Below are 50,139 nucleotides of genomic sequence, written 5' to 3'. Positions count from 1 at the left end.
ATCCCACCCCCCGCACGACAACGCACCCGCGCCCCGCGCCAGCCCGACCAACGCCTCCAGATCACACCCGTCGGCCACCTGCGCGGCCATCGCCGCGACCGCCCCCACCGCCTCCGCACCCCGCTCGGCGACCGGCACCAGCCCCAGATGCCGCGACGGCACATCCACCTGCGGCGCCCGCCGCAGCACCCCCAGCACCGGTACCCCGACGGAGTCCAGCGCCTCCCGCAACAACGCCTCGTGCCGGTCGGACGCGACCTTGTTGAGGATCACGCCCCCGATCCGCACCTCCGGGTCCCAGCCCACGAACCCGTGCACCAGCGCCGCCACCGACCGGGACTGCGAGGACGCGTCCACGACCAGGACGACCGGTGCCCGCAGCAGCTTCGCGACCTGCGCGGTGGACGCCAGCTCGCCCTCCCCGGCGGCACCGTCGAACAGCCCCATCACACCCTCGACGACCGCGATGTCGCACCCGCGGGCCCCGTGCACGAACAGCGGCCCGACGAGGTCGGGACCGCACAGGTAGGCGTCCAGGTTGCGCCCCGCCCGCCCGGTGGCGAGCGCGTGGTACCCGGGGTCGATGTAGTCGGGCCCGACCTTGTGCGGCGACACCGTGAGCCCACGCGCCGTGAGCGCGGCCATCAGCCCGGTGGCGACGGTGGTCTTGCCGCTGCCGGACGAGGGCGCGGCGACGACCAGCCGGGGAACGGCGGGGCCGGAGGGGCTGGAGAAGCCGGACGAGCCGGACGAGCCGGACGGGCCGGAGGAGACGGACGGGCCGGAGGAGACGGACGGGCCGGAGGAGGCTGACGGACTCACCACTCGATGCCCCTCTGCCCCTTCTGCCCCGCGTCCATCGGATGCTTGACCTTGGACATGTCGGTCACGAGGTCCGCGAACCCCACCAGCTTCTCCGGCGCGTTCCGCCCGGTGATCACGACGTGCTGGGTCCCGGGCCGCTCCCGCAGCACGGACACCACCTCGTCGGTGTCGACCCACCCCCAGTGCATCGGGTAGGCGAACTCGTCCAGCACGTACAGCTTGTACGTCTCGGCGGCCAGGTCCCGCTTGACCTGCTCCCAGCCCTCCCGGGCCTTCTCCTCGTTGTCCAGCTGCGCGTCGCGCTGGACCCAGGACCAGCCCTCGCCCATCTTGTGCCAGTCGACGGACCCGCCCTCACCACTGGCGCCCAGCACCCGCAGCGCGTTCTCCTCGCCGACCTTCCACTTGGCCGACTTGACGAACTGGAACACCCCGATCGGCCACCCCTGGTTCCAGGCGCGCAGCGCCAGCCCGAAGGCGGCGGTGGACTTGCCCTTCCCGATGCCCGTGTGCACGACGACCAGCGGACGATTGCGCCGCTGCCGGGTCGTCAGCCCGTCGTCCGGCACGACGCTCGGCTTGCCCTGCGGCATTACGCGGCCCTCCTGGCGCCCTTGCTGCCCTGCCCACTGCCCTGGACGTCCCTCACCAGACCGGCGATCGAGTCCGCCCGCAGCTCGTCCAACGTCACCGCCGTACCGCCCAGCTCACCGGCGAGCTGCCCGGCCAGCCCGAGCCGCACCGGCCCCGACTCGCAGTCCACGACCACCGATGCGACCCCCTCGGCCGCGAACAACCGCGCCGCACGCCCCGCCAGCGCGACCGGCTCGGGCCCACCGGTGGCCCGCCCGTCCGTCACCACGACCACCAGCGCGCGCCGCGCCGGATCCCGCAGCCGCTCCACGCGCAGCACCTCGTGCGCCTTCAGCAACCCGGCCGCGAGCGGCGTACGCCCCCCGGTCGGCAGCGACTCCAGGCGGACCGCCGCCGCGTCCACCGACGAGGTCGGCGGCAGCGCCACGTCGGCGGCCGACCCCCGGAAGGTCACCAGCCCCACCTTGTCCCGCCGTTGGTACGCGTCCAGCAGCAGCGACAGCACGGCACCCTTGACGGCACTCATCCGCTGCCGCGCGGCCATCGACCCGGAGGCGTCGACGACGAAGAGCACGAGGTTGCCCTCACGCCCCTCCCTGCTCGCCTGCCGCAGATCGTCCCGGCGCACCACGAGCCCCGGCCCGCTGCGGCCCCGCGCCCGCTGGTGCGGTGCCGCCGCCTGCACGGTGGCCGCCAGGTGCAGCTTGGTCAGCGACCCCTGGGGACGCCGGGCCCCGATGGTCCGCCCGTGCTCGGTCCGCGCCCGGGACCGCCGCCCGGCGGCACCCTCGCCGAGCCCCGGCACGCTCAGCACCTTGGTCCGGAACGGCTCGGCGGCACGCGCCGGGGACTGCTCACCGCCGCCACCGCCGGAGGGCTGCGGCTCCCCGCCCTCCCCGGCCTCGGGCCGCGCGGCGGCGTCACCGTCCCCGCGAGGCGCGTCGTCGGGCTCGGGCTGTCCACCGGGACCGCCACCGGGCCCCGGACCGGGATCGTCGTCCCCGTCCCCGTCCCCGTCCTCGCCCTCGCCTTCGTCCTCGCCGTCCTGCCCGCCGAACTCCTCCAGCGTCTCGTCCAGCTTGTCCTCGTCCAGCCCGGGGGCGTCGAAGGGGTTCCGCCGCCGCCGGTGCGGCAGCGCCAGCAGCGCCGCCTGCCGCACGTCCTCCGCCAGCACCTCCGTCCGCCCGGCCCACGCCGCCAGCGCGGTCGCCGTCCGGGCCATCACGATGTCGGCCCGCATGCCGTCCACCTCGAAGGCCGCACAGGTCGCCGCGATCTGCCGCAGCGCCCCGTCGCCCAGCTGCACCGACGGCAGCAGCTCCCGCGCCGCCACGATCCGCGCCCGTACGGCGGCCTCCTCGTCGGCCCAGCGCCCGGCGAAACCGTTCGGATCGTCGTCGTACGCCAGCCGGCGCCGTACGACCTCCACGCGCTGGTCGGGCTCACGCGAGGCGGCGACCTCGACGGTCAGGCCGAACCGGTCCAGCAACTGCGGCCGCAGCTCACCCTCTTCGGGGTTCATCGTCCCGACGAGCAGGAACTTCGAGGCATGCCGTACCGACACGCCCTCGCGCTCCACGTAGGAGGCGCCCATCGCGGCGGCGTCGAGGAGCAGGTCGACCAGGTGGTCGTGGAGCAGGTTGACCTCGTCGACGTACAGGATCCCGCGGTGCGCGTCGGCCAGCAGCCCCGGCTCGAAGGCCTTCACGCCCTCAGCCAGCGCCCGCTCGATGTCGAGGGCGCCCACCAGCCGGTCCTCGGAGGCACCGACGGGCAGCTCGACCATCCGCGCCGGCCGGGAGCCCGAGGCCCCTGTCCCGTGCGGCCCGTCCGGGCAGCCGGGGTCGGGCGAGGCCGGGTCGCAGGAGAAACGGCACCCGGAGACGACGTCCACCTCCGGCATCAGCGCCGACAGCGCCCGCACGGCCGTGGACTTGGCCGTGCCCTTCTCGCCGCGCACGAGGACGCCGCCGACGGCCGGGCTCACCGCGTTGAGGAGCAGCGCGAGCCGCAGGTCGTCCTGTCCGACGACAGCCGTGAACGGAAACGGGGTACTCACTTGTCGTCACCTTCCAGGTCGCCCTCGAGCTCCAGATACGTGGCACGCAGCCGCTCCAGCGTCTCCGCGTCCGGCTCCGCCCACAGCCCCCGGTCCGCGGCCTCGAGGAGCCGCTCGGTGATGCCGCGCAGCGCCCAGGGGTTGGACTTCTTCATGAAGTCCCGGTTCTCCGCGTCGAAGACGTACTCCGCCGACAACTTCTCGTACATCCAGTCGTCCACGACCCCGGCCGTGGCGTCGTAGCCGAAGAGGTAGTCGACGGTGGCCGCCATCTCGAAGGCACCCTTGTAGCCGTGCCGCCGCATGGCCGCCATCCACCGCGGGTTGACCACCCGCGCCCGGAAGACCCTGTGTGTCTCCTCGCCCAGCGTGCGCGTCTTCACCTGATCCGGAGTGGCGGAGTCGCCCACGTACGCCTCCGGGCTCTCGCCCGTCAGATGCCGCACCATGGCCACCATGCCGCCGTGGTACTGGAAGTAGTCGTCGGCGTCGACGAGATCGTGTTCCCTGGTGTCGACGTTCTTCGCCGCCACCGCGATCCGCCGGAACGCCGTCTCCATGTCCCCGCGCGCCGGCCGCCCGTCCAGCCCGCGCCCGTAGGCGTAGCCGCCCCACACCGCGTACACCTCGGCGAGGTCCGCGTCGCTGCGCCAGTTGCGGGCGTCGATCAGCGGCAGCAGACCGGCGCCGTACGCGCCCGGCTTGGAGCCGAAGATGCGGGAGGTCGCCCGGCGCCGGTCGCCGTGCTCGGCGGTGTCCTCGTCGGCGTGCGCGCGGACGAAGTTCTGCGCGGCGGGCTCGGCCAGTTCCGCCACCGCCCGTACCGCGTCGTCGATCAGCCCCACGACGTGCGGGAACGCGTCCCGGAAGAAGCCCGAGATGCGCACCGTCACATCGACCCGCGGCCGGCCCAGCTCGGCGAGCGGCACCACCTCGAAGCCCGTCACCCGGCGCGACGCGTCGTCCCAGACCGGACGGCACCCCAGCAGCGCCAGGATCTCGGCGATGTCGTCGCCCTGGGTGCGCATCGCGGACGTGCCCCACACCGTGAGGCCGACCGACTTCGGGTACTCACCGGTGTCGGTCAGGTAGCGCTGGACCAGCGAGTCCGCGAGCGACTGGCCCACCTCCCAGCTCAGCCGGGACGGAATCGCCTTCGGGTCGACGGAGTAGAAGTTCCGGCCGGTCGGCAGGACGTTGGCCAGCCCGCGGGTCGGGGAGCCGGACGGCCCCGCCGGGACGTAACCGCCGTCCAGGGCCCGCAGGATGTGCCCGATCTCGTCCGTGGTCCGCGCGAGCCGCGGCACGACCTCGGTGCAGGCGAACTCCAGCACGGCCGCCGCGCCGGGCAGTTCGGTGCGCAGCACCTCCCCGACCAGGGGAGCGCTCTCGGCGACCGCCCAGCCGCGTTCCTCCATGCCCTCCGCGAGCCGCCGGCACAGCTGCTCCAGGAGGTCGATCGCGTCGGCCGCCGAGCGGGCCGGGCCGTCCACCAGGTCCGTCAGCTCCACCGGCACCTTCACCGGGGCGCCGGGCCCGGCCAGCAGCTCCTTCTCCACCAGCCCGAAGTGCTCGGCCAGACAGGCCCGCAGGCCCGGCAGGGCGTTGGCCTGCCCGCCCCACACCTGCGAGGCGCGCAGCACCGCCAGGACCAGGTTGACGCGCGGTTCGCCGACCGGGCCGCCGCCCAGGACGTGCAGGCCGTCGCGGATCTGGACGTCCTTGATCTCGCACAGGTAGCCGTCGATGTGCATGACGAACTCGTCGAAGTCGTCGTCGTCCGGCTGGTCGTCCACGTGCAGGTCGTGGTGGAGCTCGGCCGCCTTGACGAGCGTCCAGATCTGCGCCCGGACCGCGGGTGCCTTCGTCGGGTCCAGGTCGGAGACGAGGGCGTACTCGTCGAGCAGCTGCTCCAGTTTGGCCAGGTCGCCGTAGGTGTCGGCGCGTGCCATCGGCGGTACGAGGTGGTCGACGACCGTGGCGTGTCCGCGCCGCTTGGCCTGGGTGCCCTCGCCGGGGTCGTTGACGATGAAGGGGTAGATCAGCGGCAGGTCGCCCAGGACGGCGTCCGGCGCACAGCCCGCGCTCAGGCCGAGGCCCTTGCCCGGCAGCCACTCCATCGTGCCGTGCTTGCCCATGTGCACGATCGCGTCGGCGCCGAAACTGTTCTCCAGCCAGCGGTACGCGGCCATGTAGTGGTGCGACGGCGGCATGTCCGGGTCGTGGTAGATCGCGATCGGGTTCTCCCCGAAGCCGCGCGGCGGCTGGATCATGACGACGACGTTCCCGAACTGGAGGGAGGCCAGGACGACGTCGTCCCCGTCGACGTACAGGGAGCCCGGCGGTTCGCCCCACGCCCCGGTCATCGCGTCCCGCAGCTCCGGGTCCAGCTTCTCGAACCAGGCCCGGTAGTCGGCCAGCGGCACCCGCGCGGGCGCCGCCGCCAACTGGTCCTCGGTCAGCCACTCCACGTCGTGGCCGCCGGCCTCGATCAGCCGGTGGATCAGCTCGTCGCCCTCGGCGGGGTACCCGGTGACCCCGTACCCCGCCTCCCTGAGCGCGTCCAGGACCCGGACCGCCGACGCCGGGGTGTCCAGGCCCACCGCGTTGCCGACGCGGGAGTGCTTGGTCGGGTACGCCGTGAAGACCAGCGCGAGCCTCTTGTCGGCGTTCGGCTTGTGCCCGAGGGCCGCGTGCCGTACGGCGATCCCGGCGACCCGTGCGGCCCGCTCGGGGTCGGCGACGTAGACCGGGACCTCGTCGGGGCCCTGTTCCTTGAAGGAGAACGGCACGGTGACCAGACGCCCGTCGAACTCCGGGATGGCGACCTGCATCGCCGCGTCCATGGGGGAGAGGGCGGCGTCCGAGGCCTCCCAGGCGGCGCGGGAGGAGGTGAGGCAGAGCCCTTGCAGCACGGGCACGTTCAGGTCGGCCAGCGCGCCGACGTCCCAGGCCTCGTCCTCGCCGCCCGCCGACGCCTCGGAGGCGTGCGTGCCGCCGGCCGCGAGGACCGTGGCGACCAGGGCGTCGGCCCGCCCCAGCAGCTCGTACAGCGCGGGGTCGGCGCCGCGCAGCGAACCGCAGTACACGGGCAGCGCGTTGGCGCCGCGCGCCTCGATCGCGTCGCACAGCGTGTCGACGAAGGCGGTGTTGCCGCTCAGCTGGTGGGCGCGGTAGAAGAGCACGCCGACCGTGGGACGGCCGTCCACGACGTCCCGGGAGCCGTGGACGCCGAACTCCGGCATCTTCCGCGGCTCCTCGAAGCCCTCGCCGGTCAGCAGCACCGTGTCCGACAGGAAGCGGGCGAGCTGGGTGAGGTTGTCCGGGCCGCCCTCGACCAGGTACCGCAGCGCCTCGGCCACCACCCCGGCCGGGACCGACGACTCCGCCATCAGCTCCGCGTCCGGCACGCTCTCGCCGCCCAGCAGGACGGTCGGGATCCCGGCGGCCTTCAGCGCGGCAAGACCGTCCTCCCAGGCGCGTTTGCCGCCGAGCAGGCGGACGACGGCGAGGTCCGCGCCCTCGACCAGGCCCGGCAGCTCCTCGTGGACGCCGACCCGGGTCGGGTTGCCGATCCGGTAGGCGGCGTCCGACGCGCGGGCCGCCAGCAGGTCCGTGTCGGCGGTCGACAACAACAGCACTGTGCTCATGCGGGCGCTCCCGGTGGAATGAAGGGCAGTCCTTGCGGCGCGCCGGACTCGATGAGCCGCCACAGCGCGTCGGTGTCCGCGTGGTGTTCGATCAGGTCGCCGAGCCGGTCGAGCTGCTCCTCGCGCAGCGCGGCGAACGAGGTGCCGGCGGCCGGCACGAAGCGGCGGCCCGCGGCGGCCGCCACCTCGCGCAGGAACGCCCGCCGGAAGCCGTCCGACTCCAGCGAACCGTGCCAGTGCGTGCCCCAGGTCCGGCCGACCCGGCAGCCGTCCAAGAAGGGAGTACCGCCCGTCACTTCGGCGACCCCGTGGTGGATCTCGTACCCCTCGACGCGCTCGCCGAGGGCCTCGCCCACCGGACGCGTGAGGGTCTTCTCGCGGGCGAACCGCACCCGCACGGGCAGCAGTCCGAGCCCGTCCACGTGCCCGGCGCGCGACTCGACCTCGTCCTCGATGTGCTCGCCGAGGAGCTGGAAGCCGCCGCAGATCCCGAGCACCGGCCGGTCCTCGGCGGCCCTGCGGGCGATCGCGTCCGCGAGTCCCCGCTCCCGCAGCCACGCCAGCGCCCGTACCGTCCCGCGCGTCCCCGGCACGATCACCAGGTCGGCGTCGGCCAGTTCCTCGGGCCGGTCCACGAACCGCACCACGACGCCGGGTTCGGCGGCCAGCGCGTCCACGTCCGTGAAGTTGGACATCAGCGGCACGGCACAGACCGCGACCCGCAGCACGTCCTCGCCGACCGGCGGCGCGACGGCCGACTCCCGCACCGTCCCCCGCAGGGAGACGCGCAGCCCGTCCTCCTCGTCGATGCCGAGCCCGTGCCGGAAGGGCAGCACCCCGTACGTGCGCCGGCCGGTGAGGCCGTGCAGCATGTCCAGCCCCGGCTCGAGGAGCGAGACGTCGCCGCGGAACTTGTTGACGAGGAACCCGGCGACCAGCGCCTGGTCCTCGGGCGCGAGCAGCGCCACCGTGCCGAAGAAGGAGGCGAAGACGCCGCCGCGGTCGATGTCGCCGACGACGAGGACCGGGAGCCCGGCGCCCCGGGCGATCCCCATGTTCACGATGTCGGTGCGGCGCAGGTTGATCTCGGCCGGGCTGCCCGCGCCCTCGCAGATCACCGCGTCGTACGTGCCGCGCAGTTCGGTCAGCGAGTCGAGCACCGTGCCGAGCAGCCGCTCCTGGCGCCCGCCGTGGTAGCCGCGGGCGCTCATCTCCCCGACGGGCCTGCCGAGCAGCACCACTTGGCTGCTGCGCTCGCCGCCCGGCTTGAGCAGCACCGGATTCATGTGGGCGGTCGGCTCCACGCGGCACGCCTGGGCCTGCATGGCCTGCGCCCGCCCGATCTCGGCGCCCTCGCGGGTCACGAACGAATTGAGCGACATGTTCTGCGCCTTGAAGGGCGCGACCTTGACGCCGTGGCGCACCAGCCAGCGGCAGATCCCGGCGGTGACGACGCTCTTGCCGGCGTCGGAGGTGGTGCCGGCCACGAGGAGGCCACCGTTCATGACGCACGTCCCTTCCCGGCCATGGCGCACGTCCGTCCCGTACCGGTCATGACACGCGGCTGTCCCGTACCGGTCATGACACGCGGCCGCCCCTTCCCGGTCACGGCGGAGGTCCGTCCCTTCCCGGTCACGGCGCGCATCCGTGACGTCCCGGCGATGCCGTGCGCGAGCAGCCGTGCGCCCGCGCACACGCCCAGCGCCAGCCAGCCCACGCGCCGGGAGAGGCGCACGGCGCGGTCGATGTCGCCGGACCCGGCCCGTACGGCGCGTCCCGCCGCCCCGTTGAGGACGGGCCGGTGCTCCACCCGCCCGCCGTAGGACAGCGTCCCGCCGAGCCGCAGGCCCAGGGCGCCCGCGAACGAGGCCTCCACGGGCCCGGCGTTGGGGCTCGGGTGCTGCCCCGCGTCCGCACGCCAGGCCCGCAGTGCGCCGCGCGGATCGCCGCCGGCGACGGTGGTCAGGGCGGCGGTCAGGCGGGCGCCCGGCCAGCCCGCGAGGTCGTCGAGGCGGGCCGAGGCCCAGCCGTAGCGGCGGTATCTGGGGGACCTGTGGCCGACCATCGCGTCCAGCGTGTTGACGGCCCGGAAGCCGAGCAGCCCCGGCACCCCGGCCACGGCGCCCCAGACCAGGGCGCCCACCACCGCGTCCGACGTGTTCTCGGCGACGGACTCCACGACGGCCCGGGCGATCCCGTCGGCGTCCAGTGCCTGCGGGTCCCGCCCGCACAGGTGCGGCAGCCGGGCCCGGGCAGCCTCGACGTCCCCGGCCTCCAGGGCCCGTCCGACCGCGCGGGCCTCGCGGGCCAGCGAGGTGGAGCCGACCACGGCCCAGGTCGCCGCGCCGGTCAGCGCGACGGAGGCGGCGGGGGAGCGGCGTACGGCGCGTGCGGCGGCCGAACCGAGGGCGGCGGCGCCTCCGGCGCACACGAGGGTGTGCAGCGCGCCCCACCCCCGGTGGTCCCGCCACAACTGCTGTTCCACGGCACCGGCGGCACGGCCGAATGCGGCGACCGGGTGTCCGCGGCGCGGGTCGCCGAGGAGGAGGTCGCCGAGAAGGCCGGCCGCGGCGCCGTACGCGAAGACGCGTCCGGCACGCACGGGCTCAGCCGGTCACACGGTCAGGAAGGAAGCACCTGGTAGTGAACGTCGGGCGGCAGCCGGGCATCGCGTCATGTCCTCACTCAGGGTGTCCACGCCCTGGTTCGAAGAGTCCGGCGGTGAGAGTTCCTGGCTCCCGGGGCTCCTGTTTCCCCGGTCACAGTGGCGGGACCGCGCCGGATTCGCACCGGGCTTCCTCTCCTGCCGCCGTAGATGGCTCCGGAAGTCCACCATGGTCCCCGAACACCCGTCAACCTGGCCTTGACCTGCGACGGGAGAGTGTGCGAAGGCCCACACCGGGCGGTGCGGGCCGACACGCGAAGGGGCGGGGGCGGGAAACGGTTCGAGTCCGTCTCCCGCCCCCGCCCCTTCGCGGGCGCCGCCCTGAACGCGACGACGGGCGCGGCGCTTCAGGCGACGAGACGGGCGCGGTGTTCAGGCGACGGTGTTCAGGCGACGATCAGATAGATCCCGTACGCCACCGCCGCGGCACAGGCCGCGAAGCAGGCGTACGCGCCGGTGACCGCGAGGGCCGCGGAGCCGCCCCGGGCGGCGGCCTGCTCCTGGCGGGAGAGACCGACGATGCCGAGGGTGAACAGGCCCACCAGGGCCACGGTGACCACGAGGCTGACGCCGAAGACGGAGCCGAGGGCTGCCCAGTCGATGCTCATGGAGGTTCGCTTTCCTTCGTTCCCTGGGGCCGGACTCAGACGGTGGTGGCGGCCGAGGAGGCGGCCTTGGACGCCTGCGGGTCGGACGGCCCGGACGGTTCGGCCGGGGCCGCGACGGTGGCCGTCAGGTCCTCGGTCACGCCCGCCGGCGGCGGCGAGACGGCGGCCATCGCGGTGGTGACCACCCCGGCCGGCTCGGGCTGTCCGGGCGCCCCGGCGACCGGGTCCGTGTCGACGTCGACGACGTTGGTGTGGTCGACGACCTCGCGCCGGGAGATCCGCCAGATCGCGAAGCTGGAGGCGACCAGGAAGAGGGCGACGAGGGCCGTGCCCCAGTCGCCGAGCCGGCAGACCCACTCGGCGAGCGCGGCGACCAGGGCCGCCGCCGGGAGCGTCAGACCCCAGGCGACGAACATCCGGGTGGCCGTGGACCAGCGGACCACACCGCCCTTGCGGCCGAGGCCCGCGCCCATCACCGCACCGGAGACCGAGTGCGTGGTGGAGAGGGAGAAGCCGAGGTGGGAGGAGGCCAGGATGACCGTGGCGGCGCTGGTCTGGGCGGCGAAGCCCTGCTGCGGCTGGAGGTCGGTCAGGCCCTTGCCCATGGTGCGGATGATGCGCCAGCCGCCGAGGTAGGTGCCGAGCGCGATGGCCAGGCCGGCGGAGAGGATCACCCACACCGGCGGGTCGGAGTCGGGGGCGAGCGAGCCGCCGGCGACCAGCGCGAGGGTGATGATGCCCATCGTCTTCTGGGCGTCGTTGGTGCCGTGGGCCAGCGAGACCAGACCGGCGGAGGCGATCTGCCCGGCGCGGTAGCCCTTCGCGGCGGCCTTGCCGTCGGCCTTGCGGCCCAGCGAGTACGTCATCCGGGAGGCGAGCATCGCCGCGACGCCGGCCACGATCGGGGCGGCGATCGCCGGGAGGAGCACCTTGGTGACGAGTACGTCGCCGTGGACGGCGCCGATGCCCGCCGAGGCGACGGCCGCGCCGATCAGACCGCCCATGAGGGCGTGCGAGGAACTGGAGGGGAGTCCGACCAGCCAGGTCAGCAGGTTCCAGAGGATCGCGCCGACCAGGGCGGCGAAGATGACCTCGGGACGGATGCCGGTCTCGTCGACGAGACCCTTGGAGATCGTGTTGGCGACCTCCACGGAGAGGAAGGCGCCTACAAGGTTGAGGACGGCGGACATCGCCACCGCCACCTTGGGCTTGAGCGCACCGGTCGAAATGGTCGTTGCCATCGCGTTCGCGGTGTCGTGGAAACCGTTCGTGAAATCAAACGCGAGTGCGGTTACCACCACAATCGCGAGGATCAGCGAGAAGCTTTCCATTTACCCAGGCAATCGTTCGAGGTCGTTGGCGCGACGAACGTAGGTAACCAGGGTGAACGGAAGATGAACTGAGCAGGGCGTCACAGTGACCGGAAGCGGGGCCGCCGCCTCCCTGTCCGTGACCGCTCCGGTGCTCTCCGGAGACGCCCCTGGCAGGATCGCCGCGAGGCCGCTCGACGGCGGGGACGCGAGGGCGCTCGGGCGCCCGGGAGGAGACGGTTGCCGTGACACATGCGCGGGACGGGCGGACGGACGCGACCTGGGGCCGGGGCGGGGGAGCGGCACGGGCGTCGGACGAGATCTCGGACAACGCCTCGGACAGTCCCACGGACCGGGCGTCGGACAGTCCCTCGGACCGGGCGTCGGGCAGATCCTCGGACCGGGCGTCGTCCCTGTCCCCGTCCCTGCCCCCGTCCCTCGCGTCGGCCTGGGACGAACTGGTCGCGACCGCCCGGCGGACGGTCGCCGACGGCCTGGTCGTCGGAACCTCCGGCAACGTCTCGGTGCGCGTCGGCGACACGGTCCTGGTCACCCCGTCCGGCGTGCCCTACGACCGGCTGACCCCCGACGACGCGACCGGCGTCGGGCTCGACGGCCGGCAGGTGCTCGGCACCCTGGTCCCCACCAGCGAACTGCCCATGCACCTCGCCGTCTACCGCGCCGACCCCGGCGCCCGGGCCGTCGTCCACACCCACGCCGTGCACGCGACGGCGGTCTCGCTGCTCGTCCCCGAACTCCCGCCGGTCCACTACATGACCGCGGCCCTCGGCGGCCCCGTCCGCGTCGCCCCGTACGCGGCCTACGGCACCGGCGAACTGGCGCGCGGCATGCTCGCCGCCCTCGCCGACCGCACCGGCTGCCTGCTCCGGAACCACGGCACGGTCACCTACGGCACCTCACTCGACCAGGCCTACGACCGCACGGCCCAGCTGGAGTGGATGTGCCGCCTCTGGCTGACGGCCGCCTCGGTGCCGGGCCGCACGCCGTCACTCCTGACCGAGGCCCAGCTGGCGGAGGTGTCCGAACGCCTCCGGGGCTACGGACAGCGCTCCTGACGTTCCCCGGGGCCGCACGGGGGTACCGGAGGAACCACCGACCCCCACCCGCTGCCACCCCGCCGTCACCCGCCCTTCGGCGCCCACTGGCCGCCCGAGGACTCCCCCAGGAGACTGGCCCCATGCGCACTGTCACAGGAACGGTCGCCGCCCTCACCGCGACGCTCGCGGCGGGCGCGGCCGGCATCGTCGCCGGCCGGCTGGCCAGCGACGCCGCGCTCAAGGCGCCGCCCGGCCGGCCGCTGCCCACCGAGCCCCGGCTCACCGTGCACGGCACCGCGGCCGGGCAGATCACCCTCACTCGGGACCTGGCAGCGCTGCGCCCCGGCCGGTACGGGCTCGCCGGCGACGGCACGCACGCCGTCGTCGGCCCGGTCCTCGACGGTGCGCAGCACGGCGCCGACACCGTCGTACGCCGCCTCGAACGCGTCACGCACGGCACGCTCGAAGCCGGGGACCGGGCGTGGTTCACCCCGAACCTCTACGTCGGCGACCCGGGCAGCGCCCTCGGCCTCGACCACACCGAGGTCAGGATCCCGGGCGAACTCGGTCCGCTCCCGGCCTGGTTCGTGCCCGGCGCCCGTCCGACCTGGATCATCGCGGTACACGGCCTGGGCACCACCCGCGAACACGCCATGAACCTGATGGCCCCCCTGCACAGCAGGAACGTCGCGGTCCTCGCCCTCGCCCACCGCGGCGACGTCGGAGCCCCTCCCTCACCCGACGGCCTGCACCACTTCGGGGAGACCGAGTGGCGGGACGTGGACGCGGCCGTCCGCTACGCCCTCGACCACGGCGCCCGCCAGGTCGTCCTGCTCGGCTGGTCCACCGGCGCCACCATGGCCCTGCGCACCGCCGCGCTCTCCGGCGTGCGCGAGCGCATCGCGGGGCTCGTCCTGGACTCCCCGGTCCTCAGCTGGGAGACCACCCTGCGCGCCCTCGCCGCCGCCCGCCGTGCCCCGGCCCCGGTCCTGCCGCTCGCCGTCCGCGCCGCCCAGGGCCGCGCCGGGCTCCGCGCCGACCGGGACGCCGGCACGGCGGGCCTGTACCGGCCGGCGGTCCCCACCCTGATCTTCCACGGCCCCGGCGACACGGTGGCCCCGTGGCGCCTCTCCCGGCGCCTCGCCGACACCCACCCGCGGCTGGTCGCCCTGCACACCGTCAAGGACGCCCCGCACGCCGCCATGTGGAACGCCGACCCCGCGGACTACGAGGAAACCCTCCGCCGCTTCATGACTCCGCTGGTGTGAGGGGCCGGGGGCTCCGGGACTGCGCAAGCTGCGGCGGCTCCGGGCTCCGGGGACTGCGAAAGCTGCGGGGCTCCGGGCTCCGGGCTCCGGACGTGGCACCGCGACGGGCCTCGCCGCGCGCCCCCTCCGACGGGAGGGCGCACCCCCGCCTCCCGGACCCCTCCCGGACCCTTCTCGGCAGGAGCCGCCCCCCGTTCCGTTCAGCGCTGTACCACTGGCCTGTTCCCGTGCCCGGCCAGTGTCTCCGGCTCCCGACTCGGCGTGCCCCGAGGGCCGTCGGGGCATTCCGTTTGGGTTTTCGGACCGTCAACCGGAAGACTGCACCCGTGACGTCCCGTATCCCGCGCGACTCCAGGCTTCGACTCGTCCGCCCGCGACCCCTGGCCGCCGCCCCCCAAGCGATCAACCAGCGGCGTCCGCGCCGCCCCGCGCCACGTCCTCCCGAGGGCACACCGGCCCGGTCGGAGCTGGCCAGAATGGCGCGCTCCGGCCTCGCCGACGCGGCCCGCGTCGCCCACTGGGCCGACACCGCCCTCGGCCCCGGCCGGGGCAGCGCGACCTCCGACGGCAAGGCCACCCTCTCCGACACGACCGCCGGCCAGGCCGCCCGCGAACTGGGTCTGACCGCGGCCCAGGTCCGCGCCGACTGGGACACCGCCCGCCTCGCCGGACTGATCGAGGTGCACGGCGACACCGCCCGCCCGGGCTGGCGGCTGCGCGCCTGGAACCGCGACGACAGCGCCGTGCTGCGCGGCTGGGTCGCCCTCTTCGACGCCTGGTCGCTCGCCCACCCCGAGCCCGCCGGCCAGGAGCCCGCCGCCGTCGCCGAGGTCGTCTCCGCGATGCCGCAGGTGCTCTCCTTCCTCCAGCTCTCCGCCGGACCCGTCCCGGTCGAGCAGCTCCTGGACCTGCTGGAGCAGCGCGTCACCGAACTGCGCACCGAGCGCTGCGAGGTGCCCTACGGCCCCCAGCTGGAGCCCGGCACCCCGGGAGCGGCCCCGTCCGTCCCCGACGCCGCCGACACCCCGCTCGCCCCGCTCCTCGACTGGGCGCTGCACGCCCTCGCCTCCGTGGGCGCGCTCACCTGCGGCGACGGGCAGGCCACCCTCACCCCGCTCGGCAACTGGGCGGTCTGGGTCAAGCTGGAGCAGATCTGCGTCGCAGCCCAGAGCCCCGCCGGCAACATCGAGCAGTCCGCCGAGGGCATGCTCCGCGGCTGCGCCAGGCTCCGCCCGAACGCCGCCCGCGCCGAGTACCGCGCCTGGCTCGCCGCCCGCCCCGTCGGCAACGCCGTCACCGAGCTGCTCGGTGCCGCCCGCGGCGAGGACGCCCTGCTGCGCGGCCTCGCCTTCGAGGCGCTGCGCGTGGTCGGCGCCCCCGCCGAGCCCGACGTCCGCGGCGTCGCCGACGAGCCGACGCTGCGGCCGTACGCCCTGCTGTGGCTGGCCGAGCACGACGGCGCCGACCCGGAGGACGCCCACGAGGTCCTCACCCGCCGCGAGGCGACGTGGCTGTGGGTCGACACCGCCGCCGCCGTCGCCGACCACGGCGAGGCCCCGCTGCTCGTGCGGCACCTGGAGTCGGCGGTGCAGCCCACCGTCCCGGCGTTGCTCGACGAGGTCAGGGCGGTCGGGCACCCCCGTACCGTGCAGGTCCTCGTGGCCCTCGCCGCCGCCCACCCCGACCCGGCCCTGGCCAAGGCCGTGCGCCGGGCGGCCTTCCAGGTCCACACCGGGGGCAGCTGAGCCCGCGGCCCCCTGCGGGCGCACGGCCGGGGGCTTCCCGTGCGCCTCGCGCGTACGTCCCCCCGCGCACCTCCGGCGCGTACGCAGTGACAACGCTCGCGGGGAAAAGCGGTTGCACGCCACCGTTAGACTGGCCCCCATGGCCATTCTCCTCGTGCATTAGCCGGCGGGACCTCTCCTCAGCCGCCCATTCCGCCACCCACCCGCCCAGGAGTCTGACCGTGATCTCCGCCTCCGGCATCGAGCTGCGCGCCGGTGCCCGCGTCCTCATCGAAAGCGCCACCTTCCGCATCGCCAAGGGCGACCGCATCGGCCTGGTCGGCCGCAACGGCGCCGGCAAGACCACCCTCACCAAGGTCCTGGCCGGTGAGGGCCAGCCCGCCGGCGGCACCGTCACCCGCTCCGGCGAGGTCGGCTACCTCCCGCAGGACCCCCGCACCGGTGACCTCGACGTGCTCGCCCGCGACCGCATCCTGTCCGCCCGCGGCCTGGACACGCTGATCCGCAAGATGCGGGAGAACGAGCAGCGCATCGCCAACGGCCAGGGCGCCACCCGCGACAAGGCGCTGCGGCAGTACGAGCGCCAGGAGACCGAGTTCCTCACCAAGGGCGGGTACGCCGCCGAGGCCGAGGCCGCCACCATCGCCGCCGCGCTCAACCTGCCCGACCGTGTGCTCGGCCAGCCCCTGCACACGCTCTCCGGCGGTCAGCGCCGCCGTATCGAGCTGGCCCGGATCCTGTTCTCGGACGCGGACACGCTGCTGCTCGACGAGCCGACCAACCACCTCGACGCCGACTCGATCATCTGGCTGCGCGACTACCTGAAGACCTACCGCGGCGGCTTCGTGGTGATCTCCCACGACGTCGACCTGGTCGAGACGGTCGTCAACAAGGTGTTCTACCTGGACGCCAACCGCTCCCAGATCGACATCTACAACATGGGCTGGCGGCTCTACCAGCAGCAGCGCGAGGCCGACGAGAAGCGCCGCAAGCGCGAGCGGCAGAACGCGGAGAAGAAAGCATCCGCCCTCCATTCGCAGGCCGACAAGATGCGCGCCAAGGCCACCAAGACGGTCGCCGCGCAGAACATGGCCCGCCGCGCGGACAAGCTGCTGGCCGGGCTCGAGGCCGAGCGGAAGTCGGACAAGGTCGCCAAGCTGCGCTTCCCCGAGCCCGCGCCCTGCGGCAAGACCCCGCTGACCGCCGAGGACCTCTCCAAGTCGTACGGCTCCCTCGAGATCTTCACCGACGTCGACCTGGCCATCGACAAGGGCTCGCGGGTCGTCATCCTCGGCCTCAACGGCGCGGGCAAGACCACCCTGCTGCGCCTGCTCGGCGGTGTCGAGAAGCCCGACACCGGCCAGGTGATCGAGGGCCACGGCCTCAAGCTCGGCTACTACGCGCAGGAGCACGAGACCCTCGACCCCGAGCGCACCGTCCTGGAGAACATGCGCTCGGCCAACCCGGACCTCGACCTCGTCGAGGTCCGCAAGACGCTGGGTTCGTTCCTCTTCTCCGGCGACGACGTCGACAAGCCCGCCGGTGTCCTCTCCGGCGGCGAGAAGACCCGTCTCGCGCTGGCCACCCTCGTGGTGTCCTCGGCGAACGTGCTGCTCCTGGACGAGCCCACCAACAACCTCGACCCGGCCAGCCGCGAGGAGATCCTCGGCGCGCTGCGCACCTACAAGGGCGCGGTCGTCCTCGTCACCCACGACGAGGGCGCCGTCGAGGCGCTCCAGCCGGAACGCATCATTCTGCTTCCGGACGGCGTCGAGGACCTGTGGGGCGCCGACTACGCGGACCTCGTCGCGCTCGCCTGATCCTCGCGCTCGCCTGCCGGCCGCTCTGGTCGTCGCTCTCGCGTGACCGTCGATTCCGCTTGATCGAATGGATGATCCACTGGTGATGGATCATTCGGCCGATCCGTGATCCACCATCTGTGTGAGATCTCCTCATCAAGAGGTGTGTCGTACATCAATTTCGCGGCCGGATCCCCTTTGCCCGGGGGTTCGGCCGCGGCGCCTTTCTGACCTGGAGTTACGCGGAGAAACCCGTTCGGCGGTACGGGCGCGATTCTCTGGAATTCCGCATTCCGTATGTGGGGACCGGCTCCTGTCGTCACAACCTTGTCTCATCGACCTTGCCGAATGGGTGGCCATGAGGGCCGGGAGGGGTGATCATGAGAAGACCAGAGCGCACTTCCCATGAGGAGGCACGGGTGGCCGAGACTCTGAAGAAGGGCAGCCGGGTGACCGGCGCCGCGCGCGACAAGCTCGCGGCAGACCTGAAGAAGAAGTACGACGCCGGTGCGAGCATTCGGGCGTTGGCCGAGGAAACGGGCCGCTCGTATGGCTTTGTGCACCGCATGCTCAGCGAGTCGGGCGTCACGCTCCGAGGGCGTGGCGGGGCTACCCGGGGCAAGAAGGCCACATCGGCCTGACATCCCGGGCGACCCCTCGACTCCGAAAGTGAAGGTGGTCACCCGGTCGGTCGCATGACCGTCCGGGTGGTTACTGTGCAGTCACTTAGCTCCGCCCCCGCACGGCGCACAGCCCGGCGCGGCGGCGGGGACGACGACCGCACTTTCGGAGGCGCCCCATGGCTTCGCCCGTCCACGACCCCGGTCCCGCACTCGACCGGGACGGCGTGCGGCTCACCGTCGACGACGCCGTCGCCACGGTGACGCTGACCAACCCGGCCAAGCGCAACGCGCAGAGCCCCGCCCTGTGGCGGGCGCTCACCGAGGCCGGCCGGCTGCTGCCGGGCTCCGTCCGGGCCGTGGTGCTGCGGGCCGAGGGCAAGTCGTTCTCGGCCGGGCTCGACCGGCAGGCGTTCACGCCCGAGGGCTTCGACGGCGAACCGTCGTTCCTCGACCTCGCGCGCGGCGGCGACGCCGAACTCGACGCGGCCGTGGCCGAGTACCAGGAGGCGTTCACCTGGTGGCGGCGCACCGACATCCTGTCCGTCGCCGCCGTCCAGGGGCACGCCATCGGTGCGGGCTTCCAGCTCGCCCTCGCCTGCGACCTGCGGGTCGTCGCCGACGACGTGCAGTTCGCCATGCGCGAGACCAGCCTCGGCCTCGTGCCGGACCTCACGGGCACGCACCCCCTGGTGTCCCTGGTCGGATACGCCCGCGCGCTGGAGATCTGCGCGACCGGGCGCTTCGTCATGGCCGAGGAGGCCGTGAGCAGCGGGCTCGCCAACCTCGCCGTGCCCGGGGACCAGCTCGACGGTGCCGTACAGGACCTGGTGTCGGCGGTCCTGGCGGCGCCGCGCGACGCCGTCGTCGAGACCAAGGCACTGCTCCAGGGCGCCCAGCACCGGGACTACGAGGCCCAGCGCGTCGCCGAACGGGCCGCGCAGGGCCGGCGGCTGCGCGACCTGGCCGGGCTGGGGGAGTAGCACGGGAGGGCCCGCGCCCGGCAGCCTCGTTCCTCCGGTCCGCCGTATCCACGGCGCGCGGCGCCGCGACCCCGCCTACCGTGGATCGCAGGACCCCCACCGGAAGGGACGTAGGCGATGAGCGACATCGAGAGCCACCGGACCGGGCAGGACACGAGCGACACCCCCGGGACGGCCAGGAGCCAGACGATCCGGCGTGGCGGCGGCGACGCCGGGACCCGGGGACGGACCACCATCGCCGACGGCGTGGTGGAGAAGATCACCGGAATGGCCGCACGCGACGTCGCCGGTGTGCACGCGATGGGCAGCGGGATGTCCCGCACCTTCGGCGCCGTGCGCGACCGGGTGCCGGGCGGCACCAGGTCCGGGGTGACCCGCGGGGTGAAGGCCGAGGTCGGCGAGAAGCAGACCGCGCTCGACCTGGAGATCGTCGTCGAGTACGGCGTGTCGATCTCGGACGTCGCGCGGGACGTGCGGGAGAACGTGGTCGCGGCCGTGGAGCGGATGACCGGTCTGGAGGTCGTCGAGGTCAACATCGCGGTCAGCGACGTGAAGCTGCCCGACGAGGAGGACGAGGAACCGGAGCCCCGGATCAAGTGACACGGACGCCGGCCGACAGGGCGAATACCGCCGACAGGGTGAATGAGGGGAGCGCACCATGAGCATGGCCGTGGTCGGCATGATCGCCGGCATGGCACTCGGATTCGCCGGCTACTTCGGCGGTTTCGGCGCGTTTTTGCTGGTCGCTGCGCTGGGAGCCGTCGGGTTCGTCGCCGGGCGCCTCCTGGAGGGGGACATGGACCTCGGTGACCTCTTCCGCGGCCGCGACGACCGGCGACGGTGACCGGCGTGACCGGCGGGGTCGGTGAGGTGCTGCAGCCCGCGGCCGCCGTGCCGCCCCGCGAGCGCGGTGCCACGCGGATCGCAGACCGGGTCGTCGCCAAGGTCGCCGCGCGGGCGGCGCTGGAGGCGCTGGGCCCGCTCCACCCGGACGCGGCGCGCCCGTACGCCACCGTGGTCGTCCACCACGACACCGCCCGCGTCAGCGTCCACCTGGAACTCGACCACCCCAGCGACATCGGCGCCCGCTGCGCACAGGTGCGTCACCAAGTCGTCCAGCGGGTACGGACTTTGGTGGGCATGGCGGTGCCCGAGGTCGCGGTCAGGGTGGAGCGGCTGCACCTGGCGGCCGAGTACGGCGCGAGCCACGGGAGGACCCGATGAGCGAGTCCCAGGGCTCCGGTTCCCGGGGCTCCGGCCCCGGTTCTCCGGGCTCCGATTCTCCGGGCTCCGGTTCCCCGGACTTCGGCACGGGCGAGGGCAGCACCCAGCGCCTGCCGGTCATGGAGCCCGGCACGCAGCCCGGCGGGGCGCCGTCGCTGGAGAAGCGGCCGCCGGACCCGCCCGACGACCCCGGCACGCCGGACCTCGCGCGGGCGGGACGCTTCTGGTCGGCACGCCGCGTGCCCGCGGGCATCGTCGCGCTGCTCCTGCTGCTCCTCACCGGTGTCTTCCTCTACGACATCGCCGCCGTGCGCACCGGCCGGCCGGCCCTCGGCTGGCGCCGCGACCTGGCCCGGCAGCTCGCCGAACGGCCCCTCGACGACATCTGGGTCCTGGTGGGGGCGTCCGTCGCCGCGGCCCTCGGGCTCTGGCTGCTCGTCCTGGCCCTCACTCCCGGCCTGCGCCGGGTGCTGCCGATGCGCCGCACCCACCGGGACGTACGCGCCGGGCTGCACCGGGACGCCGCCGCCACCGTGCTGCGGGACCGGGCCATGGAGGTCTCCGGGGTGCAGTCGGCGCGGGTCAGGATGCGCCGCCGCCGGGCGCGGGTGCGCGCGCTGTCGCACTTCCGGGAACTGGACGACGTACGGGCCGACCTGGACGGCGTGCTCGACGACGCGGTGCGCGGTCTCGGCCTGGCCAGGCCGCCCGCCGTGTCGCTGCGGGTGGCACGCCCCGGACGGAAGGGGTGACGCGGTGCTGCGGACCGTGAACCGAGTGCTGACCGGCCTGGCCGGTCTGGTCCTGCTCGCCGTCGGCGGCGCGGTGCTCGCCGTCGCGTTCGACGCGCCCCCGCCCTCCTGGTGGCTCCACCAGGGACCCGACGACGTGCTGCTCACCACCGCCGAACGCACCCGGTGGCGCGACGCCGGCTGGTGGTGGCCGGTCGTCATCGCCGCCCTCGCCGTCCTGCTGCTGCTCGCCCTGTGGTGGCTGGTGGCGGTCGTGCGCCGGCGCCGTCTCACCGAGGTACTCGTCGACACCGGGGACGGCGAGAGCGCGACGCTGCGCGGCCGGGCACTGGAAGACGTCCTCGCCGACGGGGCGGACCGGGTGGACGGCGTCGAACGGGCCGGGGTCCGGCTCACCGGCCGCCGGAACGCCCCGGCGACCCGCGTCCGGCTGCTCCTGGCCCCCCACGTGGACCCCGGCACCGCACTGCACGACCTCACGACCCGCGCTCTGGCCCACGCCCGCACCTCGGCCGGCCTCACGTCCCTCCCGGCCGAGGTCCAGCTGCGGGGCGTCAAACACGGGGCGGAACGCGTCAGCTGACGCCGCGGAACCACCGCACCGGTCACCCGGCGCCCTGCCTCCGGGGCGTGCTGCCTCCGGCGCTCCGGCGCTCCAGAGCTCCGGGACTCGGGCGCTTCAGGGCTCCGGCGCTCTGGTGCTCCAGGGATCCGGCGCTCCGGCGTCAGAACCCGTGCCGTACCCCGCCGTCCACGGGCAGCATCACGCCCGTGACGTACGACGCGGCGGGCGAGAGCAGGAAGGCGGCGGCGCGGCCGAACTCCTCCGGCACGCCGTAGCGCCGCAGCGGGATACGGGCCTCGGAGGCCGCCCTCGTCGCCTCCGGGTCGGCCGAGGCACCGTCCAGTTCCCGCACCCGGTCGGTGTCGACGCGGCCCGGCAGCAGGCCGACGACGCGGACGCCGCGCGGGCCCAGCTCGTCGGCGAGGGACTTGGCGAAGCCCGCGAGACCCGGCCGCAGGCCGTTGGAGATGGTCAGGCCCGGGATCGGCTCGTGCACCGAGCCCGACAGCACGAAGCCGATGACGCCGCCGTCCTCCAGCTCGGCCGCCGCCGTGCGGGCCAGCCGCACGGCGCCGAGGAAGACCGATTCGAACGCCGACTGCCACTGCTCGTCCGTGTTGTCGGCGGCGAACCCGGCCGGCGGCCCGCCCACGCTGATCAGTACGCCGTCGAAACGGCCGAAGCGTTCACGGGCGGTCGCGATCAGCCGCCCCGCGGCCTCCGGGTCGGCGTTGTCCGCGGCGACCCCCACCGCTCCGGGGCCCAGCGCGGCCGCGGCATCGGCGACGCTCTTCTCGTTCCGGCCCGTGAGGACCACCTTCGCCCCGTCGGCGACCAGTTCGCGCGCGGTGGCATTGCCCAGGCCCCGGGTGGCTCCCGTGACGACGTACACCCGGTCCTTCAGTCCAAGATCCATGGTCCCTATCCTGCATCCTCGTCCCCGAACAGGGCGAGGGCCGTGTTCACCAGGCCGACATGGCTGAAGGCCTGCGGGAAGTTGCCGAGCTGCCTTCCGGCGACCGGGTCGTACTCCTCGGCCAGCAGCCCCACGTCGTTGGCGAGCCCCACCAGCCGCTCGAAGAGGTCCCCGGCCTCCTTCGTCCGGCCGGTCGCGTGCAGTGCGTCCGCGTACCAGAACGAGCACACCAGGAACGTCCCCTCGCCGCCCGGCAGCCCGTCGACCTGCGGGCCCTCGGTGCTGTAGCGGCGCACCAGGCCGTCCCGGGTCAGCTCCGCGCCGATCGCGTCGACCGTGCCGACGACGCGCGGGTCGTCCGGCGGCAGGAAGCCCACGCGCGGAACGAGCAGCAGCGAGGCGTCCAGCTCCCGCGAGCCGTAGTACTGGGTGAAGGTGTTGCGCTCGGGGTCGTAGCCCTTCTCGCACACCTCGCGGTGCACCTCGTCCCGCAGCGCCCGCCATCCGTCGGGGTCGCCGCCGCCCAGCTCGGGATGGTGCTCCAGCGTGCGCACCGCCCGGTCCAGGGCCACCCACGTCATCACCTTCGAGTGCACGAACTGCCGGCGCCCGCCGCGCACCTCCCACAGCCCCTCGTCCGGCTCCCGCCACACCGTGGCCAGGTAGTCCATCAGCGCGCACTGCAGTTCCCACATCTGCGGCCGGGGCCGCATACCGGCCAGCCGGGCCAAGGACAGGGAGTCCATGACCTCGCCGTACACGTCCAGCTGAAGCTGGTTCACCGCGTCGTTCCCGACGCGTACGGGCGTGGACCCGGCGAAGCCCGACAGCCACGGCAGCTCGGACTCGGGCAGCCGCCGCTCACCCGCCACGCCGTACATGATCTGCAGGTCCGCCGGATTGCCCGCCACCGCGCGCAGCAGCCAGTCGCGCCACGCCTCCGCCTCCTCCACGTAGCCGGCCGACAGCAGGGCGCCCAGGGTGAGGGTGGAGTCGCGCAGCCAGCAGAAACGGTAGTCCCAGTTGCGTACGCCGCCCGGCTCCTCGGGCAGCGAGGTGGTGGGGGCGGCCACGATGCCGCCGGTGGGCCGGTAGGTGAGCGCCTTCAGCGTGATCAGGGAACGGACGACGGCGTCCCGGTGCGGGCCCTCGTAGGTGCACCGCGCCGCCCACTCGCGCCAGTCCTCGACGCTGTGCTCCAGCGACATGTACGGGTCGACGAGCGGCGGGCGGGGCTCGTGCGAGGGGTGCCAGGTCAGCACGAACGCGACCCGCTCGCCCGCCGCGACCGTGAACTCCGCGTGCGTCCCGAAGTCCTCGCCCCAGCTGTGCACCTCCGGCTCGCTGCGCAGCCACGCCGAGTCCGGACCGGCGACGGCCACCCGGTGCCCGTCGGCCCTGCGCACCCACGGGACGATCGAGCCGTGGTCGAAGCGCAGCCGGAGCACGCTGTGCAGGGTGACCTCGCCGCTCAGGCCCTCCACGATCCGTACGAGGTCGGGGGCGCGGTCGCGCTGCGGCATCAGGTCGGTGACCCGTACCGAGCCGTCCGCGGTCTCCCACTCGGTGTCCAGGACGAGGGTGTCGGGCCGGTAGGCACGCCGCGTGCAGCGTTCGGCGCCCTTGGGGGCCAGGCGCCAGTAGCCGTTGTCCGCGTCGCCCAGGATCCTCGCGAAGCAGGCGGCGGAGTCGAAGCGGGGCAGGCAGAGCCAGTCCACGGAGCCGTCCGTGGAGACCAGGGCCGCGGTCTGCTGGTCGCCGATGAGCGCGTAGTCCTCGATGCGGGTGTGCACGGGTGACGCCTTCCCGGCCGGACGCGGAGCAATCGGCTCCGACCGCGTGCCCCCACCGGACGGGCCCTACGGCGGGGCCTTACGGCGGGGCCCTGCGACGGGGCACTGCGACGGGGCCTTACGAGGGCCGGCCCCGCGGCGGCTCTACGGCGAAGACGTCACACCGTCGCGGGCTCGGACTGCACCGGCTCGGCGTTGTCGTCCTCGGCGGCCTCCCGGTCGCGCTTCTCGCGCCGGACCAGGAACCACCAGCCGACCGGTACGGCCGCGGCGAACAGCCACCACTGGATCGCGTACGCGTAGTTCAGCGCGGCGTTCTCGTTGCCGGGCCTGCCGATCGGCTCCGGCGTGTCGCCCTTCGGTTCCGGTTCCTTCAGGACGACGTACCCGCCGAGCACCGGAGCGTTCAGCCGCTCGGCCTGCTGCTCGCTGTCGATGAGCATGATCTGCCGGTCCGGCAGGCCCTGGAGGTCCTTGATCCCGCTCGCCTCGGTCGTCTCGTCGGGCATCAGCCGGCCGGTGACGGTGATCTCCCCGCCGGGCGGGGCGGGAACCTCCGGGTACTCGGTCTGGCTCGCCCCGTCCGCGGGGATCCAGCCCCGGTTGACCAGCATGACCTTGCCGTCGTCGAGGACGAACGGGGTCAGCACGTGGTAGCCGATGTTGTCGTCGGAGTCGGTGCGGCGGCGGACGACGACCTCGCCGTCCGGGTCAAAGCGGCCCTTCGCGGTCACGGTGCGGTACCGCTCGTCCGTCGTGATCCTCTTGCCGGGGGCGGTCAGCGACTCCGCGGGCACCGGCGCCGCGTCGAGGGCCCGTGCGACCAGGTCGTTGCGGGCGGTGCGTTCCTCGTAGCGGTGCATCTGCCACAGGCCCAGCCGGATCATCGTGGGGATGAGCAGCACGGCGACCAGCGTGAGGATCACCCACTGGCGGGACAACAGGAAGCGGTACACGCACCGACGGTACCTCGGCCGGGTCAGGTGCCTGCGGCCAGGCCCCCGTGAGCACCGGACCGTGTTCGACGGCGGACACGAAGGGCCGGCACCGTCACGGTCCCTGATATCCGTAGACGCGATCGAAGCGCCGGGCGGCGAGGTCCTGGCGCCGGATCGCCCAGATGAAGGTGGTGAACTCCGCAACGGACTCCAGAGCCTCGTCCTCCCGGCAGACCCAGGAGGCCAGATCGACCCAGTCGTCGCCTTCCTTCTTCTCCAGAATTCCGGGAAGGTCACTCTCGTGCCAGCCCCCGAGCTGGATGGGCATGGCGACCCATGACTCCGGCTCAGTCAGCGTCCCCCATTCGTCACCGAGCACACCGGCGATGACCAGCGGATCTTCGTCGTCGTCGACGTCTTCCTCCTCTTCCGCCTCCTCGGTGATGTCGATGCCGTCGGACGTGGAGAACCCGGACCCGGCCACCCGCAGGGGCCGCTCCGGGTACGGAGTGTTCATGGTGGACGGCTCGGGGGAGGAGCGGGGACCCGTCGGCGTTCCGGCCGGGACGTAGCACGTGGCGGCGTCGCCCGTCGCACCGCCCACACCCACCGCGGCGAAGAACAGCAGGTGGCCGTCGGGCGGCATCGGGAGATCGGTGGCACCGGCCGGCAACGCGGCGCAGTCGATGGAGAAGATGAAGGGAAGGGACGGGTCCGGCGCATCGTGCGGCAGCATCGGGGCGCCGCCCATCCGGCCCACGCACAGCGGCCCGTCCTCCACTGCCAGATGGACGGCGGGGCGGATGCGGGCTATGAACGCCTCCACCTCGTGCGGGGGGATGCCGCGGGCGGCGGCTCGGGGGCGGAAGAGTTCGGCCGCAGCGGCGAGCTTTTCTTCGAACATGCGTTCATGGTAGGGGTCGTTCCGAGTGCGGCCGGCCGTTTCCGGCGTACTCGGAACAGCCCTGCACGGGCGGCCCGGCCGTCGTCGACGGCCCCGGCACTGCGGGTACTTCCGCCGGGCTGCCACCGGCGATGCCGGAGCCGTCGGTGCGCTCAGACCTTGTCGACGATCCCCGCCCTCCCCTCCGCGCGGGCGCAGTGGGCGCCGCAGAACCAGTGGCCGTCTACCTCGACGCCCTGGCCGATGATCTGCACCCGGCAGTGCTCGCAGATGGGGGCCATCCGGTGGATCGCGCAGGAGAAGCAGTCGAAGACGTGCACCGCTCCCTGGGCGTGGACCTCGAAGGACATTCCGTAGTTGTTGCCGCATACTTCGCATGTCGCCATGCGCCACAGGGTGGGCCGTCGCCACGGCGCGGGCGAGCGGCCGGCGGGCGAGTCGCCCGGAATCACCCGTCCGTACGGCTCACCCGCGCGCGGCCCGCGGTCGCCGTACGGTCCACGGCTGTCGCACGGCTCACCCGTCCGCGGGCTCGACGTCCGCGAGCAGCTGCCCGAACGCCGCCTCGTCCACCACCGGTGTGCCGAACTGACGGGCCTTGACCACCTTGGAGGTGCCCGAGTCCGGGTCGTTGGTCACCAGCAGGCTGGTCAGCCGGGACAGGCTCGTGGCGACGTGCAGCCCCGCCTCCGTCGCGCGGTCCTCGAGGAGGTCGCGCTCGACTGAGGTGTCGCCCGAGAAGGCGACCCGCATGCCCTGCTTGAGTCGTTTGCCCTCTTCGTACCGGCCCGGATTGGGATAGGGGCACGCGGGCCTCTTCCGGGAGGGGCGCCAACTGGTCGGCCGGTAGCCGCCGTAGCCCGCCTGCTGCCCGATCCGGGGCGTGGGCCGGTCCGTCCACTCGGTCAGCGGCCGGCACTCGTGCAGCGGCAGCCGCACCCCGCCCGCCGCCGCGGCCGCCAGGCTCGGCCGGAACGCCTCCGCCAGCACCCGTGCGTCGTCCAGCGCGTGGTGGGCGCGCTGCTGCACGACGCCGAAGTGCGCGGCCAGCGACTCCAGCTTGTGGTTGGGCAGCGGCAGGTCCAGAGCCTTCGACAGGGCGATGGTGCACAGCCGTTGGCGCACCGGCGCCTCGCGTTTCGCGCGCGCGTACTCCCGGGCGATCATCTGCCAGTCGAAGACGGCGTTGTGCGCGACGAGGACGCGCCCGTCGAGGCGCGCCGCGAACTCCTCGGCGACGTCGTCGAAGAGGGGAGCCCCGCGCAGCACGTCGCTCGTCAGACCGTGTATCCACACCGGGCCCGGATCGCGCTGCGGATTGACCAGCGTGTACCAGTGGTCCTCGACCTCACCGCGGGCGTCCAGCCGGTAGACGGCCGCCGAGATGATGCGGTCGTCGCGGGCCAGGCCGGTGGTCTCCACGTCGACGACCGCGTACCCCTGCGGGTACGCGGCCGGCCACGCCGTGGCGGACGGCGCTGCGGTCGTGCGGTCTTCGAGCATGGTCAATGAGGATACGGGCCGGGACGGACACTCCGGACCCCGAGGTGTCCCGCGCCGTCAAGTTCCGCCCGCCCGGGAAGGGTTGCGGCACCCCGGAGTCCGGGCAGCCCGGAGGCCGGGCATCCCGCTCACCCCGGTCACCGTGTTCACCACCGGATCGGCACCGGAAGGGCCGTCAGAAGTCCCGACACCGCGACCACCACGCCCAGCGCCACGACCTCCGCGCGCGCGGGAGAGCAGGCGGACAGCGGGTCGCTCGCGCGGGCCAGCCGGATCCTGGCCCACAGGGCGAGGACGGCCACGGCGGCCACCAGCAGCACCTTGGCGAGCAGGACCCGCCCGTACGCCGTGTCCGTCAGCTGCTCCAGGATCGTGCCCGGCGGCATCCGGCGCAGCGAACTGCCCACCCCAGTCGCCGTGAGGGCGGCCAGCAGAACGGCCGCCACGCGCGCGTAGAGCCCGAGCAGAGCCGGGCCCGCCTCGGCCTCCCGCCACCGCCGCAGCACCCGCAGCGCGTACAGCAGGCCGCCCACCCACAGCGAGGCGCACGTCAGATGGACGAGGGTCAGACCGGAGCCCAGCAGCGGGCTGTACTCGGTCGTGGGGTGCGCGCGCAGCGCCTCCGCGACGACGACCGCGGCCAGCGGCCAGACCTGGAGTCCGGGCCGGCGCGAGCCGGTGCACAGCCAGGCGGCGAGGAAACCGTTGACCTCCAGCAGTGCGAGCTTGCCGTCCCGGGACTCGTACAGTCCGCCGACGTCGATGTCGGCCATGCCGCCCGGCACGAGGTTGCCGGTCGCCACCACCGAGGCCAGCCCCAGCGCCGCGAGGAAACCGGCGGCGGCCGCGTACGGGGACCAACTGCGGGGCCGGTCCGGGGGAGCGCCGGGCAGCGACCGGGCGAGCCGGTTCACGAACAGCTCGCCGAGCGGAACGCTCAGCGCGGCGAAGAGCACGGTGCGCAGCAGCGCGATGCCGCCGGTGCCGGGCGCCTCGGCCTCCCCGGTGCCGTGCAGGGCGGGGGACGGCCCCAGCACGGGTATCAGCGCGGCCAGCGCCACCAGCACGAGCACGGCCGCGGTCCGGCCGGTGCCGGAGGAGCGTGAGCGTCTTCCGGTGCCGGCGGTCCGGGGCGGGGGTTGTATCGGCGTCACCCCAGGATCTTCACCAACTCCCCCGAAACGGGCAAGTTCCGAGGCGGGGGGGGGGGGGGGCCCCCCCCCCCCCCCCCCCGCCCCCCCCACCCCCCCCCCCCCCCCCCCGCCCCCCCCCCCCCCCCCGCCCCCGGCGGCCGCGCCCCCCCCCCCCCCCCGCCTCACACGCGTCACGTCACACACGGCACACGCGCGCGGTGCTCAGCGCGTGACCGGTGTCAGCGGCTCACCGCGTCCAGGGCGTCCGCCATGCCCCAGCCGTAGAAGCCGTTGCGGTTCTTCGGGCCCTCGCACACCGCGTCGACCTTGCCGTCGCCGTCGATGTCGTACGGGTCGGTGCACGCGGTGGCGTCGGCCTGGGCGTACAGCAGGGCCTTGACCAGGGCCGGGGAGGCGTGCGGGTGCGTCGACTTGATGAGGGCGGCGACGCCCGCGACGTGCGGCGAGGCCATCGACGTACCGGCCATGTAGCCGTACTCGCCGCCGGGCAGCGTGCCCAGGATCAGACCGCTGGTGGCGGGTGCGTCCGGCGTCTGGTAGGCCGTCGAGTCGCCGCCGGGCGCGGCGATGTCGATGACGCCCCGGCCGTAGTTCGAGAAGGACGACTTGAGGCCCTTCGCGCCGGTCGCCGCGACCGTCACGACACCCGGCAGCTGGGTCGGGATGTCCAGGCACTCGGACGGGTCGACCACGCGGTCACCGGGGGTGCCGTCGTTCGGGGACGACGGGTCGGTGATCTCGTCCGAGGTGAGGTCGTAGTTCTCGTTGCCGGCCGCGGCGACGTTGACCGCGCCCTTCTTCTCCGCGTACCGCGTGGCCCGCGAGACGGCCTCGACGAGCGCCTTCTGGTCCGGGTCGTTCTTGCAGTTGAAGTACCACGGGTCGGTGTAATAGCTGTTGTTCGTCACGTCGACGCCGTGCTCGGCCGCCCACATGAACCCGCAGACCACGGCCTCGGTGTAGAAGAAGCCGTCGGGGTTGGAGACCTTGATGCCGGCGACCTTCACCCCGGGCGCCACGCCGGTCATGCCGACGCCGTTCTTGGCGGCGGCTATCTCACCGGCCACGTGGGTGCCGTGCGGGCTCTCCTCCGCGCTCGGCCGCCAGGCGCCGTCGGTGGTGTCCGGCTTGCCCGCGACGCAGTTGACGGACGCCTTGCGGTCGAAGTTCGGGGCGAGGTCCGGGTGGGTGTCGTCGACGCCGGTGTCGATGACGGCGACGGTCACCTTCTTGCTGCCCAGCGACTTCTCGTGCGCCTTGTCCGCCTTGATGGCGGGCAGGTCCCACTGCAGCGGCTCCAGCGGGTCCTGGCCCTCGGCGGCCTGCCCGGCGGCCTCCGCGGCGGCCAGCTCCTCGCCGCTGAGCACCTTCGGCGCGCCCGTGTCCGTCGTCGCGGCCGAGGGCAGCGGCGCGGTGCGGGTGGCGCCGGCCGACTGCACGCCGCGCACCTTGCGCACGGTCTTGGCGAAGTCGGGGTTGGCCGAGTGGACGACGACCACGCCGATCCGGTCGTACGACGTGACGATCGTGCCGCCCGCCTTGGCTATCGCGCGCCGTACCGTCGCGGAAGGGCGGTGCCCGCCGGCGACGTTGACGACGTAGCTGAGCGGGGTCCCGTCCGTCGCCGCGGACGGGGCGGCCTGGGCCGCGGGCGCCGCGGCGGCCGGGGTGCCCGGCAGGAACGCCAGTGACGCGGCCACGGCCATACCGGCCGGGATCGCGAGGGCACGGCGGTGACGCGGGTGAGGTGCGGTCATGCGGAATGTCTCCAGTCCGTTGGGGAAACTCGGGATACTCGTGCTGCCGGCGCGTGGCGGGGCGGCATCGGTGCCTGCGGGGCGGGCAGGAGTGCCTGCGGGGCGGGCAGGGGTGCGCGCGGGGCGTCTCCCGCCTTCGTGTGCGACACCTTCACCCCCGGTGCGACCGGCATCGCGAGGGCGAGTCCGGGTCCGGAGCGCGGACGGCTCGGGAACGCAGATGATCCATGGGGTCTCCACATCATCCGGCAAACGGCACCTGTCCAGGACGGGATGCGACGCGGGCAGGTACATGACGTAGTCGTGCAGGGTGAAGCTATCCCCAGAAGTCGCTGGCCAGCAATGACCCCAAGGGACGACTTCGGAAAGTGCCACGGACGTTGAACCGGGTCCCGAGGGGCGCCGTGTCGTTGGGCAGGGAGTCCGAGCACGACCGGTTCCCTGCGAGAACACCGAGGTCCAAGCCGTCATGTCCGTCGTACGAGGAGACTCCGTGGCCACCGACGCACCGCCCCCCTCGAAAGAGGAACGCCCACTTCCCTCCGCCGAGGAGTTCTCCGAAGTGCAGCAGAGCGCTGAGTTCGCCGAACTGCGCCGCTCCTTCCGCTCCTTCGCGTTTCCGCTGACGATCGCCTTCGTCGCCTGGTACCTGCTGTACGTGCTGCTGTCGAACTACGCCGGCGGCTTCATGGGCAACAAGCTGTTCGGCAACATCAACGTGGCCTTCGTCTTCGGCATCGCCCAGTTCGTCACCACGTTCCTCATCGCCTGGTGGTACTCGCGGCACGCCGCCGCGAAGCTCGACCCCAAGGCCGAGGCCATCAAGTCCCGGATGGAGGGCGGCGCATGAGCCCCGCACAGACCGTTTTCGCCGCCGAGCTGGCCGCCAACGAGGCGAGCGAGCACCGGCCGCTGATCATCACGCTCTTCTCGGTCTTCGTCGTCGCCACGCTGTTCATCACCGTCTGGGCGGGCCGTCAGACCAAGGACGCCGCGGACTTCTACGCGGGCGGCCGCCAGTTCAGCGCCTTCCAGAACGGCCTCGCCGTCTCCGGCGACTACATGTCGGCGGCGTCCTTCCTCGGTATCGCCGGCGCCATCGCCCTCTTCGGCTACGACGGCTTCCTCTACTCCATCGGCTTCCTGGTCGCCTGGCTGGTCGCCCTGCTCCTGGTCGCCGAGCCGCTCAGGAACTCCGGCCGGTACACGATGGGCGACGTCCTCGCGTACCGCATGCGCCAGCGCCCCGTGCGCACCGCCGCCGGCACCTCCACGATCGTCGTCTCGATCTTCTACCTGCTGGCCCAGATGGCGGGCGCCGGCGTCCTCGTCTCGCTGCTGCTCGGCATCACCTCCGACGCGGGCAAGATCCTCATCGTCGCCCTCGTCGGCGTCCTGATGATCGTGTACGTCACCATCGGCGGCATGAAGGGCACCACCTGGGTCCAGATGGTCAAGGCCGTGCTGCTGATCGGCGGCACCATCCTGATCACCTTCCTGGTGCTGCTGAAGTTCGACTTCAACATCTCCGACCTGCTCGGCAAGGCCGCCGAGAACAGCGGCGCGGGATCCGCCTTCCTGGAGCCCGGCCTCCAGTACGGAGCGAGCGGCACCACCAAGCTCGACTTCATCTCGCTGGGCATCGCCCTGGTGCTCGGCACCGCCGGCCTGCCGCACATCCTGATCCGCTTCTACACGGTGCCCAACGCCAAGGCCGCCCGTAAGTCCGTGAACTGGGCGATCGGCATCATCGGCGTCTTCTACCTGATGACCATCGCCCTCGGCTTCGGGGCCGCCGCGCTCGTCGGGAAGGACGAGATCATCGCGTCCAACCCGTCCGGCAACACGGCCGCGCCCCTGCTCGCCCTGCACGTCGGCGGCGTCGACTCGGCCTGGGGCGCGATCCTGCTCGCCACGATCTCGGCGGTGGCCTTCGCGACCATCCTCGCCGTGGTCGCCGGTCTCACACTCGCCTCGTCCTCGTCCTTCGCGCACGACATCTACGCCAACGTCATCCGCAAGGGGCAGGCCACCGAGAAGGAGGAGATGAAGGCGGCCCGCTGGGCGACCGTCTTCATCGGCATCGTCTCCATCGCCCTCGGCGCCCTCGCCCGCGACCTGAACGTGGCCGGCCTGGTCGCCCTGGCCTTCGCGGTCGCCGCGTCCGCCAACCTGCCGACGATCCTCTACAGCCTGTTCTGGAAGAGGTTCACCACCCAGGGCGCGCTCTGGTCGATCTACGGCGGTCTGATCGTCGCCGTCGGCCTGGTGCTGTTCTCGCCCGTGGTCTCCGGCGACCCGACGGCGATGTTCCCCGACGTCGACTTCGCCTGGTTCCCGCTGAAGAACCCGGGCATCATCTCCATCCCGTTCGGCTTCCTGATGGGCTGGCTCGGCACGGTCCTGTCGAAGGAGGAGCCCGACAAGGCGAAGTACGCGGAGCTGGAGGTCCGGTCCCTGACCGGCACCGGAGCCCACTGACCCCGGCCCGCTGGTCCCGCTCGGGGGCCGGTGACTCCGCCCCGGCCCCACCCCGCGCGCGGCCCCGTCGTAGGTCCCTACGACGGGGCCGCGCCGTACGTCGTAGGGATCGGGCCACGGCCGATGTCGGTGCGGTCACGTAGGCTCGCAAGTACAGGAGATTCAGGAGGAGCGGCAGGAGGAGACAGGCACTCCGCCGGTCCGCGTCGAGGGAGGGGGCCCACGTGCTCATCGACACCTACGGCCGAGTGGCCACCGACCTGAGGGTCTCGCTCACCGACCGCTGCAATCTGCGCTGCACCTACTGCATGCCCGAGGAGGGCCTGCAGTGGCTGGCCAAGCCCGACCTGCTCACGGACGACGAGATCGTCCGCCTCATCGACATCGCGGTCACCCACCTCGGCATCGAGGAGGTCCGCTTCACCGGCGGGGAGCCGCTGCTGCGCCCCGGCCTGGTCGGCATCGTCGAGCGCGTCGCCGCCCTCGGACCCCGGCCCCAGATGTCCCTCACCACCAACGGCATCGGCCTCAGGCGCACGGCGACGGCCCTGAAGGCGGCGGGCCTGGACCGGGTCAACGTCTCGCTGGACACCCTGCGCCCCGACGTCTTCAAGACCCTCACCCGCCGGGACCGCCACAAGGACGTCCTGGAGGGCCTGGAGGCCGCCCGCCAGGCCGGTCTCACCCCGGTCAAGGTCAACAGCGTCCTGATGCCGGGGCTCAACGACGACGAGGCCCCCGACCTGCTCGCCTGGGCCGTGGAGCACGACTACGAGCTGCGCTTCATCGAGCAGATGCCCCTGGACGCCCAGCACGGCTGGAAGCGCGAGGGCATGGTCACCGCGGGTGACATCCTCACCTCCCTGCGTACCCGCTTCGAGCTGAGCGCCGAGGGCTCCGAGGAGCGCGGCTCCGCCCCCGCCGAGCGCTGGATCGTGGACGGCGGCCCGCACCGCGTCGGCGTCATCGCCTCCGTCACCCGCCCGTTCTGCGCCGCCTGCGACCGCACCCGGCTGACCGCCGACGGCCAGGTCCGCACCTGCCTGTTCGCCCGCGAGGAGACCGACCTGCGGGCCGCCCTGCGCTCCGACGCCCCCGACGAGGAGATCGCCCGCCTGTGGCGGCTGGCCATGTGGGGCAAGAAGGCGGGCGCGGGCCTCGACGACCCCACGTTCGTGCAGCCGGACCGCCCGATGTCGGCGATCGGGGGTTAGGACGGCCGGGACGGTCCGGACGGTCAGGACGGAGTCAGGTCCTGCCGGGGTTCTCCGGGGACGTGTCCCAGTCCGCCAGCGGGACCACGTCCTTGAGGAAGCCCCGCACCCCGAGGAACTGGGACAGGTGCTCCCGGTGCTCCTCGCACGCGATCCACGTCTTGCGGCGTTCCGGCGTGTGGATCTTCGGGTTGTTCCACGCCAGCACCCAGACGGCGGCGGCACGGCAGCCCTTGGCGGAGCAGACGGGGGCGGTCTCCGGGGCGGCGTCCGGCGCGGTTCGGTCACTCACAGGTCCGTCTCACAGGTCTGTACGGGTCCACGGGGCCACGGGTCCACACGGGTCCACGCACACAGGGTTTCACAGGGTTCACACAGGAAAGGTCCGCACAAGGCGACGCCGAGCAGCCACGGGGGGAGCTGCCCGGCGTCGGTCCGTCGCTCCGACGGGGGATGCGGAGCGTGTACGAAGTATGTCACGGGTCGCCCACGACCTGGCACCGGAACGACATGATTCATCTGAGCATTTCTTCGGCCTGGCGTGGAATCGACGCCCGCCCGACGGCCCGCACCGCGGTCAGGAACGACCGCGCGCCCCACCCGCCGCACCCGGCGACGGGTCCGACACAGCACTCTCCGGTACGGATTCCGCGTCCGTCGAACCACCCGCGGCGCGCGGCGGCGTGAGCATCGGGGGCGTCGGTGCCGTCACGAACGTCGACGGCAACGATGGCGCGTTCTCACGCCCCGCGTTGGCGATCACGACCGCGATGTAGGGCAGTGCCGCCCCGAGGACCAGGGCCACGATCGCGACGTGCCGTTCCACGTTCCACAGGCAGACGGCGAGGATCACCGACGCCGTACGGATCGACATCGAGATGATGTACCGGCGCTGCCGCCCGCGCACGTCCTCCTGGAGGCCCGTCCGGGCTCCGGTGATCCGGAACACCTCGACGCCGCCGGCACTCTGCTTCCGCATCCGGTTCCACCATCCGTCCGTGTCGGACCGTCCCCGCCCCGCTCCCGTCCGCGGCCGCTCGGGGACTCCGGTCCCGGACAACTCACCACGTTACGCCGCACCCCCGCCGCTCACGAGACCGGGTCACCCCCTGTTCCGTCCGCCCGGCGCGGGCCCCTCGGCGCAGGAGCCGTCCCCCGTTCGGCCGTGCCCGGCATGCGCCGAACGCGGTACGGCCGAAGACTGGCGGCAATGCTCGCTGGAGCCGTACGAGGAGGCAGTCATGGGCTGGTTGTGGGCGATCATCGTGGGATTCGTGCTCGGCCTGATCGCCAAGGCGATCATCCCCGGCAAGCAGCACATGCCGCTGTGGCTGACCACCATCTGCGGCATGATCGGCGCGATCGTCGGCAACGCGATCGCCCGCGCGGCCGGCGTCGACGCGACGTCCGGCATCGACTGGTGGCGGCACCTCTTCCAGCTGGTCGCCGCGATCATCGTGGTCGGTCTCGGTGACGCGGCCTACACGGCCGTACGCGGAAACAAGCGACGCGAACGCGCCTGAGGAGGGCACCACCGCGAACCCCGCGGGGGCGGCTCCGGGAACCAGAGTTCACCGGAAGCCGCCCCCGCAGCCCGTCGACCGCACCCCGGCCCGCCGAGTCGCCGGGCGGCCGGTCGCTCAGGCGCCGGTGACCTCCACCGCCGCCAGGTTCTTCTTGCCGCGGCGCAGCACCAGCCAGCGGCCGTGCAGCAGGTCCTCCTCGGCGGGGACGGCGTCCTCGGCGGCGACCTTGACGTTGTTCACGTAGGCGCCGCCCTCCTTCACCGTCCGCCGCGCGGCCGACTTGCTGGCCACCAGGCCGACCTCGGCGAACAGGTCGACGACCGGGGCGGGCTCGGCGACCCGCACGTGCGGCAGTTCGGAGAGGGCCGCGGCCAGCGTCCGCCCGTCCAGCTCCGTCAGGTCGCCCTGCCCGAACAGGGCCCGGGACGCGGCGATCACGGCGGCCGTCTGGTCGGCGCCGTGCACCAGCGTCGTCAGCTCCTCCGCGAGCGCCCGCTGCGCCGCCCTGGCCTGCGGACGCTCCTCGGTCTGCCGCTCCAGCTCCTCCAGCTCCTCCCGGGAGCGGAAGGACAGGATGCGCATGTACGTCGAGATGTCCCGGTCGTCCACGTTCAACCAGAACTGGTAGAACGCGTACGGGGTCGTCATCTCCGGGTCGAGCCAGACGGCGCCGCCCTCGGTCTTGCCGAACTTGGTGCCGTCCGCCTTGGTCATCAGCGGCGTCGCGTACGCGTGGACCGACGCGTCCGGCTCCAGGCGGTGCAGCAGGTCCAGGCCCGCCGTCAGGTTGCCCCACTGGTCGCTGCCGCCCTGCTGCATCGTGCAGCCGTAACGGCGGTAGAGCTGGAGGAAGTCCATCGCCTGGAGCAGCTGGTAGCTGAACTCCGTGTAGCTGATGCCCTCGGAGGACTCCAGCCGGCGGGCGACGGAGTCCTTGGTCAGCATCTTGTTGACCCGGAAGTGCTTGCCGATGTCCCGCAGGAACTCGATCGCCGACAGGCCCTCGGTCCAGTCGAGGTTGTTGACCAGCACCGCGGCGTTCTCGCCCTCGAAGGTCAGGAACGGCTCGATCTGCTCCCGCAGCCGCTGCACCCAGCCCGCGACGGTCTCCGGCGAGTTCAGCGTGCGCTCCGCGGTCGGGCGCGGGTCGCCGATCTGGCCCGTGGCTCCGCCCACCAGCGCCAGCGGCCGGTGCCCGGCCTGCTGGAGCCGGCGCACCGTGAGCACCTGCACCAGGTGCCCCACGTGCAGGGACGGCGCGGTCGGGTCAAAACCGCAATAGAACGTGACGGGACCGTCCGCGAGCGCCTTGCGCAATGCGTCCTCGTCGGTGGACTGGGCGAACAGCCCGCGCCACTTCAGCTCGTCGACGATGTCCGTCACGGTTCTCGTGTCTCCTTGGTGTGATCTTGCGTCGAGACGTATCGACCGGTCTCGTAATCGGGTACGAGGTTATACGCCCTGACTGACAGAGCTCATATTGAAATCGGGCACCCGCAGTGCGGGCATCGCGGCCCTGGTGAACCAGTCGCCCCACTCCCTGGGCAGCGTCTTCTCCGTACGCCCGGCCTCCGTGGCCCGCCCCAGCAGACCCACCGGCGACTCGTTGAACCGGAAGTTGTTCACCTCGCCGACGACCTCGCCCTGCTCGACGAGGTAGACGCCGTCCCGGGTCAGCCCGGTCAGCAGCAGCGTCGCCGGGTCCACCTCGCGGATGTACCACAGGCAGGTCAGCAGCAGCCCCCGCTCGGTGCTCGCGACCATCTCCTCCAGGGACCGGCCGGGATCGCCCCCGTCCAGGACGAGGTTGCCGACCGCCGGGGCCACCGGCAGTCCGGTCAGCCCGGCGCCGTGCCGCGTGGTCGTCAGCCGGTGCAGCTCACCGGCCCGGATCCACTCCGTCGCCGCCACCGGCAGCCCGTTGTCGAACACCGACTGGTCGCCGCCCGAGGAGTGCGCCACCACGAACGGGGCGCTCTCCAGGCCCGGCTCGTGCGGGTCACTGCGCAGGGTCAGCGGCAGCGCGCCCAGCCGCTCACCGACCCGGGTGCCGCCGCCCGGCTTCGAGAACACCGTGCGCCCCTCGACCGCGTCCCGCCCGGAGGACGACCAGTACTGGTAGATCAGCAAATCGGCGACGGCGGTCGGCGGCAGCAGCGTCTCGTACCGCCCCGCCGGCAGCTCCACCCGCCGCTCGGCCCACCCCAGCCGTACGGCCAGGTCGGCGTCGAGGGCCGCCGGGTCGACGTCCTTGAAGTCCCGCGTGGCCCGCCCCGCCCACGCCGACCGTGTCCGGTCCGGCGACTTCGCGTTCAGCTCCAGCGTCCCGCCCGGCTGGTCGTGCCGCAGCCTGAGCCCCGTCGACGTACCCACGTACGTCGACGTCATTTCATGGTTGGCGAACCCGTACAGCTCCCGGCCGCCCGCACGCGCGCGTGCGAACGCCTCGCCGAGCGCGGGCGCGAAGTCGGCGAACACGGCCGACGACGTCTCGGCGGGCGCGTCCGTGAAGTCCGGCGCCACCGCCCCGCCCGTCACCAGCGGCTGCGCGTCCTCGGCCGGACCGGCACCCCGCGCGGCGGCCTCGGCGGCCCGCACCAGGGGCTCCAGCTCGTCCAGGGTCACGGCAGAGCGCGACACCACGCCGGACGCCGTGCCCTCGCGCCCGTCGACGGTGGCGACCACCGTCAGCGTGCGCCCGCGCGTGACACCGTTGGTGGTGAGCGCGTTGCCCGCCCAGCGCAGGTTGGCGGTGGACTCCTCGTCGGCGATGACGACGCACCCGTCCGCCCGCGACAGCTCCAGCGCCCGCTCGACGACCTCGTGCGGCTTGTTGCTGCGGACGCTCATCGACCGGCCTCCTGCGTCGTGTTCAGAATGTTGACACCCTTGAAGAGGGCGGACGGACAGCCGTGCGAGACGGCCGCGACCTGCCCGGGCTGAGCCTTGCCGCAGTTGAAGGCACCGCCCAGGACATACGTCTGCGGGCCCCCGACGGCCGCCATGGACCCCCAGAAGTCGGTGGTCGTCGCCTGGTACGCCACGTCCCGCAACTGCCCCGCGAGCCGCCCGTTCTCGATCCGGAAGAACCGCTGACCCGTGAACTGGAAGTTGTACCGCTGCATGTCGATGCTCCACGACCGGTCCCCGACCACGTAGATCCCGCGGTCGACGCTCCCGATCAGGTCCTCGGTCGACAGCCCGCCCGGGTCCGGCCGCAGCGACACGTTGGCCATCCGCTGCACCGGCACGTGCGCGGGGGAGTCGGCGTAGGCGCACCCGTTGGACCGCTCGAACCCGGTGAGCTTCGCGATCCGCCGGTCCAGCTGGTAGCCCACCAGCGTGCCGTCCTTCACCAGGTCCCAGGACTGGCCCGCGACGCCCTCGTCGTCGTACCCGATCGTCGCCAGCCCGTGCTCGGCGGTGCGGTCGCCGGTGACGTTCATCAGCTCGGAGCCGTAGCGCAGCGTGCCGAGCCGGTCGAAGGTGGCGAACGAGGTGCCGGCGTACGCGGCCTCGTACCCGAGCGCCCGGTCCAGCTCGGTGGCGTGCCCGATGGACTCGTGGATGGTCAGCCACAGGTTCGACGGGTCGACGACCAGGTCGTACAGCCCCGCCTCGACGCTCGGCGCCCGCATCTTCCCGGCCAGCAGCTCCGGGATCTCGGCCAGCTCCGCGTCCCAGTCCCAGCCGGTGCCGGTCAGGTACTCCCAGCCGCGCCCGACCGGCGGCGCGAGCGTCCGCATGGAGTCGAACTCGCCGCTGGAGTCGTCCACGGACACGGCGGTGACCACGGGGTGCAGCCGTACCCGCTGCTGCGTGGTCGAGGTCCCGGCGGTGTCCGCGTAGAACTTGTTCTCGTGCACGGTGAGCAGCGAGGCGTCCACGTGATCGACCCCGTCGGCCGCCAGCAGCCGGGCGCTCCAGTCGGCCAGCAGCGCCGTCTTCTCCGCGTCGGGCACGGCGAAGGGGTCGATTTCGTACGCCGAGATCCAGGTCCGGTCGGCGTGCACGGGCTCGTCCGCGAGTTCCACCCGCTCGTCGGACCCGGCGGCCCTGATCACCTGCGCCGACAGCTTCGCCATCGCCACCGCCTGCGAGGCGACCTTCGCGGCGGCGTCCAGGGTCAGATCCACGCCGGACGCGAACCCCCACGTACCGCCGTGCACCACCCGCACCGCGTACCCGAGGTCGGTGGTGTCCGAGGACCCGGCGGGCCGGGCGTCCCTGAGCCGCCAGGAGGCGCTGCGCACCCGCTCCAGCCGGAAGTCGGCATGCTCGGCCCCGAGGGCCCGCGCACGGGCCAGGGCGGCGTCGGCGAGGGGGCGCAGGGGGAGTGCCGTGAAGGACGGATCGAGATCATGGGGCACGGGTGGGGATCCCTTCAAACGCGGGCGGGCACGAGAACAACTCCCGTGCCCGCCCGCCGGTGTCATGTAAGGCCGAACTTAGCCGCCCGCGGGTACGCCCGCCGCGAGCGCCGTGAACGCGGCCCACGCCGTGGGGGTGACGGCGAGGGGCCGGATGCTCCTGTCCTTGGAGTCGCGGACGTGCACTGTTTCGGGGCGCATGGCGACCTCGACGCAGTTGTCGCCTTCGCTGCCGCTGTAGCTGCTCTTGTACCAACTCAGCTCACCAGTGGTGCTCATAGCGCTCCTCGCATCTGTTCCAGCAGCTTCACGGTAGCCCGGCAGTCCAGGGCTTGGGCACGCAGCCTGCCATAGCGCTGGAGCAAGACGCTTGCGTCCTTGGGCGTGGAGATCAGATTGCTGGATCGCTGTCCTTCGGTGTAGCCGATCCACTGGTGAGCAGACGTCTCAGCAAGATACAACTGACCGTCGATCCCGCAGTGGTCCTCCTGGACGATGGGCATGATCTGGATCTCGACGTTGCGCCGGGTGCCCACATCAAGTAGGTGGTTGATGACCTGCTTGGTGACCTCAGGCCCGCCCATTCGCCGTGCCAGGACGCCCTGCTCAATGACGAAGCTGAACGTCGTGTTCGGCTTGGCGACAAAGAGCTGCTGACGATCCAACCGCGCCGTGACCTGACGTTCGACATGCTCCTCGGACACCGGCGGCAGCCGTCGGTCCATGATCGCCCGGATGTATGCCTCCGGCTGCAACAGCCCAGGAACCGCCCGGCACTCATATGCGTACAGGGAGATCGCTTCCTCCTCGACGCTGGCCCACTGCCGGAACCACGAAGCCAACCCCGCCCTTCGCGTCAGACTCCTCGCCGCCGCTGTGAGGACCTTGACCGCGACCGGCCCCAGTACTTCCTCCGCCCTTGACGGCAGGTCCCCCGGAGGGAACCGCTTGCCCTGCTCGATCTTGGCGACGTAGGCCGCCGAGTACTGCACCCGCAGGGCGAACTCCTCCTGTGTCAGGCGGGATTCCTCGCGCAGGGCCTTGAGGACCGCGCCGAAGGTCTTGAGACTGTCGGAGAGTTCCGTTTCCGTACCGTTCGCGTTGCCGCTGTCCGCCTTCATCGCCGCGTACCTCCCGTACCCGCCTTTTCACGCCTCGCCCAACGACGCCCAACCCACCCAGGGTCACGGAGCGTTACCCACCCAGTCCAGAGTGTGCACCGATACAGCCGCGCGTGTATGGGCATCGTGCCTGTTGGGGATCGGGGGCGGATCGGAACGCTGGGCGCATGTCAGCGCCACGGGCCCAAGGGGCCGTAACCGTAAGTGTGTTCGCTCAGCGGTTCTCCGCCACGCGCAGGGGCGCCCGCCTCGCCCGCAGACTCGCCACCCACCAGCTCGACCTGTGGCACCTGCCCTACGGCGGTCCGGTCTCCGACACCGTCGCCCTCGTCGTGGCGGAACTCGCCGCCAACGCGGTCGTGCACGGCTGTGTCCCGGGTCGAGACTTCGAACTGCGGCTCGCGTACGACCGGCCCGCGGGGCTCGTCCGCGTCGAGGTGTCCGACACCCACCCGGACCTTCCGGCGACGTCGGGCCGGCCCGACGAGGACGCCGAGGACGGGCGGGGCCTGCTCCTCGTGGCGGCGGTCGCCGACCGCTGGGGCGTGGAGGGGCGAACGGGGCCGGGCAAGACGGTGTGGGCCGAGTGCGCCGCCCCAGACGCGCATCTGGTGGCTCAGGGAAAGATCAAGTTGAAGTCGGCCACGGCCGCCGACCGGCACAGCATGCCGCACTACGAAGTGGCGGAGGACGTTGATCCGCTGGCGGTGCTCCTGGCCGAGCGCGAGGAAGACGACCGTTGATCTGCATGGATACGTCGGCGTTGGTCACCTGGATGGCCCGGCGCAGTCACTGGGGTGCGTTGGACGCCTTCCTTCAGCAGCGGGCCACGGAGCCGCTCGCCACCAGCACCCTCGGCTTCGTCGAGACCGTACGGACACTGGACCTCATGGGGCACTTTCCCAAGGCGATGGAGGACCTCGACGTCCGCATCACCGAAATTCTCCTCACCCGAGAGGTGCGCGACGGAGCGGCGTTGCTGGTCGGGCGCCTGAAAACAATGGACGCCGTCCATGTGGCCAGCGCACTGGCGCTACGGGACGACCTGACGGCTCTGGTGACCTACGACCGCAGAATGCTGGAGACGGCTCGCGCGGAAGGTCTGCCCGCCCACGCGCCCGGCATGGAGGACTGAAGCCCCGCGCGGTTCTGTAGGGACCCGACAGTCAGCCCCGTAAGCCACTGTGGGTGCCCGAGTCTCTGCGGGAGGTCCGGGACCGATAGGTTTTCGAGGAAGCCGCCTGCCGTCGGTGCCCTCCGCGAGGGCGCTCCGGCGGGTGTACGACCGCTAGGGAAAGGGTGATCCGTTGAGCCGCTCGGTTCTCGTCACCGGAGGAAACCGGGGCATCGGCCTCGCCATCGCCCGCGCCTTCGCCGACGCCGGCGACAACGTCGCGATCACGTACCGCTCGGGTGAGCCGCCGGAGGGCTTCCTGGCCGTCAAGTGCGACATCACCGACACCGAGCAGGTGGAGCAGGCCTACAAGGAGATCGAGGAAGCGCACGGCCCCGTCGAGGTCCTGATCGCCAACGCCGGCATCAACAAGGACCAGCTCCTCATGCGGATGTCGGAGGAGGACTTCACGTCCGTCGTGGAGACCAACCTCACCGGCACCTTCCGCGTCGTCAAGCGCGCCAACCGCGGCATGCTGCGCGCCAAGAAGGGCCGCGTCGTCCTCATCTCCTCCGTGGTCGGGCTGCTCGGCTCGGCGGGGCAGGCGAACTACGCCGCCTCCAAGGCCGCGATGGTCGGCTTCGCGCGCTCCCTCGCCCGTGAGCTGGGCTCGCGCAACCTCACCTTCAACGTCGTCGCGCCGGGCTTCGTCGACACCGACATGACCAGGGAGCTGAGCGAGGAGCAGCAGGCCAAGATCCTCGCGCAGGTGCCGCTGGGCCGGTACGCGCGGTCGGAGGAGATCGCCGCGACGGTGCGGTTCCTCGCGTCGGACGACGCCTCGTACATCACTGGAGCCGTCATCCCCGTAGACGGCGGACTGGGAATGGGTCACTGATCACCATGAGCGGAATCCTCGAGGGCAAGCGCGTCCTGATCACCGGTGTGCTGATGGAGTCCTCCATCGCCTTCCACGCCGCCAAGCTGGCCCAGGAGCAGGGCGCCGAGATCATCCTGACCGCCTTCCCGCGGCCCACCCTGACCGAGCGCATCGCCAAGAAGCTGCCCAAGCCCACCAAGGTCATCGAGCTGGACGTCACCAACGACGAGCACCTCGGGCGGCTCGCCGACGTGGTCGGCGAGGAGCTGGGCGGGCTCGACGGCGTCGTGCACTCCATCGGTTTCGCACCGCAGGACGCGCTCGGCGGCAACTTCCTGAACACGCCGTTCGAGTCGGTCGCCACCGCCATGCACGTCTCCGCGTACTCCCTGAAGTCGCTGACCATGGCCTGCCTGCCGCTGATGCAGAACGGCGGCTCCGTCGTCGGCCTGACCTTCGACGCGCAGTACGCCTGGCCGCAGTACGACTGGATGGGCCCGGCCAAGGCCGCGCTGGAGGCCACCAGCCGCTACATGGCCCGTGACCTGGGCAAGCAGAAGATCCGCTGCAACCTGGTCTCGGCGGGCCCGATCGGCTCCATGGCCGCCAAGTCCATCCCGGGCTTCGCCGACCTCGCCTCCGTGTGGGACAGCCGCTCCCCGCTGGAGTGGGACCTGAAGGACCCGGAGCCGGCCGGCCGCGGCATCGTGGCGCTGCTGAGCGACTGGTTCCCCAAGACCACGGGCGAGATCATCCACGTCGACGGCGGTCTGCACGCCATCGGCGCCTGAGCGACGGTCGCGGATCGCTGATCACCGATCGGTGATCGCTTACGCGGGGCCCGCATCCTCCAGGGGAGGGGCGGGCCCCCGGCATGTCTCCCCGGCGTGTCTTCCGCCCCGGGCGTGTCGCCCAGCTCAGCCGATCGTGCGGAACCGGCCGGGGTGGCACAGGAACGGGTAGTCCGCCGCCTCCCGGCGCGCCGTCTCGGCGTCCCCCGCGCGGATCGCGTCCACCAGGCGGGTGTGGTCCATGTGCGCGTCGGGCGTCAGCTCACTGCCGACGTCCCCGCGCAGCCAGTCCCGCATCACCTCGTCCAGGTCCGCGTACATCGCCGTCATCGCGTCGTTGTGCGAGGCGGCCACGACGGCCAGGTGGAAGTTGGCGTCCGCCGTCACGAACGCCTCCGTGTCGCCCGTCTCGAAGGCCTCCTCGCGGCGCACGAGCAGCGCGTCGAGCTGCTTGAGGTCCTTCTCCGTGCGCCGTTCGGCGGCGAACCGCGCGGCGGCCGACTCCAGCGTGGAACGCAGCTCCGCGATGTGCCGGGGGTCGGTCTCCGCGAAGCGGCGCTGCATCACGCCCGCCAGCTCACTGGTCGCCACGACGTACGTGCCCGAGCCCTGGCGGATGTCCAGCAGGCCGTTGTGGGCCAGCGCGCGGACCGCCTCGCGGACCGTGTTCCGCGCGACCCCGAGCTGTTCGACCAGCTCGGGCTCGGTCGGGATGCGGGAGCCGACCGGCCACTCGCCCGAGGCGATCTGCTGCCGCAACGCCGAGATGACCTGCTCCGACAGCGCTGAACGGCGGGGATGGCTCAGTGGCATGGCTCACCTTCGGACGTGCGGGGCGCGAGTGGACAATCAATCATCCCATGATTCTATGATGGACCTCATGGTTAGTGAGGAAACCCGGACGGAGACCCGTACGGACATGTCGGAGACCCGTACGACACCGGCGACGCGTGCAGTGCCCGGCAAGGCGCCCTCCGCGCGCGCGTGGACGCCGTGGACGACCCGCCTGCTCGTCCTCGGGATCGTCCTGGCCGCGTTCAACCTGCGTCCCGCCATCACCAGCCTGGGCGCCCTCCTGGAGGAGGTCCGCGACGGGCTCGGCATGAGCGGCAGCGTCGCCGGACTCCTCACCTCCGTACCCCCGCTCTGCTTCGCCGTCTTCGGGGTCATGGCGCCCCGGCTCGCCCGCCGCTTCGGCCCCGGCGCGGTCGTCTGCGCCGGCATGGTCGCCATCACCGCGGGCCTGCTGATACGCCCGTACGCCGGCGGCACGGCCGGATTCCTGGCGGCCACCGCCCTCGCGCTGATGGGCATCGCGGTCAGCAACGTCCTGATGCCGGTCATCGTCAAGCGGTACTTCCCCGACCGGGTCGGCTCGATGACCGGCCTGTACTCGATGGCCCTCGCCTTCGGCACCTCCGTCGCGGCCGCCGCGACCGTGCCCGTGACGAACGCCCTGGGCGGCGGCTGGCAGCCCGGCCTCGCGGTGTGGGCCGCGCTGGGGGCGGCGGCCGTCCTGCCGTGGGTCCCGTTCGTACGGCACCGCGAGGCGCCGACGGCCGCACCGGCGCAGGAGGGGGCCGCGGGGACCTCGGGGGGCCAGGGAGCCGCGCCGGCCGCCGAGCAGCCCCCGCTGCGGATCACGCGCAGCCGCACGGCCTGGGCGCTGGCCGTCTTCTTCGGACTCCAGGCCACCGCCGCCTACATCACGATGGGGTGGATGGCCCAGATCTTCCGGGACTCCGGCGTCTCGGCGGGCACCGCCGGGCTGCTGCTCGCCGTCATCATGGTGATGGGCGTACCGCTCGCCTTCGTCATCCCGCGCGTCGCCACCCGGCTGCCCCACCAGGGGCCGATCGTCGTGGTCCTCGGCGTGTGCGGACTCGCCGGATACGCCGGTCTGTACTTCGCCCCGGTCGGCGGCGCCTGGGCCTGGGCCCTGCTGCTCGGCGTCTCCAACTGCGCCTTCCCGCTCGCGCTGACCATGGTCGGCATGCGGGCCAGGACCGGTGCGGGCGTCGCCCAGCTGTCCGCCTTCGCACAGAGCACCGGCTACCTGATCTCCATCCCGGGACCTCTCCTCGTGGGCGTGCTCTACCAGCACAGCGGCGGGTGGGGCCTGCCGATCACGCTGATGTGCGCCCTGATGGTGCCGCAGATCGTGGTGGGTGTCCTGGCGGGGCGCGACCGCACGGTGGAGGACGAGGCGGGCCGCTGATCCGGGCGGACGGCGCGGCGGTGTCCCGGCCGTGCGGTGTGGCGGCCCGCCGGACCCGGTCGTCGGCGCGGATGCGAGACTTGCCGCATGCCAGTCCTCGACCCGAACCCGCAGCACGGCCAGAAGAAGATGCTCATCGTCTTCGGTTCCTTCCTGGTGATCTTCGTGATCATCGGTATCATCGCGACGATCGCCTCGCCGTGACCTCCGCTCCCGCTTTCGAGGGTGGGGTTAACCCCCCGTCCCCTAGGGGGTGAGGGTCAGGGTCAAGTGGGTGGACTTCCGGATGGGTTGGGGCCCGCGGATTCCGTAACTTCGAGATGTGCCCGCGACAGGCGGACCGCGGAGCACGGACCAGGGAGCTCGAAGACCAGCGGAGGCACTCATGGCGGTCACCACCCACACCGGGCCTCCACGGGCCGCGAGGGCGACCGGGGCGACTGTGGCCGCTGCGACGAGCGGGGCGGCCGCGACGAGCGGGACGACCGGGACGACCGGGAGCGGCGTCGAGACGCGGCTGCGCTGGTGGGCCCTCGCCCTGCCCGTCCTCGCCTTCATGACGCTGCTCCTGCTGATACTCAACCCGGCCGACGCCCAGGCGGCCACCGAGCAGCCCGCGATCCTCCACCTCCTGGAGCGACTGCAGCAGCTGATCCTGCGCTGAGGCCGCGCCGACGGCCCCGGAAGTGCTCACAGCGGTGAATCCGCATGTCAACTCCCTGCGCCCCGTGGTCTGTTTCATGCGAAGCTGGATGCCATGAGCGTCGCAGAACCCCGCAGGATTGTCCTTTTCCGGCATGCGAAAGCCGACTGGCCACAGGTGACCGACCACGAGCGACCGCTCGCCGAGCGGGGCCGCAAGGACGCCGCAGAGGCCGGGCGCCGGCTGGCGGACACCGGTGTCCCGTTCGACCAGGCCCTGTGCTCCACGTCGACCCGGACCCGCGAGACCTGGAAGCTCGCCGTCCAGGAGTTCCCGCACCGGCCGAAAACCGTCTACGAGGAGCGGATCTACGAGGCCTCACCCGGCGAGCTGATCGCCGTGCTCAACGAGACCCCCGACGACCTGCGCAATGTGCTGGTCATCGGCCACAACCCGGGTATGGAGGGGCTCGCCGAGATCCTGGCGGGCTCGGCCGAGGACGAGGTCCGTGAGCGGATGGGCCGCCGGGGCTTCCCGACCGCAGCCTTCGCCGTCCTGACCTTCACGGGTGACTGGAAGGACGTCGAGCCCGGCCGCGCCTCACTGGTCGACTACTGGGCGCCGACGGACTGACCGGAGCCAGCGACTGGTCGGGCCCGGGCGTTGGCTGCTCGATTGGACAGTTTGTCCCGGGCGACACGCCGTCTACGCCGGCGTGTCGCCGGGACAAAGTGTCCCATCACCGATGACAGCGGATCGCCGGTCAGGCCCGGCCGAGCGGCAGACCGACTCCCGCGCCGAGACCCTCGTCCAGCGTGTCGGCGGCCTCGACCTCCTCGCGGGTGATGCCGAGCAGATAGAGGACCGTGTCCAGGAAGGGCACGTTCACCGCGGTGTGCGCCGCCTCGCGCACCACCGGTTTCGCGTTGAAGGCGACCCCGAGCCCGGCCGCGTTCAGCATGTCCAGGTCGTTGGCGCCGTCACCGATCGCCACGGTCTGCGAGAGCGGCACGCCCGCCTGCTCGGCGAACCGGCGCAGCAGCCGTGCCTTGCCCGCCCGGTCCACGATCTCCCCGGTCACCCGGCCGGTCAGCCGCCCGTCGACGATCTCCAGCGTGTTGGCCTGGGCGAAGTCCAGCCCCAGCCGCTCCTGCAGATCATCGGTGACCTGGGTGAAGCCGCCGGAGACGACGCCCACCTGGTAGCCGAGCCGCTTCAGGGTGCGGATCAGGGTGCGGGCGCCCGGCGTCAGCCGTACCTCCGCGCGGACCTTCTCCACCACCGAGGCGTCCAGCCCCGCCAGCAGCGCCACGCGCGCGTGCAGCGACTGCTCGAAGTCCAGCTCCCCGCGCATCGCGGCCGCCGTCACCTCGGCGACCTTGTCCTCGCAGCCCGCGTGCGCGGCGAACAGCTCGATGACCTCGTCCTGGATCAGGGTGGAGTCCACGTCCATCACGACCAGGCGCTGCGCCCGACGGTGCAGCCCCGCCGCGACGACCGCGATGTCCACGCCGAGCGCCGCGGCCTCGGTGGCCAGCGCGGTCCGCAGAGGCTCGGTCTCCGCGCCGGACACGGCGAACTCGACGGCCGTCACCGGATACTTCGCCAGCCGGAAGATACGGTCGATGTTGCTGCCGGACTCGGCGATCCGGGCCGCTATGGCCGCCGTGGCCTCGGCGGTGAGCGGGTGCCCGAGCACCGTGACCAGGGAGCGGCCGACACCGCGCGGCCGGTTGTCGCCGATGCCGGAGATGATCTCCGCCTGCAGCTTCAGCGACTCGGCCCAGCTGTGGACGGTCGCCCGCAGGTCGCCCTCCAGACCGCGGGGCGGCTCGGTCACGAGCGCACACAGCACGATCCGGCCACGGGTGACGACCTGCTCGATGTCGACGACGTCGACGGAGTAGGCGGCGAGAGTGTCGAACAGGGCGGCCGTGATGCCCGGCCGGTCCTTGCCGAAGATCTTGACGAGAAGCGTGGGAACGTCAGAGGTCTGCGTAGCGCTCATGGTGTTCCCACCGTATCCGGCACTCGGTGCCGGACGCCGCCGAGGTCCGCCTGACGGACAGGAGGGCAGGCACGCGGTGGTCCGGCCACGGCCTTCTCCGTCAGGTCTCTTGGTCAGGTCTCTCCACCGTCGGTCACTGCCCGTCCCCGGGCCTCCGCGGCGGTGCGGGAGGCGGGGTAGGAGGCGGCGGTGGTGGCGGGGGTACCTCGCCCCAGGGCCGGGACGACGGCCGTTCTCCCGGTCGTGGAGGACGGCGCGGGGTTCCCGGTGCGGGTCCGGGTTGTCCCGCGACCGTAGGAGCCCCGTACACGTCGTACCACCCGTCGGCGCCGCTCTCCTGCTCGTGCCCGGCAGCACTCCCGCGCGGTGGCGCGGCGTCCCGCTCCTGGCCCGCCCCGGCCGCCTGGCCCACACGGTCCTCCTGGTCCTCCTGGTCCTCCTGCGGTCCGGGCCCGGCCCTGTCCTGCCACCGCAGATAGGGGTTCGTGCTCGCGTTGGGCGGCCGGTGCGGCAGGCCCGGCCGGTACGGCCCCGCCCACAGCGCCCTCGCGGCGGCCGGATCACCGACTCCGCCGCCTCCACCGCCACGACCCCCGACACCCTCCGTCACCGTCAAGGCACTCAGTGCCAACGGCGTCGCGCCCGTACCCGCCGCCCCGCTCACCCGGGCCAGCAACGCACCGGCGGCCCCCGCCCCCGCACCCCACACCGCGCCCAGCAGCAGGGCCGCGCCCAGGTGCCCGTGCAGGTCGAGGCCCGCGCCGAAGGCATCGATACCGAGGACCGACACCGAGGCGTCCACGGACACCTCCGTCAGCAGGGCAAGGAGCGGCAGCGCCAGCGCGGTCGCGACGCCGAGCCGCAGTGCACAACGCCCCGCGAAACCGAGAGCCGACGACGGACCCGGCGCCCGCCCCGATGCCGGAACCGACACCCCGCCGGACGCCACACTCGCCGCGACCCCCGGCGCCGCACCGAACCCCGGCACCGCACCGAACCCCGGACTTGTTCCAGCGCCCGGACCTGTTCCCGCCCCCGCTCCGGGACCTGCCCCCGCGCCCGTACTCGCGCCTGGACCTGCCC

General features: G+C 72.7%; 48 protein-coding genes, 1 pseudogene and 1 riboswitch. Of the genes and pseudogenes, 23 read left to right on the top strand and 26 right to left on the bottom strand.

Going from position 1 to position 50,139, the window contains the following annotated elements; all coding sequences use genetic code 11:
* The 8 genes from HZS56_RS21510 to HZS56_RS21475 form a co-directional block, all read right to left on the bottom strand.
* Positions 1-702, bottom strand: a 702-nt coding sequence (locus tag HZS56_RS21510; RefSeq protein ID WP_216722390.1) for a cobyrinic acid a,c-diamide synthase CobB, incomplete at its 3' end; no start/stop codon positions are given.
* 116 nt (positions 703-818) lie between these two features.
* Positions 819-1,418 carry a cob(I)yrinic acid a,c-diamide adenosyltransferase gene (gene cobO / locus HZS56_RS21505; protein ID WP_216722386.1) on the bottom strand — a complete coding sequence of 200 codons (600 nt, stop codon included), beginning with the start codon at positions 1,416-1,418 and terminating at the stop codon, positions 819-821.
* Positions 1,418-3,478, bottom strand: coding sequence for a putative cobaltochelatase (locus HZS56_RS21500; RefSeq protein ID WP_216722385.1), 2,061 nt, complete (start codon positions 3,476-3,478; stop codon positions 1,418-1,420). The genes cobO and HZS56_RS21500 overlap by 1 nt, the downstream gene beginning before the upstream one ends.
* A complete protein-coding gene (gene cobN / locus HZS56_RS21495) occupies positions 3,475-7,128 on the bottom strand; it encodes a cobaltochelatase subunit CobN (RefSeq protein ID WP_216722384.1) in 3,654 nt (1,217 codons plus the stop codon). The genes HZS56_RS21500 and cobN overlap by 4 nt, the downstream gene beginning before the upstream one ends.
* On the bottom strand, positions 7,125-8,633 hold the full coding sequence (locus HZS56_RS21490) for a cobyric acid synthase (protein ID WP_216722383.1): 1,509 nt from the start codon (positions 8,631-8,633) through the stop codon (positions 7,125-7,127). Before HZS56_RS21490 ends, cobN begins: the two co-directional genes overlap by 4 nt.
* Complete coding sequence (locus HZS56_RS21485) at positions 8,630-9,730, bottom strand: cobalamin biosynthesis protein (protein WP_308408118.1); 1,101 nt, start codon at positions 9,728-9,730, stop codon at positions 8,630-8,632. Before HZS56_RS21485 ends, HZS56_RS21490 begins: the two co-directional genes overlap by 4 nt.
* 101 nt (positions 9,731-9,831) lie before the next feature.
* Positions 9,832-9,977: riboswitch (cobalamin riboswitch) on the bottom strand.
* Positions 9,978-10,179: 202 nt separating this feature from the next.
* On the bottom strand, positions 10,180-10,401 hold the full coding sequence (locus HZS56_RS21480) for a hypothetical protein (RefSeq protein ID WP_216722382.1): 222 nt from the start codon (positions 10,399-10,401) through the stop codon (positions 10,180-10,182).
* 35 nt (positions 10,402-10,436) lie between these two features.
* Positions 10,437-11,732: an inorganic phosphate transporter gene (locus HZS56_RS21475; protein ID WP_216722381.1), complete on the bottom strand. Its 1,296-nt coding sequence runs from the start codon at positions 11,730-11,732 to the stop codon at positions 10,437-10,439.
* Between the two features lie 392 nt (positions 11,733-12,124).
* On the opposite strand from HZS56_RS21475, the gene HZS56_RS21470 reads away from it, so the two are divergent.
* The 11 genes from HZS56_RS21470 (at position 12,125) to amaP (ending at position 21,743) form a co-directional block, all read left to right on the top strand.
* The gene (locus HZS56_RS21470; RefSeq protein WP_253914621.1) at positions 12,125-12,787 is read left to right on the top strand and encodes a class II aldolase/adducin family protein; all 663 of its coding nucleotides are present in this window, start codon (positions 12,125-12,127) and stop codon (positions 12,785-12,787) included.
* A 122-nt stretch (positions 12,788-12,909) separates the two neighbouring features.
* A complete protein-coding gene (locus HZS56_RS21465) occupies positions 12,910-14,037 on the top strand; it encodes an alpha/beta hydrolase family protein (RefSeq protein WP_216722380.1) in 1,128 nt (375 codons plus the stop codon).
* Positions 14,038-14,363: 326 nt separating this feature from the next.
* Positions 14,364-15,782: a hypothetical protein gene (locus HZS56_RS21460; RefSeq protein ID WP_216722379.1), complete on the top strand. Its 1,419-nt coding sequence runs from the start codon at positions 14,364-14,366 to the stop codon at positions 15,780-15,782.
* A 221-nt stretch (positions 15,783-16,003) separates the two neighbouring features.
* Entirely contained in the window at positions 16,004-17,602 is a 1,599-nt protein-coding gene (locus HZS56_RS21455) for an ABC-F family ATP-binding cassette domain-containing protein (RefSeq protein ID WP_216722378.1), read from the top strand.
* 398 nt (positions 17,603-18,000) lie between these two features.
* A complete protein-coding gene (locus tag HZS56_RS21450; RefSeq protein WP_003976983.1) occupies positions 18,001-18,222 on the top strand; it encodes a helix-turn-helix domain-containing protein in 222 nt (73 codons plus the stop codon).
* A gap of 158 nt (positions 18,223-18,380) precedes the next feature.
* The gene (locus tag HZS56_RS21445; protein WP_216722377.1) at positions 18,381-19,184 is read left to right on the top strand and encodes an enoyl-CoA hydratase/isomerase family protein; all 804 of its coding nucleotides are present in this window, start codon (positions 18,381-18,383) and stop codon (positions 19,182-19,184) included.
* Positions 19,185-19,301: 117 nt separating this feature from the next.
* Positions 19,302-19,784, top strand: a complete 483-nt coding sequence (locus HZS56_RS21440) for an Asp23/Gls24 family envelope stress response protein (protein ID WP_216722376.1) — start codon at positions 19,302-19,304, stop codon at positions 19,782-19,784.
* 58 nt (positions 19,785-19,842) lie between these two features.
* Positions 19,843-20,028 (top strand): hypothetical protein, encoded by a 186-nt coding sequence (locus HZS56_RS21435; RefSeq protein WP_216722375.1) that lies wholly within the window; start codon positions 19,843-19,845, stop codon positions 20,026-20,028.
* A complete protein-coding gene (locus HZS56_RS21430; protein WP_216722374.1) occupies positions 20,025-20,408 on the top strand; it encodes a hypothetical protein in 384 nt (127 codons plus the stop codon). The genes HZS56_RS21435 and HZS56_RS21430 overlap by 4 nt, the downstream gene beginning before the upstream one ends.
* Before the next feature lie 119 nt (positions 20,409-20,527).
* Positions 20,528-21,160 carry a DUF6286 domain-containing protein gene (locus tag HZS56_RS21425; RefSeq protein ID WP_216722388.1) on the top strand — a complete coding sequence of 211 codons (633 nt, stop codon included), beginning with the start codon at positions 20,528-20,530 and terminating at the stop codon, positions 21,158-21,160.
* A gap of 4 nt (positions 21,161-21,164) precedes the next feature.
* On the top strand, positions 21,165-21,743 hold the full coding sequence (amaP, locus tag HZS56_RS21420) for an alkaline shock response membrane anchor protein AmaP (protein WP_216722373.1): 579 nt from the start codon (positions 21,165-21,167) through the stop codon (positions 21,741-21,743).
* A gap of 142 nt (positions 21,744-21,885) precedes the next feature.
* On the opposite strand, the gene HZS56_RS21415 is transcribed toward amaP, so the two are convergent.
* From HZS56_RS21415 to HZS56_RS21380, 8 genes are all read right to left on the bottom strand, one after another.
* Positions 21,886-22,641, bottom strand: a complete 756-nt coding sequence (locus HZS56_RS21415) for an SDR family oxidoreductase (protein ID WP_216722372.1) — start codon at positions 22,639-22,641, stop codon at positions 21,886-21,888.
* 5 nt (positions 22,642-22,646) lie between these two features.
* Positions 22,647-24,434 carry a glycoside hydrolase family 15 protein gene (locus HZS56_RS21410; protein WP_216722371.1) on the bottom strand — a complete coding sequence of 596 codons (1,788 nt, stop codon included), beginning with the start codon at positions 24,432-24,434 and terminating at the stop codon, positions 22,647-22,649.
* 158 nt (positions 24,435-24,592) lie between these two features.
* Positions 24,593-25,390 carry an SURF1 family cytochrome oxidase biogenesis protein gene (locus tag HZS56_RS21405; protein WP_216722370.1) on the bottom strand — a complete coding sequence of 266 codons (798 nt, stop codon included), beginning with the start codon at positions 25,388-25,390 and terminating at the stop codon, positions 24,593-24,595.
* Positions 25,391-25,484: 94 nt separating this feature from the next.
* On the bottom strand, positions 25,485-26,276 hold the full coding sequence (locus HZS56_RS21400) for a DUF1963 domain-containing protein (RefSeq protein WP_216722369.1): 792 nt from the start codon (positions 26,274-26,276) through the stop codon (positions 25,485-25,487).
* 152 nt (positions 26,277-26,428) lie between these two features.
* Positions 26,429-26,662, bottom strand: a complete 234-nt coding sequence (locus tag HZS56_RS21395) for a metallothionein (protein WP_051777537.1) — start codon at positions 26,660-26,662, stop codon at positions 26,429-26,431.
* Positions 26,663-26,792: 130 nt separating this feature from the next.
* Positions 26,793-27,779: a DEDDh family exonuclease gene (locus HZS56_RS21390; protein WP_216722368.1), complete on the bottom strand. Its 987-nt coding sequence runs from the start codon at positions 27,777-27,779 to the stop codon at positions 26,793-26,795.
* A 146-nt stretch (positions 27,780-27,925) separates the two neighbouring features.
* Positions 27,926-28,933: a CopD family protein gene (locus HZS56_RS21385; RefSeq protein ID WP_216722367.1), complete on the bottom strand. Its 1,008-nt coding sequence runs from the start codon at positions 28,931-28,933 to the stop codon at positions 27,926-27,928.
* Positions 28,934-29,151: 218 nt separating this feature from the next.
* The gene (locus HZS56_RS21380) at positions 29,152-30,690 is read right to left on the bottom strand and encodes a S8 family peptidase (RefSeq protein ID WP_216722366.1); all 1,539 of its coding nucleotides are present in this window, start codon (positions 30,688-30,690) and stop codon (positions 29,152-29,154) included.
* A 493-nt stretch (positions 30,691-31,183) separates the two neighbouring features.
* On the opposite strand from HZS56_RS21380, the gene HZS56_RS21375 reads away from it, so the two are divergent.
* The 3 genes from HZS56_RS21375 (at position 31,184) to moaA (ending at position 34,385) form a co-directional block, all read left to right on the top strand.
* A complete protein-coding gene (locus HZS56_RS21375; protein WP_216722365.1) occupies positions 31,184-31,540 on the top strand; it encodes a DUF485 domain-containing protein in 357 nt (118 codons plus the stop codon).
* Positions 31,537-33,171, top strand: a complete 1,635-nt coding sequence (locus HZS56_RS21370; protein WP_216722364.1) for a monocarboxylic acid transporter — start codon at positions 31,537-31,539, stop codon at positions 33,169-33,171. The genes HZS56_RS21375 and HZS56_RS21370 overlap by 4 nt, the downstream gene beginning before the upstream one ends.
* Before the next feature lie 224 nt (positions 33,172-33,395).
* A complete protein-coding gene (moaA, locus tag HZS56_RS21365; RefSeq protein WP_216722363.1) occupies positions 33,396-34,385 on the top strand; it encodes a GTP 3',8-cyclase MoaA in 990 nt (329 codons plus the stop codon).
* A gap of 34 nt (positions 34,386-34,419) precedes the next feature.
* On the opposite strand, the gene HZS56_RS21360 is transcribed toward moaA, so the two are convergent.
* Both HZS56_RS21360 and HZS56_RS21355 read right to left on the bottom strand, forming a co-directional pair.
* Entirely contained in the window at positions 34,420-34,677 is a 258-nt protein-coding gene (locus HZS56_RS21360; protein WP_216722362.1) for a hypothetical protein, read from the bottom strand.
* A 285-nt stretch (positions 34,678-34,962) separates the two neighbouring features.
* Positions 34,963-35,364 (bottom strand): DUF3099 domain-containing protein, encoded by a 402-nt coding sequence (locus HZS56_RS21355; RefSeq protein ID WP_216722361.1) that lies wholly within the window; start codon positions 35,362-35,364, stop codon positions 34,963-34,965.
* 262 nt (positions 35,365-35,626) lie between these two features.
* On the opposite strand from HZS56_RS21355, the gene HZS56_RS21350 reads away from it, so the two are divergent.
* Positions 35,627-35,908, top strand: a complete 282-nt coding sequence (locus HZS56_RS21350; protein ID WP_216722360.1) for a GlsB/YeaQ/YmgE family stress response membrane protein — start codon at positions 35,627-35,629, stop codon at positions 35,906-35,908.
* A 117-nt stretch (positions 35,909-36,025) separates the two neighbouring features.
* Here the strand turns inward: HZS56_RS21350 and tyrS are convergent, their stop codons facing one another.
* From tyrS to HZS56_RS21325, 5 genes are all read right to left on the bottom strand, one after another.
* The gene (tyrS, locus tag HZS56_RS21345; RefSeq protein ID WP_216722359.1) at positions 36,026-37,294 is read right to left on the bottom strand and encodes a tyrosine--tRNA ligase; all 1,269 of its coding nucleotides are present in this window, start codon (positions 37,292-37,294) and stop codon (positions 36,026-36,028) included.
* Positions 37,295-37,363: 69 nt separating this feature from the next.
* Positions 37,364-38,761, bottom strand: a complete 1,398-nt coding sequence (locus HZS56_RS21340; RefSeq protein WP_216722358.1) for a metallopeptidase TldD-related protein — start codon at positions 38,759-38,761, stop codon at positions 37,364-37,366.
* Positions 38,758-40,281 carry a TldD/PmbA family protein gene (locus HZS56_RS21335; protein WP_216722357.1) on the bottom strand — a complete coding sequence of 508 codons (1,524 nt, stop codon included), beginning with the start codon at positions 40,279-40,281 and terminating at the stop codon, positions 38,758-38,760. The genes HZS56_RS21340 and HZS56_RS21335 overlap by 4 nt, the downstream gene beginning before the upstream one ends.
* Positions 40,282-40,359: 78 nt before the next feature.
* Complete coding sequence (locus tag HZS56_RS21330; protein WP_216722356.1) at positions 40,360-40,560, bottom strand: DUF397 domain-containing protein; 201 nt, start codon at positions 40,558-40,560, stop codon at positions 40,360-40,362.
* Entirely contained in the window at positions 40,557-41,402 is an 846-nt protein-coding gene (locus HZS56_RS21325; protein WP_216722355.1) for a helix-turn-helix domain-containing protein, read from the bottom strand. Before HZS56_RS21325 ends, HZS56_RS21330 begins: the two co-directional genes overlap by 4 nt.
* A 167-nt stretch (positions 41,403-41,569) precedes the next feature.
* Between HZS56_RS21325 and HZS56_RS21320 the strand changes: the two are divergent.
* The 4 genes and pseudogenes from HZS56_RS21320 to fabI form a co-directional block, all read left to right on the top strand.
* A pseudogene (locus HZS56_RS21320) lies at positions 41,570-42,001 on the top strand (ATP-binding protein); the annotation flags it as partial.
* Positions 42,002-42,150: 149 nt separating this feature from the next.
* A complete protein-coding gene (locus HZS56_RS21315; protein WP_253914609.1) occupies positions 42,151-42,537 on the top strand; it encodes a type II toxin-antitoxin system VapC family toxin in 387 nt (128 codons plus the stop codon).
* Positions 42,538-42,709: 172 nt separating this feature from the next.
* Entirely contained in the window at positions 42,710-43,414 is a 705-nt protein-coding gene (gene fabG, locus HZS56_RS21310; RefSeq protein WP_216722352.1) for a 3-oxoacyl-[acyl-carrier-protein] reductase, read from the top strand.
* Positions 43,415-43,419: 5 nt separating this feature from the next.
* Positions 43,420-44,187, top strand: a complete 768-nt coding sequence (fabI, locus tag HZS56_RS21305; RefSeq protein WP_216722351.1) for an enoyl-ACP reductase FabI — start codon at positions 43,420-43,422, stop codon at positions 44,185-44,187.
* Between the two features lie 126 nt (positions 44,188-44,313).
* Here fabI and HZS56_RS21300 read toward each other — a convergent pair whose 3' ends face one another.
* Entirely contained in the window at positions 44,314-45,000 is a 687-nt protein-coding gene (locus HZS56_RS21300) for a FadR/GntR family transcriptional regulator (protein WP_216722350.1), read from the bottom strand.
* 55 nt (positions 45,001-45,055) lie between these two features.
* Between HZS56_RS21300 and HZS56_RS21295 the strand changes: the two genes are divergently transcribed.
* The 4 genes from HZS56_RS21295 to HZS56_RS21285 all read left to right on the top strand — a co-directional run bounded on the left by HZS56_RS21295 (position 45,056) and on the right by HZS56_RS21285 (position 47,681).
* Positions 45,056-46,405 (top strand): CynX/NimT family MFS transporter, encoded by a 1,350-nt coding sequence (locus HZS56_RS21295; protein ID WP_216722349.1) that lies wholly within the window; start codon positions 45,056-45,058, stop codon positions 46,403-46,405.
* Positions 46,406-46,492: 87 nt separating this feature from the next.
* Complete coding sequence (locus HZS56_RS38370) at positions 46,493-46,609, top strand: SGM_5486 family transporter-associated protein (protein WP_253914608.1); 117 nt, start codon at positions 46,493-46,495, stop codon at positions 46,607-46,609.
* Positions 46,610-46,790: 181 nt separating this feature from the next.
* Positions 46,791-47,069 (top strand): hypothetical protein, encoded by a 279-nt coding sequence (locus HZS56_RS21290; RefSeq protein ID WP_253914623.1) that lies wholly within the window; start codon positions 46,791-46,793, stop codon positions 47,067-47,069.
* Between the two features lie 93 nt (positions 47,070-47,162).
* Complete coding sequence (locus HZS56_RS21285; RefSeq protein WP_216722348.1) at positions 47,163-47,681, top strand: SixA phosphatase family protein; 519 nt, start codon at positions 47,163-47,165, stop codon at positions 47,679-47,681.
* Positions 47,682-47,811: 130 nt separating this feature from the next.
* On the opposite strand, the gene serB is transcribed toward HZS56_RS21285, so the two are convergent.
* Entirely contained in the window at positions 47,812-49,056 is a 1,245-nt protein-coding gene (serB, locus tag HZS56_RS21280; RefSeq protein WP_216722347.1) for a phosphoserine phosphatase SerB, read from the bottom strand.
* A gap of 133 nt (positions 49,057-49,189) precedes the next feature.
* Complete coding sequence (locus HZS56_RS21275; protein ID WP_308408117.1) at positions 49,190-49,990, bottom strand: streptophobe family protein; 801 nt, start codon at positions 49,988-49,990, stop codon at positions 49,190-49,192.
* Positions 49,991-50,139 lie beyond the last annotated feature (149 nt).

This window comes from Streptomyces mayonensis, from assembly GCF_018982965.1.
Taxonomy (GTDB): domain Bacteria; phylum Actinomycetota; class Actinomycetes; order Streptomycetales; family Streptomycetaceae; genus Streptomyces; species Streptomyces mayonensis.
Note: the sequence above shows the minus strand (reverse complement) of the source record. Positions and strands in the feature narration are given on the sequence as shown.

Coding starts and splice junctions, on each gene's coding strand:
- cobO (WP_216722386.1), bottom strand. CDS start 1,418: ATGCCGCAGGGCAAGCCGAGCGTCGTGCCGGACGACGGGCTGACGACC.
- cobN (WP_216722384.1), bottom strand. CDS start 7,128: ATGAGCACAGTGCTGTTGTTGTCGACCGCCGACACGGACCTGCTGGCG.
- HZS56_RS21490 (WP_216722383.1), bottom strand. CDS start 8,633: ATGAACGGTGGCCTCCTCGTGGCCGGCACCACCTCCGACGCCGGCAAG.
- HZS56_RS21480 (WP_216722382.1), bottom strand. CDS start 10,401: ATGAGCATCGACTGGGCAGCCCTCGGCTCCGTCTTCGGCGTCAGCCTC.
- HZS56_RS21475 (WP_216722381.1), bottom strand. CDS start 11,732: ATGGAAAGCTTCTCGCTGATCCTCGCGATTGTGGTGGTAACCGCACTC.
- HZS56_RS21465 (WP_216722380.1), top strand. CDS start 12,910: ATGCGCACTGTCACAGGAACGGTCGCCGCCCTCACCGCGACGCTCGCG.
- HZS56_RS21445 (WP_216722377.1), top strand. CDS start 18,381: ATGGCTTCGCCCGTCCACGACCCCGGTCCCGCACTCGACCGGGACGGC.
- HZS56_RS21440 (WP_216722376.1), top strand. CDS start 19,302: ATGAGCGACATCGAGAGCCACCGGACCGGGCAGGACACGAGCGACACC.
- HZS56_RS21435 (WP_216722375.1), top strand. CDS start 19,843: ATGAGCATGGCCGTGGTCGGCATGATCGCCGGCATGGCACTCGGATTC.
- HZS56_RS21425 (WP_216722388.1), top strand. CDS start 20,528: ATGGAGCCCGGCACGCAGCCCGGCGGGGCGCCGTCGCTGGAGAAGCGG.
- HZS56_RS21415 (WP_216722372.1), bottom strand. CDS start 22,641: ATGGATCTTGGACTGAAGGACCGGGTGTACGTCGTCACGGGAGCCACC.
- HZS56_RS21400 (WP_216722369.1), bottom strand. CDS start 26,276: ATGTTCGAAGAAAAGCTCGCCGCTGCGGCCGAACTCTTCCGCCCCCGA.
- HZS56_RS21395 (WP_051777537.1), bottom strand. CDS start 26,662: ATGGCGACATGCGAAGTATGCGGCAACAACTACGGAATGTCCTTCGAG.
- HZS56_RS21390 (WP_216722368.1), bottom strand. CDS start 27,779: ATGCTCGAAGACCGCACGACCGCAGCGCCGTCCGCCACGGCGTGGCCG.
- HZS56_RS21380 (WP_216722366.1), bottom strand. CDS start 30,690: ATGACCGCACCTCACCCGCGTCACCGCCGTGCCCTCGCGATCCCGGCC.
- HZS56_RS21370 (WP_216722364.1), top strand. CDS start 31,537: ATGAGCCCCGCACAGACCGTTTTCGCCGCCGAGCTGGCCGCCAACGAG.
- HZS56_RS21355 (WP_216722361.1), bottom strand. CDS start 35,364: ATGCGGAAGCAGAGTGCCGGCGGCGTCGAGGTGTTCCGGATCACCGGA.
- HZS56_RS21350 (WP_216722360.1), top strand. CDS start 35,627: ATGGGCTGGTTGTGGGCGATCATCGTGGGATTCGTGCTCGGCCTGATC.
- HZS56_RS21340 (WP_216722358.1), bottom strand. CDS start 38,761: ATGAGCGTCCGCAGCAACAAGCCGCACGAGGTCGTCGAGCGGGCGCTG.
- HZS56_RS21330 (WP_216722356.1), bottom strand. CDS start 40,560: ATGAGCACCACTGGTGAGCTGAGTTGGTACAAGAGCAGCTACAGCGGC.
- HZS56_RS21325 (WP_216722355.1), bottom strand. CDS start 41,402: ATGAAGGCGGACAGCGGCAACGCGAACGGTACGGAAACGGAACTCTCC.
- HZS56_RS21315 (WP_253914609.1), top strand. CDS start 42,151: ATGGATACGTCGGCGTTGGTCACCTGGATGGCCCGGCGCAGTCACTGG.
- fabI (WP_216722351.1), top strand. CDS start 43,420: ATGAGCGGAATCCTCGAGGGCAAGCGCGTCCTGATCACCGGTGTGCTG.
- HZS56_RS21300 (WP_216722350.1), bottom strand. CDS start 45,000: ATGCCACTGAGCCATCCCCGCCGTTCAGCGCTGTCGGAGCAGGTCATC.
- HZS56_RS21295 (WP_216722349.1), top strand. CDS start 45,056: ATGATGGACCTCATGGTTAGTGAGGAAACCCGGACGGAGACCCGTACG.
- HZS56_RS38370 (WP_253914608.1), top strand. CDS start 46,493: ATGCCAGTCCTCGACCCGAACCCGCAGCACGGCCAGAAGAAGATGCTC.
- HZS56_RS21290 (WP_253914623.1), top strand. CDS start 46,791: ATGGCGGTCACCACCCACACCGGGCCTCCACGGGCCGCGAGGGCGACC.
- HZS56_RS21285 (WP_216722348.1), top strand. CDS start 47,163: ATGAGCGTCGCAGAACCCCGCAGGATTGTCCTTTTCCGGCATGCGAAA.
- serB (WP_216722347.1), bottom strand. CDS start 49,056: ATGAGCGCTACGCAGACCTCTGACGTTCCCACGCTTCTCGTCAAGATC.